The organism is Geomonas agri (assembly GCF_020179605.1).
GTDB lineage: Bacteria > Desulfobacterota > Desulfuromonadia > Geobacterales > Geobacteraceae > Geomonas > Geomonas agri.
In genome coordinates this window covers 1,142,092-1,199,762 of the sequence record NZ_JAINZO010000002.1, presented here as the reverse complement: position 1 = coordinate 1,199,762, position 57,671 = coordinate 1,142,092, and the positions used below count along the sequence as shown (strand labels likewise).

General features: G+C 61.6%; 49 protein-coding genes and 1 pseudogene (2 of these 50 only partly in view). 28 read left to right on the top strand and 22 right to left on the bottom strand.

Annotated features, from left to right (window positions below):
- Positions 1-800, top strand: partial view of a DNA recombination protein RmuC gene (gene rmuC, locus K7R21_RS16590; protein WP_224984387.1) — the 3' portion only. Its footprint begins 523 nt before the window's first position; the window shows 800 of its 1,323 coding nt (coding positions 524-1,323); its start codon lies beyond the left edge, outside the window; it ends in the stop codon at positions 798-800.
- A 93-nt stretch (positions 801-893) separates the two neighbouring features.
- Here the strand turns inward: rmuC and K7R21_RS16585 are convergent, their stop codons facing one another.
- From K7R21_RS16585 to K7R21_RS16560, 6 genes are all read right to left on the bottom strand, one after another.
- Complete coding sequence (locus K7R21_RS16585; RefSeq protein ID WP_224984386.1) at positions 894-1,358, bottom strand: CHRD domain-containing protein; 465 nt, start codon at positions 1,356-1,358, stop codon at positions 894-896.
- A gap of 116 nt (positions 1,359-1,474) precedes the next feature.
- Positions 1,475-1,882: a biotin/lipoyl-containing protein gene (locus tag K7R21_RS16580; RefSeq protein ID WP_224984385.1), complete on the bottom strand. Its 408-nt coding sequence runs from the start codon at positions 1,880-1,882 to the stop codon at positions 1,475-1,477.
- Between the two features lie 196 nt (positions 1,883-2,078).
- Positions 2,079-2,279, bottom strand: a complete 201-nt coding sequence (locus K7R21_RS16575; RefSeq protein WP_224984384.1) for a hypothetical protein — start codon at positions 2,277-2,279, stop codon at positions 2,079-2,081.
- A 10-nt stretch (positions 2,280-2,289) separates the two neighbouring features.
- On the bottom strand, positions 2,290-3,834 hold the full coding sequence (locus K7R21_RS16570; RefSeq protein WP_224984383.1) for an acyl-CoA carboxylase subunit beta: 1,545 nt from the start codon (positions 3,832-3,834) through the stop codon (positions 2,290-2,292).
- Positions 3,835-3,862: 28 nt separating this feature from the next.
- Positions 3,863-5,368 carry a methylmalonyl-CoA carboxytransferase subunit 5S gene (locus K7R21_RS16565; protein WP_224984382.1) on the bottom strand — a complete coding sequence of 502 codons (1,506 nt, stop codon included), beginning with the start codon at positions 5,366-5,368 and terminating at the stop codon, positions 3,863-3,865.
- A 109-nt stretch (positions 5,369-5,477) separates the two neighbouring features.
- Positions 5,478-6,494 carry a GPMC system family 4 glycosyltransferase gene (locus K7R21_RS16560; protein ID WP_224984381.1) on the bottom strand — a complete coding sequence of 339 codons (1,017 nt, stop codon included), beginning with the start codon at positions 6,492-6,494 and terminating at the stop codon, positions 5,478-5,480.
- 157 nt (positions 6,495-6,651) lie between these two features.
- Between K7R21_RS16560 and K7R21_RS16555 the strand changes: the two genes are divergently transcribed.
- The 3 genes from K7R21_RS16555 to K7R21_RS16545 all read left to right on the top strand — a co-directional run bounded on the left by K7R21_RS16555 (position 6,652) and on the right by K7R21_RS16545 (position 12,233).
- Complete coding sequence (locus K7R21_RS16555) at positions 6,652-7,407, top strand: GPMC system MBL fold metallohydrolase (protein WP_224984380.1); 756 nt, start codon at positions 6,652-6,654, stop codon at positions 7,405-7,407.
- A 37-nt stretch (positions 7,408-7,444) separates the two neighbouring features.
- Entirely contained in the window at positions 7,445-9,289 is a 1,845-nt protein-coding gene (locus tag K7R21_RS16550; RefSeq protein ID WP_224984379.1) for a TIGR04442 family protein, read from the top strand.
- Positions 9,290-9,446: 157 nt separating this feature from the next.
- Positions 9,447-12,233 (top strand): GPMC system transcriptional regulator, encoded by a 2,787-nt coding sequence (locus K7R21_RS16545; RefSeq protein ID WP_224984378.1) that lies wholly within the window; start codon positions 9,447-9,449, stop codon positions 12,231-12,233.
- Positions 12,234-12,415: 182 nt separating this feature from the next.
- On the opposite strand, the gene K7R21_RS16540 is transcribed toward K7R21_RS16545, so the two are convergent.
- From K7R21_RS16540 to K7R21_RS16520, 5 genes are all read right to left on the bottom strand, one after another.
- Positions 12,416-13,249 (bottom strand): hypothetical protein, encoded by an 834-nt coding sequence (locus K7R21_RS16540; protein WP_224984377.1) that lies wholly within the window; start codon positions 13,247-13,249, stop codon positions 12,416-12,418.
- A 213-nt stretch (positions 13,250-13,462) separates the two neighbouring features.
- Positions 13,463-13,774 carry an AzlD family protein gene (locus K7R21_RS16535; RefSeq protein ID WP_224984376.1) on the bottom strand — a complete coding sequence of 104 codons (312 nt, stop codon included), beginning with the start codon at positions 13,772-13,774 and terminating at the stop codon, positions 13,463-13,465.
- A complete protein-coding gene (locus K7R21_RS16530) occupies positions 13,758-14,477 on the bottom strand; it encodes an AzlC family ABC transporter permease (RefSeq protein WP_224984375.1) in 720 nt (239 codons plus the stop codon). The genes K7R21_RS16535 and K7R21_RS16530 overlap by 17 nt, the downstream gene beginning before the upstream one ends.
- Before the next feature lie 283 nt (positions 14,478-14,760).
- A complete protein-coding gene (locus K7R21_RS16525; RefSeq protein WP_224984374.1) occupies positions 14,761-15,411 on the bottom strand; it encodes an ATP-binding response regulator in 651 nt (216 codons plus the stop codon).
- Positions 15,412-15,771: 360 nt separating this feature from the next.
- Positions 15,772-16,281, bottom strand: a complete 510-nt coding sequence (locus tag K7R21_RS16520; protein WP_224984373.1) for an OmpA family protein — start codon at positions 16,279-16,281, stop codon at positions 15,772-15,774.
- Positions 16,282-16,563: 282 nt separating this feature from the next.
- Here K7R21_RS16520 and K7R21_RS16515 point away from each other — a divergent pair, with 282 nt between their 5' ends.
- Complete coding sequence (locus K7R21_RS16515; RefSeq protein WP_224984372.1) at positions 16,564-19,164, top strand: MASE3 domain-containing protein; 2,601 nt, start codon at positions 16,564-16,566, stop codon at positions 19,162-19,164.
- A gap of 141 nt (positions 19,165-19,305) precedes the next feature.
- Here the strand turns inward: K7R21_RS16515 and K7R21_RS16510 are convergent, their stop codons facing one another.
- Both K7R21_RS16510 and gabT read right to left on the bottom strand, forming a co-directional pair.
- The gene (locus tag K7R21_RS16510; protein WP_224984371.1) at positions 19,306-19,788 is read right to left on the bottom strand and encodes an NUDIX hydrolase; all 483 of its coding nucleotides are present in this window, start codon (positions 19,786-19,788) and stop codon (positions 19,306-19,308) included.
- Between the two features lie 324 nt (positions 19,789-20,112).
- On the bottom strand, positions 20,113-21,423 hold the full coding sequence (gene gabT, locus K7R21_RS16505; protein WP_224984370.1) for a 4-aminobutyrate--2-oxoglutarate transaminase: 1,311 nt from the start codon (positions 21,421-21,423) through the stop codon (positions 20,113-20,115).
- A 497-nt stretch (positions 21,424-21,920) separates the two neighbouring features.
- Between gabT and K7R21_RS16500 the strand changes: the two genes are divergently transcribed.
- From K7R21_RS16500 to K7R21_RS16450, 11 genes are all read left to right on the top strand, one after another.
- A complete protein-coding gene (locus K7R21_RS16500; RefSeq protein ID WP_224984369.1) occupies positions 21,921-23,699 on the top strand; it encodes a sigma 54-interacting transcriptional regulator in 1,779 nt (592 codons plus the stop codon).
- 366 nt (positions 23,700-24,065) lie between these two features.
- On the top strand, positions 24,066-25,307 hold the full coding sequence (locus tag K7R21_RS16495) for an amino acid ABC transporter substrate-binding protein (protein ID WP_224984368.1): 1,242 nt from the start codon (positions 24,066-24,068) through the stop codon (positions 25,305-25,307).
- A gap of 167 nt (positions 25,308-25,474) precedes the next feature.
- Positions 25,475-26,362 (top strand): branched-chain amino acid ABC transporter permease, encoded by an 888-nt coding sequence (locus K7R21_RS16490; protein WP_224984367.1) that lies wholly within the window; start codon positions 25,475-25,477, stop codon positions 26,360-26,362.
- Position 26,363: 1 nt separating this feature from the next.
- Positions 26,364-27,365, top strand: coding sequence for a branched-chain amino acid ABC transporter permease (locus K7R21_RS16485; RefSeq protein ID WP_224984366.1), 1,002 nt, complete (start codon positions 26,364-26,366; stop codon positions 27,363-27,365).
- A gap of 3 nt (positions 27,366-27,368) precedes the next feature.
- Positions 27,369-28,094, top strand: a complete 726-nt coding sequence (locus K7R21_RS16480; RefSeq protein ID WP_224984365.1) for an ABC transporter ATP-binding protein — start codon at positions 27,369-27,371, stop codon at positions 28,092-28,094.
- Positions 28,091-28,801 (top strand): ABC transporter ATP-binding protein, encoded by a 711-nt coding sequence (locus K7R21_RS16475; RefSeq protein ID WP_183344896.1) that lies wholly within the window; start codon positions 28,091-28,093, stop codon positions 28,799-28,801. Before K7R21_RS16480 ends, K7R21_RS16475 begins: the two co-directional genes overlap by 4 nt.
- Before the next feature lie 135 nt (positions 28,802-28,936).
- Positions 28,937-29,161, top strand: coding sequence for a MoaD/ThiS family protein (locus K7R21_RS16470; RefSeq protein ID WP_224984364.1), 225 nt, complete (start codon positions 28,937-28,939; stop codon positions 29,159-29,161).
- Between the two features lie 227 nt (positions 29,162-29,388).
- The gene (locus K7R21_RS16465) at positions 29,389-31,230 is read left to right on the top strand and encodes an aldehyde ferredoxin oxidoreductase C-terminal domain-containing protein (RefSeq protein WP_224984363.1); all 1,842 of its coding nucleotides are present in this window, start codon (positions 29,389-29,391) and stop codon (positions 31,228-31,230) included.
- Position 31,231: 1 nt separating this feature from the next.
- On the top strand, positions 31,232-34,300 hold the full coding sequence (locus K7R21_RS16460) for an NAD-glutamate dehydrogenase domain-containing protein (protein WP_224984362.1): 3,069 nt from the start codon (positions 31,232-31,234) through the stop codon (positions 34,298-34,300).
- Complete coding sequence (locus K7R21_RS16455; protein ID WP_224984361.1) at positions 34,300-35,097, top strand: universal stress protein; 798 nt, start codon at positions 34,300-34,302, stop codon at positions 35,095-35,097. Before K7R21_RS16460 ends, K7R21_RS16455 begins: the two co-directional genes overlap by 1 nt.
- Positions 35,097-36,044 carry a D-2-hydroxyacid dehydrogenase gene (locus K7R21_RS16450; protein WP_224984360.1) on the top strand — a complete coding sequence of 316 codons (948 nt, stop codon included), beginning with the start codon at positions 35,097-35,099 and terminating at the stop codon, positions 36,042-36,044. The genes K7R21_RS16455 and K7R21_RS16450 overlap by 1 nt, the downstream gene beginning before the upstream one ends.
- A gap of 63 nt (positions 36,045-36,107) precedes the next feature.
- Here K7R21_RS16450 and K7R21_RS16445 read toward each other — a convergent pair whose 3' ends face one another.
- Positions 36,108-36,416 (bottom strand): TRL-like family protein, encoded by a 309-nt coding sequence (locus K7R21_RS16445; RefSeq protein WP_224984359.1) that lies wholly within the window; start codon positions 36,414-36,416, stop codon positions 36,108-36,110.
- Positions 36,417-36,695: 279 nt separating this feature from the next.
- Between K7R21_RS16445 and K7R21_RS16440 the strand changes: the two genes are divergently transcribed.
- A complete protein-coding gene (locus K7R21_RS16440) occupies positions 36,696-37,001 on the top strand; it encodes a type II toxin-antitoxin system MqsR family toxin (RefSeq protein ID WP_224984358.1) in 306 nt (101 codons plus the stop codon).
- Between the two features lie 9 nt (positions 37,002-37,010).
- On the top strand, positions 37,011-37,472 hold the full coding sequence (locus K7R21_RS16435; protein ID WP_224984357.1) for a type II TA system antitoxin MqsA family protein: 462 nt from the start codon (positions 37,011-37,013) through the stop codon (positions 37,470-37,472).
- Positions 37,473-37,511: 39 nt separating this feature from the next.
- Here the strand turns inward: K7R21_RS16435 and K7R21_RS16430 are convergent, their stop codons facing one another.
- Positions 37,512-38,990, bottom strand: a complete 1,479-nt coding sequence (locus K7R21_RS16430) for a sigma 54-interacting transcriptional regulator (protein ID WP_224984356.1) — start codon at positions 38,988-38,990, stop codon at positions 37,512-37,514.
- Between the two features lie 185 nt (positions 38,991-39,175).
- On the opposite strand from K7R21_RS16430, the gene K7R21_RS16425 reads away from it, so the two are divergent.
- The 3 genes from K7R21_RS16425 to K7R21_RS16415 all read left to right on the top strand — a co-directional run bounded on the left by K7R21_RS16425 (position 39,176) and on the right by K7R21_RS16415 (position 45,352).
- On the top strand, positions 39,176-40,168 hold the full coding sequence (locus K7R21_RS16425; RefSeq protein WP_224984355.1) for an amidohydrolase family protein: 993 nt from the start codon (positions 39,176-39,178) through the stop codon (positions 40,166-40,168).
- 18 nt (positions 40,169-40,186) lie between these two features.
- Positions 40,187-43,567 carry an acyl-[ACP]--phospholipid O-acyltransferase gene (locus tag K7R21_RS16420; protein WP_224984354.1) on the top strand — a complete coding sequence of 1,127 codons (3,381 nt, stop codon included), beginning with the start codon at positions 40,187-40,189 and terminating at the stop codon, positions 43,565-43,567.
- A 225-nt stretch (positions 43,568-43,792) separates the two neighbouring features.
- A complete protein-coding gene (locus K7R21_RS16415) occupies positions 43,793-45,352 on the top strand; it encodes a YiiX/YebB-like N1pC/P60 family cysteine hydrolase (protein WP_224984353.1) in 1,560 nt (519 codons plus the stop codon).
- Between the two features lie 153 nt (positions 45,353-45,505).
- On the opposite strand, the gene K7R21_RS16410 is transcribed toward K7R21_RS16415, so the two are convergent.
- On the bottom strand, positions 45,506-46,330 hold the full coding sequence (locus K7R21_RS16410; protein WP_224984352.1) for a nitroreductase family protein: 825 nt from the start codon (positions 46,328-46,330) through the stop codon (positions 45,506-45,508).
- A gap of 14 nt (positions 46,331-46,344) precedes the next feature.
- Positions 46,345-46,980, bottom strand: a complete 636-nt coding sequence (locus K7R21_RS16405) for a flavodoxin family protein (RefSeq protein WP_224984351.1) — start codon at positions 46,978-46,980, stop codon at positions 46,345-46,347.
- 173 nt (positions 46,981-47,153) lie between these two features.
- Between K7R21_RS16405 and K7R21_RS16400 the strand changes: the two genes are divergently transcribed.
- Positions 47,154-47,516: a winged helix-turn-helix transcriptional regulator gene (locus tag K7R21_RS16400; protein WP_224984350.1), complete on the top strand. Its 363-nt coding sequence runs from the start codon at positions 47,154-47,156 to the stop codon at positions 47,514-47,516.
- Between the two features lie 78 nt (positions 47,517-47,594).
- On the opposite strand, the gene K7R21_RS16395 is transcribed toward K7R21_RS16400, so the two are convergent.
- The 3 genes from K7R21_RS16395 to K7R21_RS16385 all read right to left on the bottom strand — a co-directional run bounded on the left by K7R21_RS16395 (position 47,595) and on the right by K7R21_RS16385 (position 50,288).
- Entirely contained in the window at positions 47,595-48,488 is an 894-nt protein-coding gene (locus K7R21_RS16395) for a hypothetical protein (protein ID WP_224984349.1), read from the bottom strand.
- Positions 48,489-48,782: 294 nt separating this feature from the next.
- The gene (locus K7R21_RS16390; protein WP_224984348.1) at positions 48,783-50,024 is read right to left on the bottom strand and encodes a Tll0287-like domain-containing protein; all 1,242 of its coding nucleotides are present in this window, start codon (positions 50,022-50,024) and stop codon (positions 48,783-48,785) included.
- A gap of 117 nt (positions 50,025-50,141) precedes the next feature.
- A complete protein-coding gene (locus K7R21_RS16385) occupies positions 50,142-50,288 on the bottom strand; it encodes a hypothetical protein (protein ID WP_224984347.1) in 147 nt (48 codons plus the stop codon).
- 379 nt (positions 50,289-50,667) lie between these two features.
- Here K7R21_RS16385 and K7R21_RS16380 point away from each other — a divergent pair.
- The 4 genes and pseudogenes from K7R21_RS16380 to K7R21_RS16365 form a co-directional block, all read left to right on the top strand.
- Positions 50,668-50,850 (top strand): annotated as a pseudogene (locus tag K7R21_RS16380) (hypothetical protein); the annotation flags it as partial.
- A gap of 71 nt (positions 50,851-50,921) precedes the next feature.
- Positions 50,922-51,257 carry a hypothetical protein gene (locus K7R21_RS16375; protein ID WP_224984346.1) on the top strand — a complete coding sequence of 112 codons (336 nt, stop codon included), beginning with the start codon at positions 50,922-50,924 and terminating at the stop codon, positions 51,255-51,257.
- Positions 51,258-51,373: 116 nt separating this feature from the next.
- Positions 51,374-51,970 carry a peptidoglycan-associated lipoprotein Pal gene (gene pal / locus K7R21_RS16370; RefSeq protein ID WP_224984345.1) on the top strand — a complete coding sequence of 199 codons (597 nt, stop codon included), beginning with the start codon at positions 51,374-51,376 and terminating at the stop codon, positions 51,968-51,970.
- A 208-nt stretch (positions 51,971-52,178) separates the two neighbouring features.
- Entirely contained in the window at positions 52,179-53,897 is a 1,719-nt protein-coding gene (locus tag K7R21_RS16365) for a tetratricopeptide repeat protein (protein ID WP_224984344.1), read from the top strand.
- Positions 53,898-53,974: 77 nt separating this feature from the next.
- Here K7R21_RS16365 and K7R21_RS16360 read toward each other — a convergent pair whose 3' ends face one another.
- Positions 53,975-54,430 (bottom strand): DNA-binding protein, encoded by a 456-nt coding sequence (locus K7R21_RS16360; protein ID WP_224984343.1) that lies wholly within the window; start codon positions 54,428-54,430, stop codon positions 53,975-53,977.
- A gap of 269 nt (positions 54,431-54,699) precedes the next feature.
- On the opposite strand from K7R21_RS16360, the gene K7R21_RS16355 reads away from it, so the two are divergent.
- Complete coding sequence (locus tag K7R21_RS16355) at positions 54,700-55,704, top strand: SDR family oxidoreductase (protein ID WP_224984342.1); 1,005 nt, start codon at positions 54,700-54,702, stop codon at positions 55,702-55,704.
- 155 nt (positions 55,705-55,859) lie between these two features.
- Here K7R21_RS16355 and K7R21_RS16350 read toward each other — a convergent pair whose 3' ends face one another.
- Positions 55,860-56,597: a response regulator gene (locus K7R21_RS16350; protein ID WP_224984341.1), complete on the bottom strand. Its 738-nt coding sequence runs from the start codon at positions 56,595-56,597 to the stop codon at positions 55,860-55,862.
- A 309-nt stretch (positions 56,598-56,906) separates the two neighbouring features.
- Here K7R21_RS16350 and K7R21_RS16345 point away from each other — a divergent pair, with 309 nt between their 5' ends.
- Positions 56,907-57,671: the 5' portion of a DUF362 domain-containing protein gene (locus tag K7R21_RS16345; RefSeq protein ID WP_224984340.1), read on the top strand. It continues 342 nt past the right edge of the window; the window shows 765 of its 1,107 coding nt (coding positions 1-765); the start codon lies at positions 56,907-56,909; its stop codon lies off the right edge, out of view.

The following is a 57,671-nucleotide window of genomic DNA, read 5'->3' as shown; positions in this document are numbered from 1 at the left end:
GAGTCGGCGACCTGAAGAAGGTCCTCTCCAACATCAAGACCCGCGGCACACTGGGCGAGGTCCAGCTGCACAACCTTCTGGAGCAGATTCTCACCCCGGATCAGTATGGCACCAACGTTGCCACCAAGCCCGGCAGCGATGCCCGGGTCGAGTTCGCAGTCAGGCTCCCGGGACGGGACGAGAAGCCACTCTGGCTTCCCATCGACGCCAAGTTCCCGCAGGAAGACTTCCTGCGCCTGGTGGAAGCCCAGGAGCAGGGGAACCAGGTGGCCGTTCTCGAGGCGACCAAGCAGTTCGACAAGACAGTCCAAGGGATGGCCAAGCTGATTTGCGACAAGTACCTCGCCCCTCCCGAGACCACCGATTTCGCCGTCATGTTCCTCGCCAACGAGGCGAGCTACGCGCAGGTATTGAGCCGGCCCGGTCTTTTCGACGCTATCCTGCGCGAGCACAAAGTCATCGTCGCCGGCCCCACCACCATCGCCGCCCTGCTCTCCTCGCTGAGCCTCGGTTTCAAGACCCTGGCCATCGAGAAACGCAGCAGCGACGTCTGGCGCCTGTTGGGAGCCATCAAGACCGAGTTCATGACCTTCGGGACGCTGCTTGAGAAGACCAGGAAGAAGCTGGATGAGGCCTCCTCCAGCATCGACACCGCCGCGACGAGGACCCGTCGCATCCAGCGCAAGATGCAGGGGATCGAGGAGTTGCCGGAGCACGAGGCCAAGGGGCTGTTGGGAGTGGAGCTGCCCGCCGGTCCCGATATAGAGTCGGGTGAGGTAGTGCTGATCGACGAGGCTTAAAGAGGGTGACGCGGCATAAAAACAGCCCGTCGGCAGGTGGTCCAAAGGGCCGCTACCGGCGGGCGTTATAGTGCAGGCGGGATAACCGCTGCGTTATTTGATCTGACCGCGGATCTCGCCGTCCGGGTACTTGTCGGTGTGAACGTTCACGTAGGTGTCGCCAGACCTGAGCAGTTTGACGAGTTCGTCGAATTTCCCTTTATAGTCGCCCATCAGGTCATTGGCACCGACTTTACCCTCGGAGAGCACGCCCGAGAATTTCCCTTTCTTGCCACCGCTGAAGAGTCCAACAATCGGCGGGCCATTCTCGCCCTTTTTGCCGACATGAATGTGAGCCGCGCTGGCGTCCATGATGTTCTTGACGTAGAGCTTGTAAGTCAGCTCCTTGCCGTCTTTGCTGAGCTTGAATTCAGCCTTGCCTGAAGACTTGGCGTCAGGCTTGCCGACCTCCTCTTTCGGGGTCAATTTTGCTTTGAAGCTGTGCTCAGCGGCATAGCCGGTCGAGACAGCAAAGAACGCGGCTACCAACACTAGCAGTAACAGCCTAATCTTTCTCATCGCCTGCCTCCTTTACAGCCTTGGTACTACCACTACCGCCGATTGTACCGCCTACATTCAAAAAACTCTATACATTTAATTTTCCTCGTTCGACGGTAGAGGAACGTCCCATCACCTCACGCGAACTCCGCGATGGGCTGCCCGGGCTGGACGGCTTCGCCGACGGAGACGAGGATCTTCTCGACCTTGCCGGACATGTGCGCAGTGATGTTGGTCTCCATCTTCATGGCCTCGAGAACCACGAGGAGATCATTCACCTCCAGGTGCTGCCCCACCTGCGCCACCACCTTGAAGACCACGCCCGCTATCGGGCTACGGCAGATCTTGTCCGATCCGGCGGCAGCGCCTCCCGGCGGCGCACCGGTGACCGGTGTCGGGGCGGTCATCGGCATGCGCGTCATCGGCGCCGGTGCCGCCTGCACCGTGGTGGTCGGATACGACTCGGCCAACCGGACCTCTTCGCCCTCCTCGACTTCCACATCCACCCGGTACTTCTTCCCGTCGATGGTCATTGTAAGCTGCACGATGGTCTCCTTGTCGGTGACAATTGATAGCATCCTTTGTTCGTCTACCGGGGGCCAACGCCCCCACTGTGGCAGCGCCCTCACCCGGCCTGCGGCCACCCTCTCCCGGCGGGAGAGGGGATTTATTGTAAGTCCCCCCTCACCCTCAGGGAGAGGGGCGGGGGTGAGGGCTCTTCCCAAGGCACGACTTCCCTTGCTACGAATGCCGTACGTTGAGGTTATGCGACGCCTGCAGCACCACGCGGCTCGACTGCCCCCAGGCGTTTACCTGCATCGGGTCGACGAACCTGGCCCTGCGGATGCGCACCGTCCTGCCCAGGTAGGCCGCAATCGAGGCGGACATAACCATCAGCAATTCAGGTGTTATCTCTTCATCTTTCCCCGCGATCTCTTCCACGGTCCCCTCCTCACAGCGGAATCAGCCCATGCTTCTTCATGGGCCGGAACTCGCGTTTGGTGTGCAGGATGTCGAGCGTCATGGCCAGGTGACGCCTGGTCTCGGCAGGCTCGATGATGTCATCCACGTCCCGCCTCCCGGCCGCGGCATACGGCGTCGCAAAGGTGCTCTGGTAGGACTCGATCAGTTCCTGACGCCTCTTCTGCGGATCCTCGGCCTGGGCGATCTCGTTCCTGAAGATGACGTTGACCGCTCCCTGCGGCCCCATCACGGCGATCTCCGCGGTGGGCCAGGCAAAGACGCGGTCGGTCTCCAGTTCCTTGCCGCACATGGCCAGGAAGGCGCCGCCGTAGGCCTTGCGCATGATGACGGTGATCTTGGGAACCGTTGCTGCGGAGTAGGCGAAGAGCATCTTGGCGCCGTGACGGATGATCCCGCCCTGCTCCTGCTGCACGCCGGGCAGGAATCCCGGGACATCCACCAGCGTGATCAGCGGAATGTTGAACGCGTTGCAGAAACGGACGAAGCGTGCCCCCTTGTCGGAGGCGTTGATGTCGAGGGCGCCGGCTAGGACGCTGGGCTGGTTGGCCACGACACCGACGCTCCGCCCCAGGATGCGGGCGAAACCGACTACGATGTTGGGCGCGAACAGCGGCTGGACCTCCAGGAAGTCACCGCCGTCCACCAGGCGCGTGATGACCTGGCGCACGTCGTACCCCTTCTTCGGATCAGTGGGGACCAGGGTGTTCAGGGTCTTGTCCGGCACCACGATGTCGTGCGCTTCCAGTTGAGGCGGATCTTCGAGGTTGTTGGACGGAAGGAAGGAAAGGAGCCGTTTGCAGATGCGCAGCGCTACCAGGTCGTTCTCCGCGATGAAATGGGCGACGCCGGCGTAGTTCATCTGGGAAAGAGGCCCCCCCAGCGCCTCGGCCGTGATCTCTTCGCCGATCGCCTCTTTGATGACCGAGGGGCCAGTGATGAACATACGCGCACCGGCGGTCTGGATGATGAAGTCGGTGAGGGCCGGGCTGTAAGCTGCGCCGCCGGCGCAGGGACCACAGATGAGCGAGATCTGGGGCACCACGCCGGAGAGCATCACGTTGTGGTAGAAGATTTTGCCATAGCCTGCCAGCGAGTCGATCCCTTCCTGGATGCGCGCGCCGCCGGAATCGTTCATGAACACGAAGGGGGTGCCGGTCTTCAGGGCGGATAGCATGGACTGGACGATCTTGTCGCTGTGCACTTCCCCAGCCGAGCCCCCTGCCACAGTAAAATCCTGGCTGGCCAGGTGCACCAACCGCCCCCCCACCGTGCCCGCGCCGGTCACGACACCTTCGGCCGGAAACTCCTTGCCCGCCATGCCGAAATTGGTGCAGCGATGCCTCGCGAAGAGACCAACTTCCTGGAAACTGTCCTTGTCGACCAGCGTCTCGATACGCTCCCGCGCGGTGAGGCTCTGCTGGGCGTGCTGCTGGTCGATCTTGGCGCGCCCCCCGCCTAGCTTCAGCCTCTCTTTCCTTTCGTTGAGCTCCTTGACCTTTTCCTCTATCGACATGAGCGCGCTCCTTTAGCGGGTGCGGCGTCTATTCCTGGCCGTACGGCGCCACGGTGACCTTGTGCTGCTGACCGCTCAAGGTGACCGTGTAGGTAACGGGGCCGGTGATCTTGCCGGGATGCCCCTCGGGGATGTTGGTTTCGGAAGCGCCGGTGGCCGGGTCCTTGCCCACGTTCCTCGGCCCTTCGCGCCTGCTGGCAAAGAACTTCGGCGCCACTTGCGGGAACAGGGCGTAGGTGAGCACGTCCTCGTCGCTGCCGTCACACCCTTCCAGCGGTAGCGCCGCTGCGCGCAGCTTGTCCCATTCCGGCTCGAGCAGGTCGGCGGGGCGCACCGTGATGGGCTCCTTCTTCGCGTGGCGCCGGGCCATCTCCACCACCTCGGGGTTCAGCTCACCGGGGGCGGCACCGTAGTAGCCAAGCATCAGGTCGGCGAACTCGCCGGTCAGCACCTTGTAGCGCCCCATCAGCGTGTTCAGTACCGCCTGTGTCCCCACGATCTGGCTGGTGGGAGTCACCAGCGGCACGTACCCCGTGTCCTTGCGCACCACAGGAATCTCGTCCAGCACCTCGTGCATGCGGTCCGCCGCCCCCTGCTGCTTCAGCTGGCTTTCCATGTTGGAGAGCATCCCGCCGGGTATCTGGCTCCTGAAGATCTCCGTCTCGACGCCGGTGACTGTGGAGAGGAATTCGCGGTAGCGCGGCAGTATCTTGGAGAAGTGCTCCTTGACGCGCAGCATCCGCCCGAGATCAATCCTGGTGGCGTTGCCGGTATGTTCCAGCATCTCCACGAAGCTCTCCGTAGGGTTGTGCCCTGGCCCCAGCGACATGGAACTGACTGCCGTGTCGACACAATCCACGCCCGCCTCGACCGCCTTCATCAGGCTCACCATGGTCACGCCGGTGGTGGCGTGGACGTGGAGCTGCACGCGGGTCTGCTCGCCGCAATACTCTTTGATACCGCGCACCAGCTCGTAGGCCGCCTGCGGCTTGATGAGGGCCGCCATGTCCTTGATGCATATGGAATCGCACCCCATTTCCACCAGCCGTTTCGCCTGCTCCAGGTAGGCCTGGGTGGTGTGAATCGGGCTCACGGTGTAGGAGATGGCGCCTTGGGCGTGCTTGCCGACCTTCTTGACCGCCTTAACCGAGCGCTCAATGTTGCGCAGGTCGTTGAGCGCATCGAAGATGCGGAAGACGTCGACGCCGTTCTCGGCGCTCTTCTGGACGAAGCGGTCCACCACCTCGTCTTGGTAGTGCCGGTAGCCGAGCAGGTTCTGGCCGCGCAGCAACATCTGCAGTGGTGTCTTGGGCATGAGCGACTTGAAGGTACGCAGCCGCACCCAGGGGTCCTCGTTCAGGAATCTGATGCAGGCGTCGTAAGTGGCGCCACCCCAGCACTCCAGGGACCAGAAGCCGGCGTTGTCGAGGTCCTCGCAGGCGGGGATCATGTCGTCGATGCCTAGGCGGGTGGCTATCAGGCTCTGGTGGGCATCGCGCAGAGCCAGTTCGGTTATGTCGATGATACGGTTCATATCTCCCCCCTTTCCACGAAGGGATAGTGTACGGGAAGGAGACTCATTGGCAATAGCTAATGTCCATTTTAAGGTGGGGGGAGGCGGGGCGCGCAGCGCGCGGAGCGGGCTAGGCGGTGAGGATGTCGCAGTAGAGAGAGAGGTAGGCGCCGGCTTCTTTCTCGGGACAGCAGCTGTCACCCACCAGGCACCTGCCATTCTTCCCTAGCCGGTCACGCAGGTGCGCGTCGGTCACCAGGTGCTCGGCCTTGGCGCAGAAATCGGCTCCACTGTGGTAAACCAGGCCGGTTACGCCGTCCCTGATGATGGAACGGTTTCCCTCAATATCGGAAGCCAGGACCGGCTTGGCATAGGCAAGCGCCTCGAGGACAGTGTTGGCCATGCCCCCTTCGGTGAGGGAGGTGTTCAACACGACATCGACGCGCCGGTACAGTTCGCCCATGGCGTCGTGAGCCACCACGCCGAGATAGCGGGCAAAGGGATACTGCTCCAACGCTTCCATGACCTCGGCGGCATAGGCCGGCTCGAGCACCGGACCGGCCAGTTCCAACCGGACCTGAGGATGGCGGGCCTGTAGCTCGGCCAGGGGGGCCAGGGGAAACATCACGTTCTTCACTGGACGCAGCCCGGCAGGCAGCAGGAACACAAATTCATCCCGCGCCCCCTTCTCTAATGGAGCGTACTCGGGCGGAAGCTCAACCCCCTGGTGGATCAGGACGGTGCGCTCTTCCAGGCTCGGGAGGTGCTCACCCAGGCGCTTCTTAACGCAGGCATGGAAGGCGACTAACCGGGAGGCGCAGCGCAGGGCCCCGTGCATCTCCAGGCCGCGCTGATCGGAGAGCGCTTGGTAGATGTCCGTCCCGGTCAGGGTGATCAGGTAGGGGATGCCAAGCGATTTCGACAGCGCGTGCGCAACCCTCCCGCCGTGATAGGCATGAAAGGCATGCAACAACTGCGGTGCGAATTCCTCGACCTCAGCCTGCAGACGCTCGCCCGACAGCGGCCCCACCGGGAAAACCCGCACCTCGCAACCCAAGAGCCTGAGCTGGCCCTCGATACGTCTTACAGTGACTGCATTGCCGGTTTCCGCGGGATAGTAGTTGGGGGCGATGATGCCGACACGCATTGTGAACCTCTGCTAAAGTTTTTGCGACGATATCATTAGAAACCGCCACTGGCAACAGGCTCAGATAATAGCCGCAAAACCCGCGCTAGGCAAGGGATAAACCCCTTGCCTCACTTAAAGGATCATGGTACTTTACCCGCATTCCGAGGTGCGACACATGAAAATTACCATTCTCGGCTCTGGCACTTCGACCGGGGTCCCCATGGTCGGCTGCCACTGCCAGGTCTGCGGCTCCTCTGACCCGCGCGACAAGAGAACACGTGCCTCCATCCTGGTCGAGTCCCGTGGCCAACGCATCCTCGTCGATACCTCGACCGACTTGAGAATGCAGGCGCTGCGGGAAGGGATTCCGCAGATCGACGCCGTTCTGCTCACCCACACCCACGCCGACCACATCCATGGTATCGATGACTTGCGCGGCTTTCACTTCATCCACCGCAGGGTGATCCCGTGTTATGCCAGCCAGGAATCCATTGACCAGGTTCGCACCAACTTCTCGTACATCTTCGAGGGGCTCCACTCGGAGGGATACTGGCCGCTTTTGGAGGCTTGTCCCGTAGTGGACCCCTTCGACCTGTTCGGCTGCCGCGTCACACCAGTGCCGATCAGGCACGGTTCCTTCCTGGCTACCGGCTACCGGTTCGATAACGCTGCCTACCTCACCGACTGCAGCGAGATCCCGGAACAGTCGCTGCCGCTGTTACAGGGACTCGACCTGATGATCATCGACGGCCTGCGCTTTTCCCCGCACCCCAACCATTTCAACATCGAGGGTGCGCTCAAGATGTCGGAGATCCTGAAACCCAGCCGCACCGTGCTGACACACCTCACCCACGAGGTACATCACCGCGACGGAGAGCGACTCCCCCAGGGCGTTGAGTTCGCCTACGACGGCATGATGATTGAGCTTTGAAGACGAACCAAATGAACCTGAGAAACGGACGGAACTGATGTTCAGAGACATTCGGCTGCACGGCTATGCGAACGACCAGATCGAGTTCTACGCCATCACCGCGGGCAGCGAGGCGTACAACCGTTACTTCTTCAACACCGACCCCTCCGATCCCGACGAAATCCGCTTCTTCTCTCCCGGCAACGAATTCATCATCGGCAAAAACGGCATCAGCCACAGGGGCAACGGCGGCTCCTTCTGCGAGTACATGTTCGGCGTAGACCAGCCCATCGCCGACCTCGCCAAGGAAGAGGTGTCCAACCGGCTCATCATCTACGGCACCCACAACGATCAAAGAAGCGGCACCCTGAGGTTCAGCGACCGCACCGAGGGGTACGTAAGCTACGACAAGATCTTCTTCGACGGCAACGCCATCTTCAACTACTTCTTCGCCCTCACCGGCGCCGACTTCTCCGGCCCCATGCACGACCAGCAGGAGCGCATCCTCAGGGTGCTGGGCAAGGCCCTCAAGCGCTCGGACGCGGTCGGCGAGGAGCAGGACAACCTGATCATCCACGAGATCCTGGAGATCATCGACGACCCCAACGCCCACCTCTTCCTGTTCAAGTTGATCAACATCCGGCACCGCGAGTACAGCGAGGCCTTCAAGTCGCTCTACTTCAACAACAAGAAGATCACCGATGCCAACTTCCAGTCCCTCTCCCAGCTGGCCGAGCGCTACAGCATCGACCGGTACCAGCAGGAGCGCATCCGGATCGACGTGATGTACAAGCATCCGGACAACCGGCGCATAGTCGACGAGTACAAGAACATCCTGATCGCCTGCAACCGCAAGGGCGAGATCAACAAGCTGGAGAACGCGCGCCTGACCCGACTGAAGACGTTGTCGGTGCGCAACAAGATCCCCGGTGCGCTCTTCTATACGCTGGACGAGATGCTCAAGAAGGACAAGAAGCTGGTCGACCTCGAGGAGAGCAACTACATCTCCGAGACCAGGCAGATCCTGGAGGGGATGTTCCTTTCCGAGCGCCACATCGAGAGCACCATCGAGCCGGAAGACATGCTGAAATTGCTCTTCGCCAAGAAGCAGGCCGCCGAGAACCGCGACCACGCCTTCGAGGAGATGCTGCTCGACGCCAGCAAGGCCTGCGACGAGAAAATCCGCGACGGTGCCGACATCTCGATCCTCGAAGGATACTCGTACATCATCACCTACTTCGACCGCTATGACGCTACCTCTTCGGCCATCAATCAGCTGGCGTTCATGGAGAACGTAAGGATTTCTGAGGAGATGATCCGAAGCCTCTTGGGCAACAAGCACGCCTTCGACATGCTGGCGCCCGACCTGTTCACCAAGCTCTTCCTCTCCGGCATCTTCGAGGACAAGTACCTTGGGATCTACGGCCGCAAGAAGGTGAGCCACCTGGCCTCCGGCCTCAAACTCATCGAGGAGAACCGCCTCACCACCACGGCCCTCCTGGAGCAGTTGGTGAAGATCGACAGAGACGAGCGGTTGCACCTCACCCTGCTTGAACACGTCAAGGACCGCATCCGTAATTTCTACTCCAAGTACGCCACGAAAGCAGATCAGGATGCGCTCAAGAAGGAGCTCACCGAGGAGCTCCTCAACAAGAAGCTCATCAGCGAGGAAATTCCGGACCGCCTGTTCCACGAAGTGATCCTCACCATCAAGAAAGAAGCGGTCTACATCCACAACCTGCTGCCGCAGATCATCCTGGAGAAGAACTCCTCGCTGCGTGAGGACTTCCTGGAGAACTCCGGCCTGGACCGTTTCTACGTTGAAGAACTCGAGCGCGAGTTCTTCGAGCTCAACGGCCTGAACCTGGAGGAGCTGTACCAGATCAGGAAAGGGTTCAACTAAAGACCAAGGCCAGGGGCGAATGATTATTTCGCCCCACACGCACCCTCCGCTCAACCTTCGGCCCTCCGGCCACCACTCCCACCAGCTCCGCCCTTGACACCCGCCGCCAATTCCTCTAGTGTGCTCCCGTGTGTAATTTTTATACTCAGAGGCTCGTATGTCCGTAACAGAGCTGCAACTTAAGACGTTAGGCGACCGCATCGCCTCTTTCGGAAAAGAAAACCTCGACGAAATGCTGCACCTGGTCGGCGAGGGGGCCCGGCTGGTCTCGGACCAGGAGCGGGTGCGCATCTACCTCGAAGACCTGACCCGCGGCGCGCTCTCCTGCGCCTTCGCCTGCGGCAGCTTCGCCGCCGAGATCCGCGAGGCAACCTTCCCTATCATCTCCGCCGAAGCAGGCGTTTCCAACACCTTCGTGACCCAGATGCCTTCCCAGTTCCTGCTACCTGCCGAGAGCGGGCTCCCGCTGGACCAGGATTTCTCCCGGCGCTTCAATATCGACGGCACCACGATGCTCCCCATCACTAACGACGGGAAGTCAATCGGCGTCGTCTGCGTCGACGGGGAACTTCTATCCCGGGACCGGATCGAGCTGCTGGTCCCATTCCTCGCCAGGGCGGGTGAGCGGGTGGACCATGCGCGCAAGTATCACCAGCAACTGCTGCTGGCGCGCCGAGTCGAGGTCTACAAGAGAAGGGAGGCGGCGAGCTTCATGGTGCGCTCGGCCGTCAACCTGATCGACGGGCTCACCCTCGCCTCGGTGCTGGTCCCCGCGCGCGGTGGCATGGAAGTGCTGGCGAGCCACGCAGAGGACGCCGACCTCAAAGCCCGCTATGACAACGTCGGCAGCATCGACCTGAAACACGGGACATCGCTGGTGTCGCGCTACGTCAACGAGGCAGGGGTGGTGACCGATGACCAGCTCCTGAAGCCGCTGTTCATCGCCGACCTGCAGGACCAGACCATCCAGCGCCGGGCTCTCACCGAGGAGATGGGACTAAGAACCCTGTACATGGTGCCGCGCATCGAGCCCGGCACGCGGCGGCTTATCTGCCTGATCAACTACTTCACCCGCCAGCTCGCCAGCTTCTCGGAATTCGAGGAGGGGCTGCTGCAAACCCACGCCGAGATGGTGGAGCGAGTCATCAACGAGGTCGGCGGCGAGCACCTGGAGATCAAGGTCCTCTCCGAAATCTCCGACCTGCTGCAGGAACGTAACGAAGGCCTGCACCCCTTCCTGACCAAGGTGCTCTCCAAGGCGACCGAACTGATCGGCGCCGACACCGGCAGCATCGCCATCGTACAGGAGCGAGAGGGAGAGAAGTACCTGGTAGTCGAGAACGAGGAAGGAACCATCGTCGGCGCCAAGAACAAGGAATGGTTAAAGAAGAAGATCCCCCCCTTCAAGATCGGCGGGAGCGACCTTCCCGCGCAAGAGCGCAGCCTCACCGGCTACGTCGCTTGGACCAAGGAACCGAAGATCATCGGGCAGGTAACCGACACCACGCAGCACGAGGGGTTCCACCGCCCCATGAACGAGCTGATCAAGAGCGAGATGGCCGTTCCGGTGATCAGCGACGACGAGGTGATCGCCGTCATCTGCCTCAACTCGTTACAGGAAGGGTACTTCACCGAAGAGCACAAGCGCATCCTGCAGATTATCGACCGCCTCACCTCGCGACACATCTCCGATATCCAGCGCATCGAGCGGCTGCAGTCCGAGGTGAACAAGCTGCAAAGCGACATCGCCTACAAGGACCCCAAGGTTTCTTCCTATCGCCTGGGTAACATCATTGGCAACAGCCGCAAGGCCCAGGAGATCGTCGCTTTCATCAACACCGTCTCGCAGCCCCTCTCCAACCGGATCGCCCTCTGGAGCCGGCACGTCCTGCAAGAAGCCACCATCGGCCTCCCCTCGATCCTGGTGCTCGGCCCCACCGGCGCGGGCAAGGAGTTCTTCTTCAACAACCTGTACAACAAGCTCAACGAACTGTACCGGCAGCAGATCAACCCCGACGGCGAGCTTCCCGTCAAGAAGACCAACATCGCCGCCTACAGCGGGGACCTGACCTATTCCGAACTGTTCGGGCACATCAAGGGAGCCTTCACCGGCGCCTACAGCGACCGGAAGGGCATCCTGGAGGAGGCTTCCGGCGGCATCGTCTTCCTGGACGAGATCGGCGATGCCGACCCTAAGACCCAGGTGCAGTTGCTGCGGTTTCTCGACAACGGCGGCTTCGTCCGCCTCGGCGAGAACCGGGAGAGGATCAGCCGCGTCTTGCTGGTGGCCGCCACCAACAAGGACCTGAGGAAGGAGATCGCCCTCGGCAACTTCCGCGAGGACCTGTACCACCGTCTCACCGAACTCTCGGTAGTGGTGCCCTCATTGAACGAGCGGCGCGAGGACATCCCCGACCTCTCCACCCACTTCCTGGGCAAGCTCTACCGGACCTACAGAAGCACCGAAGAGGCGGTCCGCAATGACGAGCCCAGCCTTTCCAAGGACGCCAAGGAAGCGTTGGTCGGCCACAACTACAAGGGGAATATCCGCGAATTGCGAAGCATATTGCTGCGCGCCCTGTTCTTCAGGACCGGCAAGATGGTGACCGGCGAGGACATCAGGAAGGCCATCAGGGACGGTTCCCGCGAGCAGGTGGTCCCGGCGTTCGAGTTGCTGGCCGAGGAAGTAGCCAGCGACATCCTCAGCGACATCGAGGCGGGGAAGGACTTCTGGGAATGTGTCTATGAGCCGTACTCACAGAGCAGGATCTCGAAGGACGTGGTGCGGTTGGTAGTGGAGAGGAGCCGGAGTGTAGCCGGCAAGAGCATGCCCGAAGTTGCCCGACACCTAAAAGCCGTCACCGGCTCTCCCCAGGAGGACGAAGAAGAAAGGAAGCGCTTCTTCCGGTTTAAGAACTTCCTTTACAAGACGGTGAAGATTTAAACTGGCGGGGGAACGTTTGCTAACATCACAGAGAGTGCTGTCGACGGCACCGGAGGTGGTTCATGAAAAATGGGGCCCCAACTACCGCACATGCTATCCTACCAGAAAACCGTAGTCATCTATGAAATCACCTACCGCTTCTGCCACCGCTTCCGGTAGTCCGTTTTTACCTGCCACATCTACTAGGGATCCGTCACGGCTATGAGTTTCTGGTAGCTCTCTGGCAGTAGCGCTTTCGCTACACGAAGAGCGAACGGATTGATCTTCGTGAAAGCAGCCGTTTTACGGATACTACACCCCCGGGTTATCTTGGAGTTGTCCAAACTCTGCTTGCCCGTCGGAAAGCCTCTAAACAAGATGCTGGCATCGGCACTTCTTGCTGATTCTCTGAGTGTGTGCACCATGAAGTCGGTCACTTTAAGAATCTGACTTTCGGTATCTGAGAAGAAGACATCATCGATGATGACGTTCTCCACCTGGTAAGAAATGTCTATAGCACAAAGCTTTTGTTGCCGGTAGGCACCGGTTACGACGACTTTAGCATTGTTGAAGATCGGCCTGGCCCAGGCTGTGAATTTCTCTCTTTGCAGCCGCTCCTTTTGGTAGGAGTATTTGGTTCTGCTGTAAAAAGAAATATACAAGGGGCTGGCGCCATCTACGAATTCTTCCAGATCGGTGATCCTCTTGGCGGTGAAGTTGGAGAGTGCCTTCTTCACGATGCACCTTTGTTTTGCACCCACGCTGTCCAGGCTGTAGTCCTTAAGCTGGTCATACACGAACATGTTCATGAAGCTGTTGCTTGGCGCCCCAGTCGGTACCAAGTGAATGACTCCGCCGATGCGCGCCGGCAAAGGGTATCGGCTCGGTTCAGGGGCTACTTCGGCGAAGGGGAAAAGCGGCCTGAAGAAAAAGTGATGGACCTGTCTCCACCAGACATCTCCTACTTTTATGATCTTTACGCCAGTTGATTTCTGGAATTCCGCATATTCATCAAGCGTCATAGGTTCCCAAGCCATGGCATGCGCCTCCGGTTACCGTCTTTGATGCACGCGGGAAACATCGGGTTTAACGGCACAGCGGCCCATTGTATCATCGCCATGCGAAGGAGCAATGTTGCGACGGCAACGGCGGGGGACCGGGCATTCGAGCAGATATATGTCATGGCCCGCAACAGAAAAAGGGGAGCCGGTTACGGCTCCCCTTTTCACATCAGCGGTCTAGCTCAGGGCCTACTGGCCGATCTTGCGCACTGCGAAAATGACGAGCATACCGCAGAGCATGGCGGCGAGGGTGTTGCGGGTGCGGAGCACGACAATGGCGGTGAGGGCGGCGGCCATGAGGCCCCACACGCCTTCGGCGACGATGGACGGCAAAACGAGCGAGAACAAGAGGGCGCCGGGCAGGGCGTCCATGCCGCGGCGGAAACGACCCGAGCGCGGGAAACGGGACGCCAACAGCAACCCGCCCAGCCGCAAGGAATAGGTCACACAGGCGGCCAGCCCTACGGCGATCAACACCTGCGGATTAATAGCTGGGAACATCTTCCGCCTCCTCCACCTCTTCGATCTCGCACGGCCCCAACATGGCGCTGATTGCGCCGGCCAGCCCTCCCGCCACGATATACCACTTACCCGGCAGGAATTTGTGGGCCAACAAGGCGGCGACCCCGGCGACAATCCAGGGGAGCACGTCGCTCTTGCCACGCCACAATCCGACAGCCAACGCGGTGAACACGGCAGTGAACGCGAAATCGAGGGCATAGTCTTCGGGCCTCGTTATGAAGCCGCCGCCCAAGAGACCAATGAGGGTGCCGCTGCTCCAGGCGAGGTACAGGAAAATACCGCCGCCGAAGAGGAACCAGGTAGTGGCAGTGCCGTTTCTCTGCTCGGACATGGTGACGGCCCAGTTCTCGTCGGCTACCAGGTGCATCATCCCTATCTTGTGCAGCAGCCCGCGTCCGGAGAAGAGCGGGCCCAGGGAGGCGCCGATCAGCAGGTAGCGCAGGTTGATCACCAGAACGGCAAGCGTCATCTCGAATATGGGCATATGGTTCGACCACATGTCGACCATGACGAACTGGGCAGCACCGGCGAAAACTGCGGTGTTCATGTACATCATGTCGAGCCAGCTCAGCCCCTTTTGCGCGGCGAGCACGCCGAGCACGCTGCCATAGGCCATGGCGCTGGCGGCCACGGGAACGTTAGCCCTGGCTCCTCTGATCATTTCCGGCTTTCTGTGTTTCATACTTCCACCTTGGTGCTTGGTGCTACGGGCAACTTTGCGTCAGATCTACAGCCTACTACTATGGAGTGATGGGTAACAGGCACAGATGGCGCTTAAAAAGAAGGGGTATTGTGTGGGGGGGCGGCAACTAAAGGCAAATCCCCCCCTGCCCCCCCTTTCGCAAAGAGGGGAACGCTTGTTCACGGGCAGTGCTTCGGTGGCGCGGGCCTCGACGCTTCCCGCAACGCCCCGATGGGCGTTAGTAAACAGGGGAGGCTTCTTGACGCGCTCTTCGGAAGGCAGCTCAGATGCTGTTGACGTCAATCATGGCTTCGCCCATGACGTATTCGGTCTTGGCGTCGCGGGAGGCTTCGGCGAGGCGGGCTACGATGCGGCAGACCCTGTCCAGTTCACCTTTGAGATCGGAGAGATGGGTGCGAACTTTCTCATTCCCCTCGCCTAGTTCCTTGTTTGCCAGGTGCAGATGCCAGAGTATGGCGGTCAGGGGGTTGTTGAACTCGTGGCTGATGGCGACGGCCATTTCCCGCAACAGGTTCAAGCGTTCGAACTCGACCGCCATCTGCTTTTCTCTGCGCGACGCCAGATGGAGCGAGACGCGGGCTACCAACTCCTCCGGGTAAAAGGGCTTCACGATGTAGTCGTCCGCTCCCGCCTCGAACCCCTTCACTTTTTCACCGCTGGTATCGCAACTGGTCAGGAAGATTACAGGGATCTCGCGTGTTGCAGCGTCCGCTTTCAGCTGGCGGCAGATGTCATAACCATTCATCCCGGGGAGGTTGATGTCGAGCAGGATCAGATCCGGGCCGATCTCCAGTGCGACGGACTTGGCCGAGGCCCCGTCTTCATGCAGCGTGACCTCATACTCATCGCTGAGGATGTCCAGCAATTGGGCCTGCGCGACCTTGCTGTCTTCTACGGCGAGGATCTTTTCCATGGCTCTCTCCAAAAAGGGGACGGGCAACGAAGCTGTGGCGGCGTTAGGTGCTGCAGCTTAACATTCCGGTTAGCATCAATCAACTTATGTGTGAGAGAGGGGCGAAAAGAAAGGCAAATCCACCCTGTCCCCCCTTTTGCAAAGGGGGGAACCCTTGTTCACGTGCAGTGCTTCGAGGCAACATATCGCTGGCCCCACCAGATTCTTCGATGACGTTCGCAGACGGGGAGCACTTTTCAGCCGGTAGAAGATTCCTGGGGTGGTCTGCGCTGGGGCGGCGAAGTTTGAGGGGACTGGAGACGGCGGACGGGGGGGGATGCGAGGAATGGGGGAGCGCTAAGGGCTCCCCCATTTTGTCGGCTACATCTTGGTGACGGTGAAATCGACACGGCGGTTCTTGGCTTGGCCGGCCTTAGTCTTGTTGTCGGCGATGGGTTGGGTGTCGCCGAAGCCTTTGGCGGAGAGACGGTTTGCCGCTACGCCTTTCTTGTCGACCAGGTACTTCACCACGGCATCGGCGCGGTCCTGGGAGAGTTTCATGTTGGCGTCGGGCTTGCCGACGTTGTCGGTGTGGCCGTCAACTTGGACATGGAAGCCGGGGTAATCGGCCATGATCGCTGCGATGGCAGTCATGGTCTTGTCGCAAGCAGGATCAACCTCAGCCTTGCCGGTCTTAAACTTGATCGGCCCTTTCTCGTTCTGGACCTTCTTCAGCTTCTTGGTCACAGCGCTGAGAGCGCCCTGCTTGGCGGTGGACGCAGCTTCCTTGCCCAAGTCTTTACCCAGCCCTTTGACAGCATCGAGCCCGGCATAGGAAACACCTGAAACCGACAGAGTCAGTACAACAGCAACAGCAATTTTTCGCAACATTGTTCCCTCCTCTCATTTTTTAGCCTGTCCCGGGACAGGATACTATCTTCCTCCTCGGATGGCAGACACAAAATATAATACTTATTAACCTATGAGTCAATCGACGTTCCCCCTGTGTGCAGGTGCGAGGACGCGGTGTGGCCGCCCGACTAACTAGGGAAAACCTACCATGGCAATACGATAACTCCCAAAAACCCTTTGACTGCAGGCCTGACAAGATGATAAATTCCCAACGCAAATTATTGAGCTTCCGTTTATAAAAGCAGTGTGAAGGAGGGATCCGTGAGCGAGGCGACCGCCCACAACGAAGCACAACGAACGGAAACAAGGATCCTCTCCCTCGTCCTGTTCTTGCTCGCCATACTGATCCTCTACGTCTGCAGCAGCTACTCGTACTTGTTGTTCCACACCATGGTTGAGGTCTTCTGCGTACTGGTTACGCTGGGCGTCTTCCTGTTGGCCTGGAACTCCCGTAAATTCCTGGACAACCACTATTTTCTTTTCCTGGCCATGTCTTTCGCAGTCTCAGGCGTCCTGGAACTGCTGCACACCTTCTCCTACAAGGGGATCGGCATCTTCGTCGGATACGACGCCAACCTCCCCACCCAACTCTGGATCTCATCCCGCTACGTGGTCAGCCTCTCCTTCCTGACGGCACCATTTTTCATCAAACGAAAGCTCAATCTCGCCACAGCCCTGGCCTTTTTCGGCGGCACAGCTGTGCTGCTCATCCTGGCCATCTTCTCGGGACAATTTCCTCAATGCTATGTGGAAGGAAAGGGACTGACGCCGTTCAAGATCTACAGCGAGTACATCATCATAGCCATCCTGCTTGCCTCGGCGATGTTGCTGTGGGCCAACAGGGAACGTTTCGACCGTCGCGTACTTGATATTCTCCTCGCCTCCACGTTCAGCGCAGCTGGCGCCGATGTCGCGTTCACGCAATACATGAGCGTCTACGGCCAAGCCAACAAGATCGGGCACTTCTTTCTCTTCCTCTCCTCCTTCCTGATCTACCGGGCCATCGTTTCGATGGGACTGAAAGAGCCCGCCGCGGTTCTCTTCCGCAGCCTGGAACAGAGCGAACAGGCACTCAAGCGGAGCGAGGCGCAGTTGCAGCGCACCCTGGAGCAGCGTACCAGCGAACTGCACGAGAAGGTGGAACGCGAAGCCGCGTTAAAGCGCAGCAACGAGCGGCTCGACCTGCTGGCCGATACGGCGAGCCGACTGCTGCAGAGCAAGTCCCCAAGGCAACTTGCCAACGCCCTGTGCCGACAGGTGATGGACTTTCTCGACTGCGACGTTTTCTTCAATTACCTCGTCGATGAAGTTGAGGGAGGTCTGAAACTGAACGCCTGCGCCGGCATCGCCGAGGAACAGGCTGCCTCCATCGAGCGGCTGAACCTGGGGGTGGCGATCTGCGGCTGCGCGGCCCGCGACGCCTGCAGGATCGTCGCCGAGAACATCCCCATGTCGCAGGACGTACGCGCCGACCTGGTGCGATCAATGGGGATACAGGCCTACGCCTGCCACCCGCTGCTGGCCCAGGGGCGGGTGCTCGGTACCCTCTCATTCGGCACCCGCAGCAGAACCAGCTTCAGCGATGACGACCTCTCCCTCATGAAGGCGGTAGCCGACCAGGTTGCCATCGCCATGGAGCGCAACCGGATGGAGGAGTCGCTGCGCCAGGCCAAGCATGACGCCGAGGCGGCGAGCAGCACCAAGAGCAGGTTCGTGGCCAACATGAGCCACGAGCTGCGTACCCCGATGACCGGAGTGTTGGGCATGCTCGACCTCGCCCTGCTTACACCGGACGCCATCGAAAGAGCCGATTACATCCAGACCGCCCAGCGGTCGGCGCGGTCGCTGCTGCGCATCCTGAACGACATCTTGGATCTGGCCAAGGTAGAAGTCGGGAAGTTCTCCCTCGACATCCGGCCGTTCTCCCTTCGTGCCTGCCTGGGCCAGGCGATCGACATCGTAATGCCCGAGGTGAAGCGTAAGGGGTTGGAGCTTGATCTACAGGTGGAAGACGGTCTCCCCGACCACGTGCAGGGGGATCAGATCAGACTGCGCCAAGTGCTCACCAACCTGCTGGGAAACGCGGTGAAATTCACTGAACACGGCGGAGTCGCCATAGCCGTGCGTGCTGGAGAAGGGCGCCACGGCGGGGAGATGGTGTTCCACTTCGCTGTGCGCGACACCGGCATCGGCATTCCACTAGACAAGAGGCACCTGCTCTTCAATTCCTTCAGCCAAGTTGACGACTCAAACACCCGTAGCCACGGGGGCACTGGGCTTGGGCTGGCGATCAGCAAGGAGATCGTCGAGCGGATGGGGGGAAGCATCGTCGTGGAAGACGAAGCTGGTGCGGGAAGTTGCTTCTCCTTCTCGGTTCGGCTGGACGTCATCGAAGGTGAAGCCGAGATGGACCCTCCCTCGCCGCGCCCCCCCTCTCAACCGGCAGAGGCTGCGACTACGGCAACGGGAGTCAGCAGGCGCCTGCTGGTCGCCGAGGACGATCCCACTATCCGCCAGGTCCTGGGGACCATGCTGGGGAGGCTGGGCTACCTCATAGATTTCGCGGAAGACGGCGAGCAGGCGGTGGAGAAGTGTCAGCGGTCAAGTTTCGACATGGTCATCATGGACGTCCAGATGCCGCGACTCGATGGCTTCGAGGCGACGCGGGCCATAAGGGAACAGGAACTGCGGCGCGGGGGACGGCTACCTATTCTCGCCATGACCGCGCACGCCATGAAACAGGATGAGGACCGCTGCATCGCCGCCGGGATGGACGACTACATTTCCAAGCCTATCGATTTCAGGGAATGTATCGAGAAAATAGGTAACCTGCTTGGGTCATCCGGTGCAGTTTGTCCATAAAGAAAGGCATCTTGGCTACCAAGGCAAATCCCCCTGCCGGCAGGCAAAGGCAAATCCACCCCGGTCCCCCCTTCGCAAAAGGGGGGGACGCTTCTTCACGTGTTACGCTTCGTTGTTACCGGCTCTCGGGGTGGCGCATTGTTATCCGCGAGGGGCGGGCCAGGCGAGGAGATCGCGTTCGAGGTGCTGTTGGTAGGGCTTGATGGAATACGAGCGGTAGCTGACGCTGCCGTCGTGGTTCAGTAGTACGGCGAGACGCTCTCGCATCACGGAGCTGGTTACCATCTCCAGAGCCTCCGGCTCCGGAACCCAGAGGGCGGCCTCGCTGTCGTCGGTGGGGTTCAACTCGCCGCCAAGGTAGCGGCCCAGGAAGGCGAAGATGAGGGCGGAAGTGGGGGCGACCATGGACCAGACGGCGGCTAGGGGACCGATCTCCACCTCGACACCGGCCTCTTCGGCTACTTCCCTGCGCGCCGCGTCGACCAGATTCTCACCCTCCTCGACCCGCCCCTGTGGAATCTCCCACCCCCGCTGCCGGTGACGGATCAGCAGCACCTCGTTGTCTGCGTTGCGCACCAGGCACCCCACCACCACGGTATGGCGTGGATCGGTCTTTTCTGTCATCTGTGCTCTCCTCCCAAAATCTGCCGACTGCGCACTCTACTATGCCATCGGCTGCGGGTCAGTGGCAAGGTGGCCGTGGTCAATGACGAGAGACGCCCTCACCCCGCCCCTCTCCCGGAGGGCGAGGGAGGAATTCTTGAATCTGTCCGCCTTTCTCTGACCTCCGCAACAGCTAAATCCCCCGGTGCCTTGGCGAAGGGGGATGGCCAACTGTTTTCGGTTAAAAAAACGACAACGGCAGTGCTGTGCATCTCTTCCTCCCCAACCCCGAAAGATGCCAGACACTGCCGTTGCCGTATCTTTCTTACTGCTTTGCCTTGAGCCTTAGATCTCGGCGTTCACCTCGGCGAGGGACTCCTCAAGGATGGCCATGCCGCGATCGAGCTGGTCGTCGGTGATGACCAGCGGCATCAGCAGGCGGACGACGTTGCCGAGAGCGCCGCAGGACAGGATGATAAGCCCCTTGTCGTAGCAGAGCTTGACCAGCTTCTTGGCGAGGTCGCCGGCGGGCGCCTTGGTGTTGCGGTCGCGCACGAGTTCGAGAGCAAGCATGGGGCCCTTGCCGCGAACTTCGCCGATGATCTCGTACTTCTTCTGCATATCGTCGAAGCGCTGCTGCAGCTTCTCGCCGAGTTTCACGGACTGGTCCAGCAGGCCGTCGTTGAGGAAGATATCCAGAACCGCGAGTGCCGCGGCGCAGGAAAGCGGGTTGCCGCCGTAGGTGCCGCCCAGGCCGCCCGGGTGCGGCTGGCTCATGATCTCGGCGCGGCCGGTAATCGCGGAGAGCGGCATGCCGCCGGCAAGGCTCTTGGCGGTGGTGATCAGGTCCGGCTCGATGCCCCAGTGGTCAATGGCGAACAGCTTGCCGGTACGCCCCATACCGCTCTGGATCTCGTCGATGATCAGCAGGATGCCGTGCTTCTTGCAGATGTTCTGCACGATCTCGAAGTATTCCTTCGGTGGGGTAACGAAGCCGCCCTCGCCCTGGATCGGCTCGATGATGATAGCCGCGGTCTGCTCGGCAGCAACGTAGCCGGTGAAGAACTCGTCAAGCTTGTGGGCGCAGGCGCAACCACAGCTCGGGTAGCTCCCGCCGTAGGGGCAGCGGTAGCAGTAGGCGGACGGTATGCGGTAGCTCTCCGGGGCGAAGGGACCGAAGCCGTACTTGTAGGGCTTCACCTTGGAGGTCAGGGTCATGGTCATCAGGGTGCGGCCGTGGAAGCCGTTCTCAAGGGAGATGACGCCCGGACGCTTGGTGACGTAGCGTGCGATCTTGATGGCGTTCTCGACCGCCTCGGCACCGGAGTTGGCCAGCATGGTCTGCTTCGGGGAGTTGCCCGGAGCCAACTCGTTCAGGCGCTGCGCCAGTTCGATGTACCCCTGGTAGGGAGCGACGTGGAAGCAGGTGTGGATGAACTTCTCGGCCTGCTCCTGGATGGCCTTGACGACCTTCGGGTGGCTGTGGCCGACGTTGTTGACGCCGATACCGCCGGCGAAATCGATCAGGTCACGTCCATCGACGTCGGTCATGATGGCCCCCTGGGCCTTGGCGATGAAGGCGGGGCTCAAAAGTGCGACCCCTCCGGGGACATGCTTGTTGCGTAACTCCATCAGTTGCTCGTTACCAGCGGTCATGGGTGAAGCTCCTTTGCCTAGTAGTTGGTGACTACCGGGTCCATGTGAGGATCCCGGTAAAGGTGTCGGATCACGAGAACGGACTGCGTTCAGTCCGTACGGTCATCCCCTACTACAAAGACCGTACCAAGGTGCCCGCAAGAAGGCTGAAGGCGCTGTCATGACGATTGACGTAAGGGTAAATTCATCGGGAGCGGAACCTGGAGAGAGAGACCAAACGTGCCTCACAGTAACGGCTTATATGTATACTGGCAGGGAAGCATGTGCCGCACTCTAAGTAAGCGCAAAAATGCCATACGAGAAAAGAAAGGACTTCCACTACTGAGGGTGATAAGAACAGCTATGACTGTTTCAGGGTTGTTCTATTATTTACACTTGAATATTTGATTCATTTCTGCATAATGCGCCTCGACGGGGTATGGTATACGCCACAACTACCCGTCCTTCAAGCCCCTCCAGCCGGGTGACCGAGAGTACGCAGAAGGAGAAGCACCGCCGTGAACAACTCCCTCAACCCAGTGGAATTGATCGGTTTTTCAAGCGGAGGCGAACTTCGTTCGGACGCCTTCTACCAGGCCATGGTCAACGCCGTGGACGTCGGCATCCTCGCCGTCAACACCTCGGGCATGGTGATCCTTGCCAACCGCGCGGTCCGCGAGTGCTTCGGCGCCTTCCAGGGGGTGCACCTGAACGACGTGCTCCCCGACCTGTGGCCCAAGGTGGCGCAGAGGCTTTTGGGGCACGCGCGCAACACCGAAATCTCGGTGCGCGGCATCGAGTCCAACTTCCTGGTGCGGGTGAGCCCCATGCTGTTGGACCAGGAGCAGGTGGGTGCCGTCTGCGTCTTCGTCGAGAGCACCGAGCTCGAGGAAATGGCGAAGCAAATGGAGTTCTTCCAGGGACTTACCCGCGAACTAGACACCATCATCGACTCCTCTTCCGACGGCCTCTGGATCTGCGACGCCGACGCCAACGTCGTGCGCATCAACCCCGCTTCCGAGCGCATCAACAACGTCCAGGCCAAAGATGTGGTCGGGCGCAACATGCGCGACCTGATCAACGCCCGCGTTTTCGACCGGTCCGCCACCCTCGAGGTACTCAGGACCGGGACGCGGGTGAACCTCCTGCAGCAGCGCGAAGGGCGCAAGCTGATCACGACGGCGGCCCCGGTTTTCGACTCTGCCGGCCGCATCACCCGGGTCGTCGTCAGCGAGCGCGACATCACGGAAATCGACAACCTGCAGCGCGAACTAGAGGACCAGGAGGCGATCCGGGACCAGTACCGCAACCAGATGCTGGAAATGCAGCAGGAACAGCAACTTGAGAACCAGCAGATTATCGCCCGCAGCCCCGCCATGCTGAAGGCGCTGCGCCAGGCGCTCAAGGTCGCCAAGGTGGAGTCCACCGTGCTGATCCTCGGCCCCTCCGGCGTGGGCAAGGGCCTCTTCGCCGATCTGATCCACAAGAACTCGGAACGCGCCAACAAGCCGCTTATCAAGATCAACTGCGGCGCCATTCCGGAATCCCTCATAGAATCCGAGCTTTTCGGCTACGACAAGGGTGCTTTCACCGGCGCCCAGTCCGGCGGCAAGCCGGGCTATTTCGAGCTCGCCGACGGCGGCATCCTGTTCCTGGACGAGATCGCCGAACTGCCGCTCCCCTCCCAGGTTAAGCTGTTGCGCTTCATGGAGGACGGCACCATCATGCGCCTGGGGAGCACCCGCCCCCGGGAGGTGAAGGTGCGTATCCTCGCTGCAACCCACCGAAACCTCGAACAAATGGTGGAGGAAGGCAAGTTCCGCCTCGACCTCTACTATCGCCTCAAGGTAATCCCGATCCACGTCCCTTCCCTCAAAGAGCGCAAGGAGTGCCTGCTCCCCCTCATCTTGCACTACATCGAGTGGTACGCCCAAAAGCACAAGACCAGCAAACGCCTCTCCCGCGCGGCCTGCGACACCCTTTTGGGCTACCCGTTCCCCGGCAACGTGCGCGAACTGATGAACCTGTGCGAGCGCCTGGTGGTCATGACCGAGTCCGAGGTGATCAGTCTGCAGGACCTTCCCGCCGATGTCGCCAAGGGCGACACCAGCGAGGCAACCGCCCCGGCGCAGTGGCCGGAAAGCATGACCCTGCCGCAAGTCATTGAAAGTACTGAGCGTGCACTCCTTGCCCACGCCATCAAATCCCACGGTTGCCAGGCCGACTTGGCCGAGGCGCTCGGCGTGAGCCAGCCGACCATTGCGCGAAAATTAAAACGCTACGGTCTCGCCTGCTGATGGCGCGACCCTGTATACAGCCATTATTCACATCTGAATAATTTTACCTCCGACCGAGGGCGTCTCTGCGGGGCTCCAGCCCCCTGCTCCTCCCCCTGCGTCGGTCCGTTCACCGTTCATTGTCAGTAAGCATGCGGAGTTTCGCCAAACCCCGTTTTGCAAAATCCTCCTTTGCCGCACGGAAGGGGCATTTGGCATGCTTTCTGCTGTATACGGGCTGCCAGCGCCGGGAGGTGCGGGCGAAGGGTTCCCTCGGCCGACGGTAGCCGACGTCGTCCACCGCACCGGCCGCGACCCCTGAATGGAATGCGATGCAGGTTGTTTCAAAAACTTTTTTTGGCACATCAAACAACAGGAGGTAGCACAATGAAGTTTGGATTCGTCAGGGTACTGCTGCTCATCGCAGCCCTCTTCGTGGCCATCCCGGTTCACGCGGAGCAGAGGAACTTCTTCAAGATCGGTGTCATCACCGAACTCTCCGGGGACCTCGTCACCGGCGGCAACATCACCAAGCGTGGCTACGACCTCTGGGCGCAGGAAGTGAACGCCAAGGGTGGCATCGTGATCCAGGGCAAGAAGTACCCGGTCAAGCTGGTGTACGCCGATGCCCAGTCCAACCCGGCTGCCGGCGCGGCAGCGGCCGAGAGGCTGATCACCCAGGAGAAGGTCGACTTCATCCTCGGACCCTACTCCTCCGGCGTTACCCTCGCCGTGGCCCCGGTCGTCGACAAGTACAAGATCCCGATGATCACCGGTTCCGCCGAAAGCCCGCTGATCTGGAAGAACAAGTTCAAGTACACTTTCGGCACCATCCCGCCGATCAACTTCACCGGCGCTACCTCCATCAAAACCCTGACCGAGATGAAGCCGGCTCCGAAGACCATCGCCATCATCGGCTCCAACGACGCATTTTCCAAGGCAACCGCCGAGGCCTACAAGACCGCCGCTGAGAAGGCCAAACTGAAGATCGTCAAGTTCAGCATCGTCCCCTCCGGCCAGGACATGACCCCGCTCCTTTCCGCCGTGCGTAGCATGAAGCCGGACGTCATCGCCTTCGGCGGCCACGACGAAGAGCACGTGAAGTTCGTGAAAGCCCTCAAGCAGATCGGCTACACCCCGAAAGCCCTCCTCATGCACTGTGGCATCACCGACAAAGCGTTCATCGACGCGGTCGGCAAAGACGGCGAGCAGATCTTCGGCACCACCTGCTGGACCGGCACCGCCAAGACCAAGAGCAACGTGCTCTGGCCGAACGCTGCCGCTTACGCCGCCGCTTCCCAGAAAGCCTTCAACAACCCGGGCGACTACACCCAGGGCGGCTGCTCCGCCGCCGGCATCGCCTTCCAGACCGCTCTGCAGAAGATCGGCGCCAAGCCGGGCATGGACGAGGCAATGCGCACCAAGCTGATCGCCGCTCTCGAGCAGATCGACGTGCAGACCTTCTACGGTCGCGTGAAGTTCGCCACCTCCGGTGAGTTCTACCACGCCAACGTCGGCCTCGACCCGCTCACCGTCCAGATCCAGGGCGGCCACGTCAAAACCGTCGGTCCGAAGGCTTCCGTCGAAGCCCCGGCCATCTACCCGATGAAAGACTGGAAGTCCCGCTAGTACCTGAAGTTCCCCTGCCGGACGTTAGCGCCGGCAGGGGAACATCTCCCGCAAGAGCAACACATCGGCCAGAGCGGCCCGGGCGGGCGACCGCCGCCGGTCCAGACGGACCACAGACAACGTAGCTGCCATATTCGCTGGAAACGCAACGCTGGAGGACTTGCTTTATGATGGAACTGCTGCCACAAGCCTTGACCGACGGGATACTGCTGGGGGGGATCTACATCACCATCGCCATCGCATTCTCGCTCACCTACGGGGTCATGCACGTCATCGACTTCGCCGTCGGGGAATGGATCATGTTCGGAGCCTTCACCGGCTACTACCTGAACAAATGGACCGGCCTCGATCCCTTCCTTTTTCTGCCGGTCATTTTCGTCCTCTACTTCGGGGTCGGCTACGTGATCCAGCCGGTGATCCACCGGGTGCTTTCCGGGACCAAGGGTAACCCCTTCCTGATGGGCCTCGTCTTCACCTTCGGCCTGGCCATCATGTTCCGCGGGCTCGCTCTCACCGCCTTCGGCTTCTACTCGAACTCGATCCCGTCCGCCTTCTCGGAAGGATCGTTCGACCTGGAGCCGCTGGGGCTGACCGTGACCATCCCGACCGTGCGTCTGGTAGGCCTCTGCTACGCGCTGGCGATCACCCTGATCCTGCACTACCTTCTGAAAAAGACCAATTTCGGCCTCGGCGTCCGTGCGCTGGCACAGCACAAGGATGCCGCGGGTCTCATGGGAGTGAACAGCAAGCGCACCGGCTCCTACGTGTACGGCATCTATGTCGGCATCTCGGCCATGACCGGCGTGCTCCTGGGCTGTATCCTCTCCATCGGCGCCCAGATGGGCAACGAGTACACCATCTTCGCCTTCTTCGTGGTGGTGCTCGCTGGCATGGGCTACCTGGCCGGCGTACCCTGGGCGGCGCTCCTTCTGGGTCTGGTGCAGTCGATCTTCATGATCTACTTCAACCCGAGCCACACCCTGCTCGCCGTCTTCGCCATCCTCTACATCATCCTGCTGATTTCCCCGCGCGGGCTGTTCGGCAAGGGGGTCTGACATGAAAAATCGCGGCGCAACCATACTGGCCATCATCGGTGCCGCCCTTTTGATCCTGCCTCTCGTGGTGCACGACACCTTCGTACTGCGTGTCCTCACCGAGGGAGTGATGTGGATCGGGCTCGCCATCGCCTTCGACGTCATCGCCGGCTACACCGGCTACCTGAACTTCGGCCACGGTGCCTTCTTCGGCATCGGCGCCTACACCATCGGCATCCTGATGATGCAGGCGAACCTCCCCTTCTGGGCGGCCCTGCCGCTGGGCGGCGTCGCTGCCGCCATCGTGGCCCTCATCGCCGGCATCCCGACTCTCCGGCTCAAGGGCGCGTACTTCGCCATCGCCACCTGGGCGCTCTCCCGCGCCATCCAGCAGCTCGCCCTGAACGTTGAGTTCACCGGCGGCCCGGACGGCATGAGGCTCGAGGCGTTCCTGAACCCGCAGTTCTTCTACTACCTGATGCTGATCACCGTGGGCGCCACCTTCGCCATCCTCTGGTACCTGCTGGAGCGCGCTCCCTTCGGCCTGAAGCTCAAGGCGATCCGCGAGGACGAGGAAGGGGCCAAGGCGCTCGGCCTCAACCCGACCAAGCTGAAGATGCAATCCTTCATCCTCTCGGCGCTCCCGACCGGCATCCTGGGCGGCATCTATGCCTACTGGATCACCTTCATCGACCCCTCCTCGACCCTCGGGGACCTGGTCAGCGACCAGGCGGTGGTCATGGTGGTATTCGGCGGCATGGGGACCCTGTTCGGACCGGCACTGGGCGCCATCCTGATCTTCGCCTTCAAGACGATCTTCTGGGCCTACCTGTCCGACTTCCAGCTCCTCTATCTCATCATCCTGGGCGCGCTGATCGCCATCAGCGTCATCTTCATACCCAACGGTCTCTGGGGCACCATGGTCAAGCGCAAGGCGGGTGCCACCAGGCCCGAGCAGAAAGCGGAACCGGCATCGGAACCCGCGGCTCTTTCCGCCGTGGCAGCACCGGAAGAGGGGAACTAACTCATGGCTGAACCTATCCTCAAGGTAAATTCGGTAACCAAATGTTTCGGCGGTCTCACCGCCGTTGACGACGTCAGCTTCAGCGTGGAAAAAGGCGAGATCGTAGGCCTGATCGGCCCCAACGGCGCCGGCAAGACCACCCTTTTCAATGTCATTTCCGGCTACTACGCCCCCACCAAAGGGAGCGTTATCTTCCAGGGGAACGACATCTCCGGCAAGCCCCCCTACAACCTGGCGGGAGTCGGCATCGGCCGCACCTTCCAAGTGGTGAAGCCCTTCGCGGGCCTCACCGTGCTGGAGAACGTGACTATCGCCTCGTTCCTGAAGCACCCGAAAAAGGCCGACGCCGAGCGTCACGCCTGGCAGGTGCTGGAGACCACCGGTCTCGCCGACCGCGCCAACGTCTCCGCCGCCGGGCTCACCCTAGCAGGGCGCAAGCGCCTGGAGATCAGCAAGGCGCTGGCCCTCGATCCGTCGTTCCTGCTCCTGGACGAGGTCGTCGCCGGCCTCAACCCGACCGAGGCGGACCGCACCGTCGAGCTGATCATGAAGCTCAAGGCGCAGGGTCTCACCATCCTCATCGTCGAGCACATCATGCGCGTCATCATGAACATCTCGGACCGCCTGGTGGTGCTCAATTTCGGCAAGAAGATCGCCGAAGGGACTCCCGCCGAGGTGTCCAGCGATCCGCACGTCGTGCAAGCGTACTTTGGAGAGGAAGCGGCATGAATCTACTCGACGTCAACGGCATCTCAGTCAACTACGGGGACATCCAGGCCCTGTGGAACATCTCTTTCTCGGTCGCCAAGGGGCAGCTGGTGGCGCTCATCGGCGCCAACGGCGCCGGCAAGACCACGACCCTCAAATCGCTGTGCGGCCTGATCCCGACCGCGAGCGGCACCATCCACTACGATGGCAAGCTGGTCACCGGCATGCCGGTGCACAAGGTGGTCGACCTCGGCATCACCCTGGTCCCGGAAGGGCGCCAGCTCTTCCCGAAGATGACCGTGGAGGAAAACCTCCTGGTCGGCGCTTACCTGAAGAGGGCACACGGCAAAAGGGCCCAGACCCTGAAGCGGATCTACGAGATCTTCCCGAGGCTGGAGGAGCGGCGCACCCAGACCGCCGAGACCCTCTCCGGCGGCGAGCAGCAGATGGTGGCCATCGGCCGCGCCCTGATGCAGGATCCCCAGGTGATCATGTTCGACGAGCCGAGCCTCGGCCTCGCCCCGATCATGGTGCAGGAGGTCTTCAAGGTGATCCAGGAGCTGCACAAGCAGGGACTGACCATCTTCCTCGTCGAGCAGAACGTGCACCAGACCTTGAAGGTCGCCGACTACTGTTACGTCATGGAAAACGGGCGCATCGTGGGCCAGGGGACCGGCAAGGACCTCGAGGCAGACGAGTCCATCCGCGAAGCCTACCTCGGCTTCTAAGTAACCACTTGTAATACGGCTCCTTTCATACTACCCTCCCTCCGTCCTCACCGGGGAGCCAGGTCCTCCTGGCCACCCCGGCGGGAGTGCGGGCGGAGGGCCCCCTTTTTCCGTTGTCATGACGGGAGGTTTCACATGCAGATCAAGGTAAAACTCTACGCGTCCCTGCGCAGGCAGAAGTTCGACGAAGCGGACTGGGAGATTACCCCGGACCAGAAGATCGCGTCGATCGTGGAGCAGCTTGGACTTGCCCGGCAGGACGTGGGCACGGTCCTGGTCAACGGTCTGCACGTAGGATGGGACGAGACGGTAGCGGAAGGGGACATCGTTTCCCTGCTGCCGCGCATGGGCGGAGGGTAACTCGCCATGGGGACTGGCTCCGCATGTGCCTGTCCCCTTGCCTTACAGGCTCCCCCCTTGTGAAAGGGGGGCCGGGGGGGATTTGCTTCTCCCCAAGCAAAAAGCAAATCCCCCTAAATCCCCCTTTGACAAGGGGGACTTTTTACAATCGCCACCTAACGACCAGGGAGACCGGCACCTGGCGGAGCCAGTCCCCGCGATTCCATAACTTTTTGCGGAGCTACGATATGAGCGAAAAAACCATCAGCAACAACCCGGCCAGCGTCGCCTACCAGCGCTGCACCGTCGACCTTGCCACCGGCACAACCACCTTCGCCCAAGTCCCCTGCAAAAACCTCGAGGACGTGCTGGGCGGCTTCGGCAGGAGCTTCCAGATCCTCGCCGAGCGCGACATCGCCGAGGCCTACTGCCCGGAAAACCCCGTCATCCTCAACACCGGCCTCCTGACCGGCACCAGCATCATGACCGGCATGCGCAGCTACTTCTCCGGCTACAGTCCCCTCAAGAAATCCGGCACCGGGCGCCCCGGCGCCATGTGGTCCACCGGCAGCGGCAACTTCGGCAACAAGTTCAAGTGGACCGGCCTGGACGAGGTCATCTTCGAGAACCGCTCCGACAAGCCGGTGTACGCCCTATTGAAGGAAAGCGCCAACGGTCCCGAGGTCGAACTGAAGCCCGCCGACCACTTGATCGGCCTCACCGGCCACGCCAAGATCATGGCCCTGTACCAGGAGTACCCGGAGGCCCATTTCGCCGCCATCGGCCCCGCTGGTGAGAACTGGGAAAACAACTACATGGGCGCCGTGGTGATGAGCACCGACAACGAGCTGAAGTCGGGCGAGCCCAAGAGCCGCTTCGCCGGCCGCGGCGGCATGGGTAGCCTGATGGGGTACAAGAACCTGTTGGCCGTCGTGGCGCTGAGCAGTGACAAGCTGCAGAAGATCACCCCCGAGATCCGCGACGTGAACCGCGACATCCTGAAAAGCGGCGGCAGCGCCCGCTTCCAGCCGGCCAGCCAGGGTGGCGGCGGCGGCACCTGGGCTAACATCGAGGTGCTCCAGGTCTTCCACGCGGTCCCGCTTAACAACTTCCGTCCCAAGGGGAACACCGACGTGGAGCGGCTGTTCCGCGACGAGGTGGAGAAGGAATTCGACATCGCCACCGAGGCATGCCACCGCTGCGGCATCCGCTGCCACAACAACCTCTTCTACAAGAACGAAGACGGCAGCCGCGGTAAGCTGGCGGCCAAGTTCGACTTCGAGCCGCTCATCCTGTTCGGGTCCAACCTGGGCGTGCACGAACCGGCCAAGGTCTGCGACCTGATCCACCGCTGCGACCTGCTGGGCATGGACGCAATTTCCCTGGGGACCACCATCTCCTACGTGCTCGACTACAACGAGCGCCACCCGGACAAGCCGCTCTTCAACGGCGCCACCTTTGGCGACTACGACAAGATCGCCGAGCTGATCGAAGACGCCGGCCGCGGCAAGCTCCCCGGCATCGCCCGCGGCGTGAAGCGCCTCTCCGAGGAGACCGGCGAGACCGCCTACGCCATGCATGTGAAGGGACTTGAGCTCCCCGCCTACCTCCCGGACACCAACCCCGGCTACATGTTCGCCATCGCCGGCGGACACATGTCCATGGGCACCCACATGATGCTCGCCAAGGAAGGAAAGCACTCCCTCGACGAGTGGACCCAGGCCATTACCACCGGCGGCCTCTTGCAGGTGGGCTACGACATGATCGGCCTGTGCAAGTTCGTCGGCGTCGGCATCGGGCACGACATCATCGTGCGCGCCCTGAAGGAAGCCGCGGGCCTTGAGATCGCCTCCGAGGACATCGTCGCCGCCGTGCGCCGGGCCTACCTGCGCGGCCTGGCCCTGGAGCTGCGCCAAGGGTTCCACGAGGAAAAGGAGTACACCCTCCCCTCGCAGGTCATGAACGATCCGAACCCGAAGGTGACCCTGCCCAAGTTCATCACCAACGAATTCCTGGGTGAGCTGCGCCAGCGCGTCTGGAGCGTTTTCAAACCGGAAATGGAAGGACTGCTGCCGGTCCAGGGGGAGTGACATGTGCGCCGCCGAGACGAATGTGCTTGCCGCCGTTGACCGCCTGATCGGGGCCAACGAGGGGTGCACCAGGGACAACCTCGCCTGGCTCCAGGCGCAGATGGACTCCTACTTCTTCATCACCATGCAGGAGGAGGCCGAGGCGGTGCACGCCCTGGCGGTGGGCTTGCGGACTCTCGCCCACAACCAGAAGCTCACCGTGGCGGACCGGGCCAAGACGCTGATCCTCGCCCGCCTGAACCAGCCCGGCTCCCTGTACGACACCCTGCGTACCCTGCAGGAGCGCGACATCTCCTACGCCGAGTTCACCCACTCCAGCGGCCTGGTTCCGGGGCTGGAGCAGGGGCTCGAGGTACAGCGTTTCGACTTCGACCGCAAAGAGCACGGCGAGATCGCCAATGCCCCGGCGGTGGTCATCCCCCCCGCCATCAGGGAGGGGATCGCCCAGGCGCTGCAAAGCCGCTACCCGCTGTTCGATATGAACCAGCTCGATCCGCTGCTGCGGCTACTCTGGCTCAACAACGAACAGTACGTGCGCATCTCCCCCCCGAACCGGGTGGCCCAGATCCTCTGGGTCTTCCAGGAAGGGAACCGCCAGGGGGGGATCTTCCTCGACGTCGAGCAGACCGAGGACTTGGGCCCCGACGCGGAAACCCGGGTTCTCTTCGCGGTCGGCAACCCGCCCCAGAACGACTTCCTGCTGCAGACCATGGAGGTCTTCAACCGGCTTGACTTCGGGGTCAAGCGCGCCTACTGCCTCACCATCTCCAACGGCGTGCACCCCTACTTCCTCGGGACCTTCTACGTCCGGAAACGCGGCGAGCAGACGCAGCTCTCCAAGGGGAGCGAGCTCTTCGACCGGCTGCAGATGGAGCTCTACAACACCCAGATCCTCTCCACCGCCTCCATGACCTACCGCAGGTTCGTCACCACCCAGGTGATGACCGGCGAGGAGGCGAGCCTCGTCAACGCCTTCATCGCCTTCTGCCACACCAACCTGGCCCATCACCACCCCGACCCCTTCAGCCACGAAGAGGTGCGGCTCGCGTTCCACTCCCACCCGGACATCGCCCTGCAGCTCGCCAAGCTGTTCCGGACCCGGTTCCAGCCGGGGCTCTCCCTGCGCGAGGAGTTCTACAAGAAGACCCTGGAGGAGACGGTTCGTTTCATCGAGTCGTACAACACGGGCCACCGCTACATCGACGACCTGCGCCGCTCCATCTTCCGCTGCGCCATCGCCTTCATCCGCAACACGCTGAAGACCAACTTCTACGTACGTGAGAAGCACGCGCTCGCCTTCCGGCTCGACCCGGCCTATCTCGCCGAGCTGGCGCCTGAGTTCACCGCCGACCTGCCGCCGGAACTCCCGTTCCGGATCACCTTCTTTTTCGGGCGCTACGGCTGCGGCTACCACATCGGCTTCTCGGACATCGCCCGGGGCGGCTGGCGCACCATCATCACCAAGAACCGCGACGATTACGTCACCTCGGCGAGCACGCTGTTCCGCGAGGTTTACGTGCTGGCCCACACCCAGCACCTGAAGAACAAGGACATCTACGAGGGCGGCTCCAAGATGGTGGTGGTGCTGGACGCCGCGCGCCTGGAGGCCCACGACCTCTCCACGCAGCGCCTGTACAAGCTGCAGTTCGGCTTCATCAACGCCTTCCTGGACATCTTCGTCACCGACGGCGGCCGGGCCCGCGACCCGCGCGTGGTCGACTACTACGGCGAGGACGAGCCGATCGAGATCGGTCCCGACGAGAACATGCACGACGTGATGATCGAGATGATCGCGCGCCAGTCGCTGAAACGGGGCTACCTGCTCGGCATCGGTCTCATCTCCAGTAAAAGGGTGGGGATCAACCACAAGGAGTACGGCGTCACCTCCACCGGCGTGATGCAGTTCGCCGAGACCACCATGCGCGAGCTGGGCGTCGACATCCGGCGCGACCGCTTCAGCGTGAAACTGACCGGCGGCCCCTCCGGCGACGTGGCGGGCAACGCGCTGCGCATCATGCTGGAGCGCTCCCCGCAGGCCTGCATCAAGCTGATCCTCGACGGCAGCGGCGCCATCTTCGACCCGGAGGGGATGGACCACGAGGAGCTGTCCCGCATCGTCCTCAAGGAGGACCTGGATGCCTTCAACCCCGCGCGCCTGCACCCGGGCGGGTTCATCCTGTACCGCAACCAGCGCCGCACCGACGGCCTGCGCGAGCTCTTCAAGCGCGCCGTGAGCACCGGCCTCGGCGTCGAGGAGCAGTGGGTCACCACGGACCAGTTCCACCGCGAGTTCGGCAACCTCCTCTTCTCGGTCCCCACCGACCTCTTCATCCCGGCCGGCGGCCGCCCGGAAACCATCGACGCCGAGAACTGGGCCCGCTTCTTCCGCGAGGACGGCACTCCCACCACCCGCGCCATCGTGGAAGGGGCCAACTCCTTCATCACGCCGGAGGCGCGAACCCAGATGCAGCGCCGCGGCATCGTCATCATGCGCGACGCCTCCGCCAACAAGTGCGGCGTCATCTCCTCGTCCTACGAGATCATCGCCAACCTGATGCTCTCCGAAGAGGAGTTCCTGCAGCACAAGGAACGCTACGTGGGCGACGTGCTGAGGATCCTGGAGCAGCGCGCCCGTGACGAAGCGCAGCTCATCTTCCGGCGCCACCGCGAGGCGGGGAGCAGCTTCACCTACACCGAGATCTCGGAGGCGATCAGCCACGAAATCAACGGGCACTACGCGCGGCTCTTCTCCTTCTTCCAGAGAAACCCGGAGCTGTGCGACGAGCCGGTGTTCCAGCAGGCCATCCTGGCACACCTCCCCGCCATGCTACGCGAGCCCGAGTACCGGACCCGGCTGGACCGCCTGCCCGCCAAGTGCCGCTACGCCATCCTGGCCGCCGAGATCGCCTCGTCGCTGGTCTACCGCGGCGACCAGGAGGCCGACTTCAAGGAGATGATCAAGGGGCACCTCTTGCGCAATTTCGCCGCCTTGGACAAGGCTTTACCGACGGCATCCCAACTGCCAGCAACCGAGCAAGTCACCCGCGTTTATCAAGGAGGCGCAACCTGATGGAGTTGAAACAGATTCTTGTCTTCATGGATGATCCGAACCATTCCGCCGACCGGCTCGACCTCGCCCTCAACCTCGCCAAGCGGCACCGCGCCGGGGTGATCGGGCTCAAGGTGCAGCCGCACCACCTGCTCCCGCTGCGCCGGGGTCTCGACCAGGACACCACCGAGGAGCTCGCGAGGCTTTTCAATGAGAAGATCGCTGCCGCTGACGTCAAAGGCGAATGGATCAGCGCCGATGCCAGGGTGCTGGGTGGCGTGGTAGAGGCGATCAACCACTACGCCACCTTCGCCGACCTGGTGGTCGTGGGGCAGAGCGAGCACGGGTCCTCCGAGCGCCGCACCACCGACTTCCTCCCCGAAAAGGTGGTCTTCGGCTCCGGTAAGCCGGTGCTGATCGTCCCCTACACCGGCAAGTACAGCAGCGCCGGCGACAAGGTCCTAGTGGCCTGGAAGACCGGGCGGGAATCCTCCCGCGCACTCACCGACGCGGTTCCCTTCCTGAAGGCCGCCTCGTCTACCCACATCTTCGAGGTGAACCCGAGCCAGGGCGAGGAAGCGGACCTGGAGAGCCTGCGCCGGTACCTCGCCGCGCACGGCGTCAAGGCCGAGGTCGAGACCAGCCTGATCACCGAGCTGCACGTGGGCGACGTGCTGTTGAACCGCATTTCGGACGAGGGGAGCGATCTCCTGGTGATGGGCGCTTATGCCGAACTGCACTTCGGCAACTACGTGCTCGGCGACGTGGCCAAACACGTGCTGAACCACATGACCATCCCGGTCCTCATGTCGCACTGATGGAGAGGATCGTCTTTCTGGATCGCGGCGGCATCTCGGTGCCGCTGCGTGCCCCATCCTTTGCCCACGAATGGCAGGAGTACCCGGACACGCGCCCCGACGAGGTGGTAGCGCGTCTGGCTGGTGCCACCATCGCCATCACGGACCAAGTCGCCATCACGGCCGAACACCTGGCCCAACTCCCCAAGCTCCGATTTATCGCTGTCGCCGCTACCGGCGTGAACCACATCGACCTGGACGCCTGCCGTTACCAGGGTGTTGCTGTGGCCAACGCGCGCAACTGGTCGGTGAGCGTCCCGGAGCACGTCTTCTCGCTAATCCTTGCCCTGCGCCGCAACCTGATCGCCTACCACGAGGTGATCCAGGGCGGTGCCTGGCAGCGCTCCGAAGGGTATTTGGTTCAGGTGGAACCGATGCCGCGCTCCCTTGCCGGCGCGACCCTCGGCATCATCGGCGCCGGCGCGCTCGGGAGTGCCGTGGCAGCTTTGGGCAAGGCCTTCGGTATGGACGTGCTGCTCGCTGAGAGAAAGGGGGCGTTGGAGTTGCGCCCAGACCGGACCGCGTTTGAGGAGGTCCTGGCGCAAAGCGACGTGCTGGTGCTCTTGTGTCCGCTCACGGAGGAAAGCCAAGGCATGATCGGGGCGGCGGAACTGAAGCTGATGCCGCGCCACGCCATCCTAGTGAACTGCGGCCGCGGCGGATTGCTGGACGAGGCGGCATTGGCACAGGCCCTCAAGGAAGGGGTCATCGCGGGGGCGGGGCTCGACGTCCTGACCCAGGAGCCGCCAAGGGATGGATCGCCCCTGCTGGATCTGAAGCAGCCCAACCTGATCGTCACACCGCACGTAGCCTGGATCAGTGACCGGTCGCTAGCCACCTTGGCCGAGCAGGTGATCGGGAACGTTGAAGGATTCGTCCTCGGACACCCGCGCAACCTGGTGGTATGAAACAAAAAAAAGCCGGGCATCCCCTTGAGGCGCCCGGCTTCGTTGTTCCGATGTTGTTCCTGTTTATTCGCCGTAGACGTGCAGCTTGTACTCGCCGAAAATACCCAGGACGTTCTTGCCTTCCCAGTCGGCTGCGGAAACCTTGCTGATCCCGCCGTTTTTCTTGGCGGTCTCGATGCTGCAGTCGCCGGTGGCGACCAGCCCGAGCACGCTCTTGCACTCGGCCACGCCGTGCTTTCTCTCACCGCCGTTCGCGGTGGCCGCGACCGGAAGCTTCAAATCGGTGTAGAGGGCGCCCATCGGGAATGGCGAGGCACAACCGGACATGATCCCGAAACCAGCCAACAGACCCGCATAAAGAATCTTCTTCACTGCTTCCTCCTGATAACAAAATTTTCCATCTCACGTTCTCGAAGCCACCGCGCTGCCCGCTCGCGCAGACATGCAGCAATGATCTCAAGAACTTAACGGCAGCGACCATAGCACGCGGAGTTAACATATTCAAGTTTTCGAACGTGATTTTTCGATTTGCCTGAGGGAGGGAGTAAGGCACGGTCCTTCGCGGCGCATCGGGGGCACTCAGGCGAAAGAGGTTTTAAGATCCACTTTTTATCAATTTGACTAATACATAGAACCTGTATAACATCTGGCATGGAGAAGCGCACACCACATTACCCACTGTCGCTCATTCAGACCTTGGTTGCCGATCCGCAGAGCCACCCGTTCACAATAACGGCCTTGCGTGGAGGCTTGGCTCTCGGGCTGACAGAAAATGAGATGCGGCACGTCGTGTGCGCTTTGCAAAGACGCGATTTCTACAAGTCCATGACAACACTTGCTGATCCGAGGCAATGGCAGGATGTTTACCATGGTGTAATCGCTTCAGGTGTTGTCGTATATATCAAGGTAACCTGGCATCCGGGACACCCGCCCGTGATCCAGTTTAAGAAGAAATGAGGGGTTGATATGAAGTGCCCAGCGTGTGGCAACCAGATGGTTACGGAAGTCCGTGAGGAAACCCTCTGTTACGGAGGAGAATCAATGACCTTGACAGGAATGCAGGGGCAGTTCTGCACCGCCTGCGACGAGGGGATCTGGGATGACCACAGCTACCGGCGCTATACAGAAGCACAGGACACGTTGCTGCGCACGGTCAAAGAGGACGTCAGCGCCGACATCAGGCGCATCAGGAAGGAGTTGAAGCTAACCCAATCCGAGTTGGCGGAAGCCTTTGGCGTTGGTAAAGTCGCCTTTTCCCGATACGAAAGAGGGGAAACCCGTCCCCCCGCTCCAGTAGTGAAACTGCTGAAGCTGATCGAAAGGCATCCCGAGCTGCTCAAGGAAATGCAGGAGTTGCCGTTGCAGGGCCGCTTTTCCCGGGATATCCCCCCTCGCTCACAACGCAGGAAAGCTGTCCCCGCCCCCTAAGGCGGAACAGCCCATGCATCCCGTCCCGGCCCCTTTCCTTTACAATCCACGGTTCCCCATCTGCACATACTTCTTCACCGTGCGACGGTCAAGCTGGATGCGGCGAGCGACTTCTTCGTAGGTACCATGGGTGTCGTAGAGCAGGCCGCAGTAGGCGGCTAGCACTTCTTCGGCGTTGAGCGCTCCTTCCCTGATGCCGGAGGCCAGCCGCTCGACCGCATCCGCATCCCCCTTCCCCTTTTCCCGCTGCACGCCCTGATAGCGACCAGTGAGGATGATCCTCTTCACGGCCTGCTCCAACTCCCTCACGTTGCCCGGCCAGTCGTAGTCCCGCCCCACGTCACGCTTCAACACCTTTTGCACCAGTTGCCGCTCGCGGGCGGAAACCGGCTGCCCGGCGATGCGGCGCAGGATGGCGTCCAACAGGTGCTCCAGCTCTTCAGGTTCTTCCTTCAGACGCTCGCGCAGCGGTGGGATGGTGACCACGTCGGAGCAGAGACGGTAATAGAGGTCGTCACGGAATTTCCCGTTAATGAGCATCTCGTCCAGAGGCCGATTGGTGGCGGCGACGATGCGTCCGCTGAAGCGCTTGGGCTCATGGCTCCCGACCGGGAAGAAAACCCGCTCCTGCAGCACCTGCAAGAGCTTGATCTGCACCGGGATGCTGACATCGCCGATCTCGTCCAGGAAGATGACGCCGTGCGGCGCGCAGCGGCTGAAAAGTCCCTCGTGGTTCTCCACGGCGCCAGTGAAGGAGCCTTTCTTGTGCCCGAAGAGTTCTGATTCGAGCACACCCTCGGAATACTGGGACAGGTTGATGGCGACGAAGTTGCGAGTGAAGCTCTCGCTGAAACCGTTTCGGACGGGATCGTAAGGGATGAAGCCGGAACGCCCGATGGCGGCCGCTGCGGCCCCCTTGCCGGTCCCGGTCTCGCCGAGAAGCAGGATGGAAAACTCCTCCATGCGGTTCCACAACCCCGCCTCGAACCAGCGCACGTCGTGGGTGAAGACGCAGTCCCAGAGGTGGCGGCGTAGCGCCTTCATGGAAGGGGAACTCCCCACCAGCCCGTTCCTGATGAAGTAGAAAGCGCGGCGCAACTGGTAGAAGACGGCGAAGGTCCGCTCCGCCTCCTCAGCGGTGAGGCCGAAGCTCGCGAGCTCCTCTAGCGCCTCTCGGGCGAAGCTGACACGGCAGGGTTTGTCACCCTGTTGCAACTGCTCCTGGATGAGCCGATCAAAGTGGTCGACGTAGCGATGGAAGACGTGGAACAGGCAGAACCTGCGCAGCACCTCACGCCGATTGCCCCCCTCCCCCCGCAGGTCCGCCAGCCCCCGTCGGCGCAGGCTCTCGACCTGCGTCGTAACCCGGCTCAATACTGAGTCGAGGATTTCTTCCGATGACGCCCCCCGCGGTGCACCTCCGATGAGGAGATCAAGATCATCCCTTGTCTCGCCAAAGGGATTGGCAAAAGCGGCGCGCGCGACTGTCTCCAGGAAAGCCCATTCTTGATCTGTCATTTTTATGGAAGTCATACATTATATGTATTATGTATGTACATAAAATGTCAATATACGTTTTTACTCAACACTATCTTCCAGGCATCATTGGCACAGAATCAAGGTGTTACGTCTGTACTCTCCGCTGCTTCAGCATTGGCATAGTATCTGTAGAAGCAAAGTTATCCGACTCAGAGGAGACCGACATGAGCACGACCACAGCAAAAGGCATCATTGACATCCACTGTCACACCGCCGGCATCGGCGCGGGGAACAGCGGCTGCTTCATTTCCCCGGCCATGCGCAGGAGCTGGAGATACAGGGTGTTCCTGAAAGCCTTCGGCGTGACAGAACAGGAACTGCTCAGTGAAGGGGATGGACTGGTGATGCGTCGCACCGCCGAGAGCCTGGCCCTTTCCCAGCGCGTGACGGCGGCAGTCATCCTGGCCATGGACGGCGCGGTGGACGACAAGGGTGAACTGGACCGCTCGCAGACCGAGATGTTCATCCCCAACGAATTTGTGGCGGCGGAAACGGCCAAGTACCCGAACCTCCTCTTCGGCGCCAGCATCAATCCCCTGCGCCGCGACGCGCTGGAGCGCCTGGAGTGGGCAGCGGCGCACGGCGCGGTCCTGGTCAAGTGGCTCCCCTCCATCCAGCACTTCGACCCCGCCGACCGGCGCCTGGTGCCGTTCTACGAAAAACTGCGTGAGCTTGGGTTGCCGCTGCTCACCCACACTGGCTCGGAAAAATCCTTCACCGCCACCCGCAACGAACTGGCCGACCCGGAGCGCCTGCGGCTGCCGCTCAGCCTCGGCGTGACCGTGATCGCGGCACACGCGGCGAGTAACGGCCGCAACCAGGGGGAGAGCAACCACCGCCGCTTTTTAAGACTTTGCGGCGAGCACCAAAACCTGTACGCGGACATCTCCGCGCTGACCCAGTTGAACCGTCTGACGCACCTTCAGCGTCTGCTAAAACACCCGGAACTCTTCGGCCGGCTCCTCTACGGCACCGACATGCCGATCCCCAACACGGCGGCGGTGACGCCCCTCGGCTTCCCGAACCGGCTCACGCCGCGGCGCATGCTGCAGATTGCCGGCATCGCCAACCCGTGGGACCAGGACGTCGCCCTCAAGGAAGCACTCGGGGTCCCGGAGCAGATCTTCTTCGACGCCAATTCAATCATCAGGCTTTAGGCCGTCAGGAGCACCGCAATGAGCACCGACACCACTTCATCAAAATCATTCGCCTGGCTGAACACCACCCAGTTTCTCGGCGCGCTGAACGACAACATCCTGAAGCTCTTGATCATCTTCTTCCTGATCGGCAGCCGCGGGCATGCCCATGCCGGCGCAGTCACCGCCGCAGTAGGCGCAGCCTTCGTGCTCCCTTTCCTGCTCTTCTCCGCCCCGGCGGGTTGCCTGGCCGACCGTCTCCCCAAAGCCAAGCTGATCGTGAACGTGAAGCTGGTCGAAGTCATGGTGACGCTCCTGGCGGTCGTAGCCTTCGCCCTGCGCCTGGAGCAGGCCCTCTTCCTGGTCATCTTCCTGATGGCCGCCCACAGCACCTTCTTCGCCCCAGCCAAGTACAGCATCCTGCCGGAACTGGTGGCCAAGGAAGAACTGTCACGGGTCAATGGGGCGATGGAATCCTGCACCTTCATGGCCATCATCGTCGGCACCGGCCTCGCCTCCGGGCTGGCCCAACTCGCCGACGGGCGTTTCTGGCTGGCCGCCCTGTTCTGCCTCGCCATCGCCGTGGCCGGCCTCTTTTCCGCGCGCCTGATCGGCACAAGCGAGCGCTGCGACGCCAATCACACGGTGGCGCTGCTCCCCACCGAGATCCTGCGCACCATCAGGGGCGTGAGCCGCGACCGCCACCTCATGCTGGCCATCATCGGGCTTGCCTGGTTCATGTTCATCGGCGCCTTCGCGCAGCTCAACCTGATCGGTTACGGCATGGAGCGGCTCGGGCTCTCCGAGGCCCACAGCGGCTACCTGTTCCTGGCAGCGGCGCTGGGCATCGGCATGGGTTCGCTCCTTGCCGCCAAGCTCTCCGGCCGCGACGTCGAGTTCGGCATCGTGCCGCTGGGCGCCGCCGGCCTCACCGTGGCGCCGTGGCTGCTGCACGTACTGCCGGCGAGCCTCCCGGTGAGCCTCGCCGTCATCGTCTGCTTCGGCATCTCCGCCGGTGTCTTCAGCCTGCCGCTGCAGACCTTCATCCAGCTGCGCGCCGATGCCTCCATGCGCGGCGAGGTGCTGGCCGCCTCCACCTTCATCAACTGGATCGGCATCCTGTTCGCCTCGGGCCTCACCTGGCTCTTCAGCGGCCCGATGGGACTCACCGCCGCCCAAGGGTTCAGCATTATCGGCGCACTCACCCTGGTACTCACCATCCTTTCCTTCCGGATCCTGCCGGACTTCCTGCTCCGCTTCATCGCCCTGGTGACGATGCGTATCTTCTACCGCCTGCGCATCATCGGCCGCGACAACCTCCCGGTCGAGGGGCCGGCGCTGTTGATCCCGAACCACGTCACCTGGGCCGACGCACTGCTCCTCACCGCCACCTGCCAACGCCGCATCCGCTTCGTCATGGAGCGCAGCATCTACAACACACCGATCCTGCGCAGCCTGTTCCGACTCATGGGGGTGATCCCGGTTTCCTCGGCCGACGGCAAGCGCGAGATGCTCGAATTCATCAAAAGCGCCCGCGCCGCTCTCGACGAGGGGTACATGGTCTGCATCTTCGCCGAAGGCGCGCTGACCCGCAACGGCATGCTGGGCGAGTTCCGCGGCGGCTTCGAACGGATCGTGAAGGGGACCGATTACCCTATCATCCCGGTCTACATCGGCGGTGCCTGGGGGAGCATCCTCTCCTACGCCCACGGTAAGCTCCTGTCACGGTTGCCGGCCTTTTCCCCGTACCCGGTGACCATCCTGTTCGGGACTCCGATGCCCGCCGCGAGCCTCGCCGCCGAGGTGCGCCAGAAGGTGGCCGAACTCTCCTGCGACTACTTCGCCTCGCGGAAAGAACAGCGTAGGGCGCTGCCGGAGTACTTCATCCGCACCGCACGCCAGCACTGGAAGCGTTGCGCCGTGGCCGACACCTCCGGCAAGAACCTGAACTACGGCCGCACTCTGGTTGGCGCTGTGGCACTTGCGGATAAACTTGAGGGGCTGATCGGCACGGAGGAGCACGTGGGGCTCCTGCTGCCGGCTTCCACCGGCGGGGCACTGGCCAACCTGGCGCTCTCCATGCTGGGGCGGGTCACCGTCAACCTCAACTTCACCGCATCGGAGGCGTCGCTCCGTTCGGCGATCGACCAATGCGGCATCCGCACCGTTATCACCTCGCGCGCCTTCCTGGAAAAGGTCCCCACTCTGCCGCGCCTGGAGGGAATGATCTGCCTCGAGGACGTCGCCCCGACCATCACCGGGTTGGACAAGCTCACCGCCCTGGTCAAGGCGCGTCTCTACCCGGCGTCTCTCTTGTGCCGCGGCAACGGCTTCCACGCCGACAAGAGCGCCACGGTGATTTTCTCTTCCGGGAGCACCGGCGAGCCGAAGGGGGTGATGCTGAGCCACCACAACATCATGTCCAACATCGAGGCGCTGCGCATGGTGTTCCGGGTCGACTTGAACGACAACATCTGCTCCGCCCTCCCCTTCTTCCACTCGCTCGGTTTCACCGCCACGCTCTGGTTCCCGCTCACCAGCGGTTTCTCGAGCGCGTACCATCCGAACCCGCTCGACGGCGAGAAGATCGCCCAGGTGGTGCGGGAGCACAAGTCTACCCTGCTCCTGGCGACGCCGACCTTCCTCCTCTCCTACCTGCGCCGCGCCAAGAGTGAGGACTTCTCCTCGCTGCGCCTGGTGATCACCGGAGCGGAGAAGCTGAAGAGCAAGCTGGCGGACTCCTTCGAGGAGAAGTTCGGGGTGCGCCCCATGGAAGGCTACGGTGCCACTGAACTTTCGCCGGTTATCTCGCTGAACCTCCCCGATGTCGAGATCGACGGGGTCAGGCAGCAGGGCGCCAAGGAAGGGAGCGTGGGGCATCCCATCCCCGGAGTCGCCATCCGCGTAGTCGATACCGAGAGCGGCGCCGTCCTGAAACCGGGGCAGACGGGGATGATCGAGGTGAAGGGGCCCAACGTGATGGTGGGGTACCTGGGGAAAGAGGAGCAGACGGCAGCGGTGGTGCGGGACGGGTGGTACGCGACCGGCGACCTCGGCGTCATGGACGACGACGGCTTCATCAGGATTACTGACCGCATCTCGCGCTTCAGCAAGATCGGCGGCGAGATGGTGCCGCACGGCGCGGTAGAGGACGAACTGCATAACCGGCTCGGGCAGACCGGGATCCTCGCGGTGACCGCGGTGCCCGACGAGAAGAAGGGCGAGCGGCTGGTGGTGATCTACACCCGCGGCACCACCGACGCAGCCACCCTGGCGCAGCTGATCTCGGAGAGTGAACTCCCCAACCTTTGGAAGCCGGGGCGGGACGGATTTGTCGAGGTGGAGAGCCTCCCCATTCTCGGCACCGGAAAGCTGGACCTGAAGGGGCTCAAGGAACTGGCGCTCGCGGCGACAAATTAGTTGTCACGGTAGCGAAGTGCCGCTATCTTTTGGCCCGTTGTTGTCACAAACAAATGCCCCCCTCTTACTGCGACCTCAGCTTGCCATTCCCCTCGCCCTTCGGGAGAGGGTGGCCGAAGGGCGGGTGAGGGCGAGGGCCCAGGCTACAGGTTCAATTATCGCAACGCCCTCACCCCAGCCCTCTCCCGGAGGGAGAGGGAGTGGGAGTGCCCTGGGAGGATTTACATGAGATTTCAACACATCCTGATCCCGCTCCTTTTCACCCTTTCCTGTGCGATCCCCGCCCAGGCCGCTGACACGCTCAAGGACCTGGCCCAAAAGGGTCTTTGCAGCGAAGGCGAGTCCACTAAAACCTGTACCGGCCACTTCCTGGCGGTGCACGGCTGCGGCAAGTCCTCGGTCGAACAGGGACTGACCAAGGAGCTGACCGAGTTCCGTACCTTGGCGGAAGAGGCGCTTTCGCTGCGCGCGGAAACCATCAAGACCGGCGTGCGCATAAAGCAGGAGATGGACCAGGGCAAGCCGCTCACCGGCGACGACCTTGCGCTGATCAACCAGGGAATCATCCAGCACATGGCCTTGCGCGAGAAACTGCTGGCCCTGGCCCAGGCGCACGAGTGCTGGCTGGACGCCGACGACAAGGAACTGGCGGCGCTCGGTGTCACCCCCGAAAGTCGGCTGAAGGGCGTGATGCTCTCGCTCTCCTCGGCGCTGGTACTCTACGACAACTACCTGCTCGCGGTCTCCCTGTTCGAGGGGGACAGCAAGCTGCGCCGCATACTCAACGAACGCGACCCCGGCTACGCGGTGAGAAGCGCGGAGCTTGCCAAGGTCACCATGAGTTACGACTCCATCTCCAACCGCCAGAGGGTGCGCCGGGCCATCAAGTTCTACGAGAAGCAGATGCGCAAGTCCCCCTTCACGTCGGACACACTCGCCATGGACTACGTCTCCACGCTGATCAAGCAGAGCCCCTCCTACGACATGGTGAAGAAGTGGTCGCCATTTTACGTGGTGGGGCGCAAGCTCGGATTCTTCGGCGCGGTCACCACGGACACCGTGCTCGGGCTTGAGCGGGAAGGGACCAGCCTGTTCAGCATGATCTTCGGCAACGCGGTGGGACTGGTCGAGACCCGCAAGGGAAGGCTCTACGGGCGCGAGGACGTGCGGGCAGAGATGCAGAAGACACTGCAGGCGGGAGACATCCTGCTGGAGAAGACGCCGTTCCGACTGACCGACAAGCTGATCCCGGGGTATTGGGGGCATGCCGCGGTCTGGACCGGAAGCGAGGCAGAACTGAAGGAACTGGGCATCTGGGACCACCCGGTGGTGCGCCCCTACCAGGAGCAGATCAGGAGCGGCCACGAAGTGGTCGAGGCGCTGCGCTCGGGCGTGGAGATGAACACCATGCAGCACTTCCTCAACATCGACAGCATCGGCATTTTGCGCAAGACCGCCGCCACCCGCTCCGAGCGCGCCAACACGGTGATCCAGGCGTTGCGCCAGGTCGGCAAGCCCTACGACTTCAACTTCGACGTGGAATCCAAGGGGCGGGTCTACTGCTCCAAGCTGGTTTACCTCAGCTACAGCGGCATCGACTGGCCCACCAAGAAGTCCCTCGGCCGCACCACCTTCACACCTGACGACGTGGCCATAAAGGCCGTCAAAGGTGGATCGCTGCAGCTGGTGACCTTCTATCACGAGGGGAGCCGGGTTAGCGGGAACCAGTTGGATACCATGGCAAAGCTGATGGGAGTGACTAACGGGAGTCAGGCAGCGCGGTAGTTTCGGATAAAAAAAGAAAAGGGGACTGGCACCTACGGAGCCAGTCCCCTTTTTGTATTTGTTCCTTATATTCCTAGGACGATGTTTGCCACCACCCGCGGCACGCGCCCTAGCGTCCCCTTTGCGAAGGGGGGACAGGGGAAATTTGCCTTACTAAACCCGGTGGATCAGCGCGCCGCGGTGCTGAACGGTGCGGGCATACTGGACCGCCGGCTTGCCGAAGGCCATGCAGTAACCGAGGGTATGATCCTCCGGGATACCCAACGTTGCTTGCGCTTCCGGCACCAGGTCGGCAAGGGCGATCTTCGCCAATCCATCCCACACGGTCCCAACGCCGTTAGCCTGCGCGAAGAGCTCGAAGTAGCTGAGCGCGATGACGCAGTCCTGCATCGGACAGACGGACTTGTCGGAGACCGACGCCACCAACAGGTGCGGCGCGCCACGGAACAGCACGTCCACTCCCTGCTCCTCCCACAGCTTCACGAAATCGGCAAAGAAAGCAAGCTGTTCGGGGAGCGCGTTGTCCCGCACCAGGCGCTTTATGCCGGCCAGGAGTTCGTCGCGGAAGGCAGCCAGCTTGTCGCGGTCGTCGATGACGGTGAAACGCACCTGCCGAGTGTTCACGCCGGTCGGCGCGTGCCAGGCCACCTCGAGGAGCCGCTGCATCAGCTCCGGCTCCAGGTTCTCCGGCTTGTAGCGCCGTACCGAACGCCGCCCCTTCATCAGCGTTTCGAGCTTAGCCGCATCTGGGCGCCAATCGCCGGCCAGCGGCGTGCTCTCGGCCGGGTCGAGCCCCAGGATGGAGACCGCGCCGGTCGGGCAGACCGTGAAACAGTGCTGGCAGCGATAGCAGCCACCTTCCTTCTCCGGCGTGATCAGCGGAAACCCTTCTGCCGTGTCGATGACGTGGGCCGGACAGTCGGCAACGCACAGCCCACACCGGGTACATTTATCTTTGGCAATCTTGAAATCCAGCATCGCTTCTCTCCCGATTACCTGATGAAGTTGGTCATGACCTTGGCTTCACGCTCCGGCTCGGGCACCACGCCCTTGCCGTTTTCCAGAAGCCTCATGAGCCAGACGATCTTCCTGCCCAGAACGCGCATGATCTGCACCCCTTCCGCATCCTGCAGCGCCTCGCCCGGCACGCGGCCGTGGATCACGTTCCAGTAGTTGGAGGTAGCCAGTAGCATCTCGGAGTAGTTCAGGAAGTGGTTCAGCTCGTCGAAGGTGGTGACCCCACCCGAGCGGCGCACCGCCACGACCGCGGCTCCCACCTTGTGGCGCAACAACCCACCGTTCACCCCGGCAACGAAGAAAGCGCGATCCAGGAACGACTTCATGGTGCCGCCCACGCCAGAATAGTGCACCGGGGAACCGATGATGATGCCGTCAGCCCCTTTCATCTTCTGGACCCACTCGTTAACCTCGTCGTCCTTGATGGCGCACTGTTCGTTCTGGTTCTTCACACACTGATAACAGGCGACGCAGCCACGGATGGCCTTGTTACCCACGTGGACGATCTCGACCTCTACGCCCTCTTTCTCAAGCTCGGCGGCCGCGATCTTGATGGCATGGTACGTGTTCCCTTCCTTGTTGGGGCTGCCGTTGAATGCGACGACTTTCATATCTGCTCCTCCCGTTTGGCCGGTATAGGTGAACCGGGTACTTTTCTTTTTTTGACGGATGCGCTATATAGGACCATTAGTTCCCAAGCGTCAATAACGAACTTTTTCGAAACGTAGTATCTCTAACGAAACACAGTACCTTTTTAGTAACCATGGCAAAGGCGGGGAAGAGTATGCAGCAGGATCAAGCGGCAACGGAACTTATGACACTAAGGGACAGGGAGTACAAGTGCGGCATCGACGTGACGCTGGCGCTGGTCGGCGGCAAGTGGAAGGCGTCCATCCTCTGGCACCTGGCGCAGGAGACCATGCGCTTCTCCGACCTGCAGCGGCAGTTCTCAGATACTACGAGAAAGATGCTGACCCAACAGCTACGCGAGCTGGAGATGGACGGGCTGGTACACAGAAAGGTCTACCCGCAGGTCCCGCCTAAGGTCGAGTACTCCTTGACCGAGCAGGGACGGACCATCTTCCCCATCCTGGAATTGATGTGCGACTGGGGGCGCAACTACGCTCAAGCCGGCAGCCAGCCCTAGTCCTTGCGCAGCCGATGGAAAAGAAGAGCCCCTCCCGATACAGGGAGGGGCTCTTCTTTTCGCTAGCAATCTGCACTATCAGCGGCCGCGGCCTTCGTCTCTATCCGGCCCGCGTCCCGGGCCGCCTCCCCGCTCACCACCGCCGCCTCTTTCCATCCGATCCATTCTTTCCGGCATCCGTTCAGGCATTCGCTGCTCCTGGCGCTCCATGCGCTGCTCGTGCCTTTGCTCCATGCGCTGCTCATGCCTTGGTTCCACGCCCTGCGGCGGCCGCTGCTCCATTCTCATCGGCGCCTGTGCAGGAGGCGCAGCTGCCGGCCCTCTCATCACAGGGCGTTCCTGGCGGGGTGCCGGTGCCGCCGGGCGTTGTTCAACAGCCCTCATGTGTTGACGCACCGCGGGGTTGCGCGGTTCGTAGCGATAGCTTTCCCTGTTCAGGCGGCGCTGTTGATCTACGCCCGGGTAGCGGTCACCTGAGTAGCTACGCTGATAGGTCGGCAGCGGTGCCCGTCGCGGAGCCCTGCTGCGGTCCCAGCGGTCCCAGCCGTGACGACGATCTTCCCAACCGCGTCCCCAATGCTGGCCCCAGCGCGGCGGACGGTCCGGCCCCCAGCCCCGGAAATAGGGGGGCGGTTCGCGGTAATAACGTACCGGGACGCGCAGGATGTAGACCGGCACCACGTACGGGTCAACCAGCGCCCACGGGCCGTTGTACCAGGAGCTCGCATACCAGGCATCGTTCCAGAAGACCCAGTACATGCCGTCGTAGAAGAAGTAGTTGCCGTAGACGTTGGGTGCGTAATAGACAGGATAGCCCGGGATGGGTCTCAGATCAGGATACCCTCCCAGATTGATACCGATGCTTACGTTGGGAAGACCGATGCCTATGCCAACGCTGACCGAGGCTGTCGCAGATGTCGCCAGACAGAACACCAACCCCAGCACAATGAAGCCGTAACGCAATCTTCGCATGTCGTCCTCCATCTCTCAGTAGGTGTTGTAGGTAGCTCAAACGGCGCTTGCTTTGCTGTATGCGCCGCCTAACAGCATACCACAAACTGTCAGATGCACCCAAACCAGCGATGCCCCCCGTCCACTTCCTCGACGTGGTTAAAGGAAAGGAGACAGCCCTCACCGGCTGCAGCCAGGACCGGTACACCCCACCATTTACGGCAACCACGTGTTTTTCAGCGACCTGAACGATATCTACCTGGATGACATCGGCCAGCCCCGTCAAAGGAAAAGTCGGCCCTTGGGCCGGCGTTGTTAAAACTCCTCATCATCCTCACCCTCCAGCTCCCCCTGTTTTCCCGCCTTGCAGTGCTCCTCGAAACAGGAGGGGCAGATGCCATGACTGAACATGGCATCGGTATGCTCGGAGATATAGAGTTCCATCTGTTGCCAGATTTCCTCGTCCTTACGGATCTTCTTGCAGTAGGAACAAATCGGTATCACGCCCTCCAGGATACGCACCTTCGCCAGCGCAGCCTCCAACTGTTCCACCTTGGCCGCCAATTCCGCCTGGATCGCCTTACGATCAGCCACGTCCTGCTCCAGGGTCTGGTTCAGGTCCTGCAATTCCGCGGTCCTCTGCCGAACCTGCCCCACCAGCCCTTCCCTTTCCGCACGCAGGTGCCGGGAGAGATCGTTGAACGTGCCGGTCAGTTCCACCAACTCCCTGGCCCGCGACAGTTGGGGTATATCCTGCCCCAACCGGCTTTCATCCCGCAGGATCGCATCGGTGCGGTCACGCAACAAGCCTAGCGGGCGCAGCAGCATATCATCCATCAACAGGAACTGCAGCAAGGATGCCCCCCCCAGGATGGCGAGCAGCAGAACGGACAAGTGGAACGAGAGCCGATTTGCGCTGGCATAGGCCTGCTCCAGGGGAATCCGGATGGACACCGCCGAAACCAGCTCCCCTTCATGGCGGTTGAAGCTGCGCATGGGGCCATACTCCCGCACCAGGTCGGCAGGAGCCTTATCCGGGTTACTGTGACAGCGCAGGCAGTCTTTCTCCATGCTCTCGCCACGACGCATCACCACAAAGAAGGGCCTGCCGCCGATCCCCCTGATCCCGGACCGCGAATCCATCGCGGGATCCTTCTTCAGTTCCTCCAGAAAAGCGCGCTCGACCTCATCCGCCTCGTTAAGTGGGCTTCTGGCGTTGATCGCGCACTCCTTGTAGTAGTAATCCTTCTTGGAGAAAGCTTTGTTGTAGCCGTCGATCTCGCGCACCGCGTAGGTTGACGACATCCAGACCGGGTCGAAGTACTGCTCGGAACGATACCGGTCCGTAAGCTCGAAAAGTTTCGGCTTGAGCTGCTTCGAGAAGTAGCTGTGGATGGCGAGCTTGCTGTCGAGGATCAGCCGCGCCTTCTCCTGCGCCTCGACGAGAGCGGCATCGCGCTGCTGGTGGTTGACCGTCAGCACGATTGCGACCCCGACAACCAGGTAGGAAACCATGTAAACCGAAGCAAAAGCCTTTTTCGCGGAAAAGCTGCGCATTCCCACCTTCCTTTGGCTACCTCGCCATGCCCGCTGCCGTCCCCGTGAAGGTGCCGGCACCGTTGGCGTTGATCTTGCCGCCTGCCACCCCGTTGAACTGAACGTTAGCCATTCCGTTCACCACACCACTGTTGCCAAAGAAGTCGAGGCAGACCACTTGTTGCTGGTGGTGTCCCACTGCTTGATGCTGAAGGTGAGCGCGATGCCGGAAACGCCGTACCCGGTACCGGAGGTGGTCTGGTTCAGGGTGACGCTGCCGAGCACGGTTGTCCCTAAATAGGTGCCGCTGATGTTGTCCGTGGCGAAGAGTCGCGGCCGGCTGGTGGTGTCCCGCGCGAAGGACTATCGCGATGGGTAGAGTCAGCACAGCCACACTTTACGTCAGCGTGAATGATCTCCGTTTCCCTTCAGTGACCAGATAACCTGCCGAATAGCAGTACTTAGAACATTTCGGGACTAGCTTTGGAAACTTTAAAGGAAGCTGTCCCTTTAGGATTATCCGTAGCCGACACAGTCCACTCTCCCCTGATACAGGGTGAGACGTCATCGAGGATGGCCCCTACTGGACGAGATCCTGAAGCGGATCCGCCCGGACCGCCTCAAAAATGAGCGCAGGGCCCCGGTCAAGGTGAACAACCCCGTGCTGCACGAACTGCTTGACTGCACTGACGAAATGAAGGCTTTGATCAAGGGGAAGGCTGAGGTTGCACGGCTGAGAGAGCAGGCCATAGCCGATGGCATGACTACGCTGAAACAGGACGGGATACTGAAGTGTCTGCAGGGGCTGACTTACATCCACGAGGTGCGGCGAGTCTGCATCAAGTAGGTAGTTGTCTTTCCGATAGGGATAGGATATATATTGTTGTCTGGTACAACCTTTTCGGCACACAGTCATCCATGATCAAAAAGACTCTCAGCCATAAAAGCCTGTCGTTACTGGTCACCCTGGTAGGCTCGATCTGCGTCCTCGCGTTCGGGATGCGGGGACCGGACCTGTCGAGTCCGAACCAGCCCAAGCCGAAACCCCGCGCTTACATCGAGGAGCAGTTCAAGAAGTCGCACCAGGCCGTGGCCAAGAAGGCCCTGGATCACTTCCCGGCCGAACTGGCTCGGGTGTGCGAGCCGGTTGTCCACACCATCTTCCATACCACATATCCGCCCGTCTTCCGCGGCGTGGCGGCCTCCCCGCTTTTCTCCAACCGTTCCCGGGCGCCCCCTGCCCCCGCTGTCTGACACCCGCTACTTCGAAGCAACGTTTTCCGGTCACACAGTGAATGAACAGCGGGCCATTGCGTCCCGCACGCGCTCCGTCGCGTCAACAATCGATAAAAGCATAAAGGGAGGAATTCATGAAAAATACTCTGAAGCGGCTCGTGCCGGTTCTTTGCACAGGCGTACTCATCGCTAGCGGCTGCGCCAAGCAGCAGACCGTCAAGGCTGACCAAGCGGTCGCACCGTCCGCAACCACCCAGGCAGCCCCCGCCCCGACCCAGGCTCCTACCCCCGCCCAGCAGGCCGCGCCGGCAACCACCGCTCTGCCGTCCTCGACCATCAAGGCTGATTCGATCCAGTCGCAGCCCGCGCCGCTCACCAAGAATGAAGCCGCACTGGCCGGCGCTCTCGAAAAGATCTACTTCGACTTCGACTCCGACGTGCTGAGCGATGCCGCCAGGAAGACGCTGACCGAGAATTACGCGAAACTCAAGGCTATGCCTAACGTGAAGATCCGCATCGAGGGTAACTGCGACGAGCGCGGCTCCGACGAGTACAACCTCGCCCTGAGCGAGCGCCGTGCCCAGTCGGCGATGAAGTACCTGGTGTCCCTGGGAATTCCCGCCAGCCGCCTTTCCACCATCGGCTACGGTGAGGAGAAGCCCGCCGTTGCCGGCCACGACGAGGCCGCCTGGGCCAAGAACAGGCGCGACGAGTTCAGCATCAACAAGTAACCGAGAGGGGCCGCATGTCGGCCCCTCAACGTTTTAAGGTCATGACATGCACCACACGCCGCTACGCCGGCCCCTGCGGTCCGGCCTGGTCCTGCTCGCCTTTCTTTCAATGGGTTTTACCTGGGGGAGCAAGGACAAATGCACCGAAGCACTAGAAAACACCCAAAAAATCACCCCTGAAAGCCGTGTGTCCGACCGGGACCAGGCTGTGAAAAAAGTGCAGGCGCTATGCCCCGACGGCGGTGCCGCGCTTTATCTCAAAGGGGTTTCTCTCGAGGCGCAAGGGAAAAACGAGGACGCCGTTGCCGCATACCGCAACGCGGTTGCCAAAACCCCGAACTTCCTGCAGGCGAAGGGGCGCCTCGGGCTATTGCTGCTCACCAAGGGTAACCGCGAGGAGGCGTCCGTCCTCCTCTTCGATGCCGCCCGGCAGCAAGATGACCCGCGCTACGCCCGCGCCCTCGCCGACATTTTCCTGGAAGGGAAACTGTACGCGCTGGCGCTGGCCCAGTACCGGCAGGCGCAATCCGCCTTCGCAGGCGACGTCGCACTCCACCTCGGCATCGCCCGCAGCTACACCGGCCTTGGCGACCAGCAGCACGCCCTGGAGTCACTGCGGGAAGCGCTGCGCCTGGAACCGGACAACGTCACCGTTCACCTGGAACTGGCCGCCCTGTACCAGGATGGCAAGCTGTTCGATCAGGCTGCCGCTCACCTGCGCCAGGCGATCAGGGTGGCTCCCGCCAACGCCAATGCCCATTTCCGGCTGGCGCAGTTGCTCGAGGTGATGGGCAAGCGGGATGAGGCGGAACAGGAGTACGTGCTGGCAGGAGTGCAGCGCGCCGTCACCGTAGCTGACCACCTCAAGCGGGCGGCCAAGTACGAGGATGCCGGTGATTTCGCTCTGGCCGCCGCAGAGTACGGCTCGTTGCTGGTGAAGAACCCGGACACCGCGGGGGTGCGCGAGAAACTGGGGGACGCCCAACTGGCGGCCGGGCGGGATGCCGAAGCGCTCTCGGCCTACGAGGACGCCCTGCGCCGGAAGGAGGATTCCTCCCGGCTGCGCTACCACCTGGGCACCCTTTACGAGCGCAAAGGAGATCTCGACGAGGCAGTGGCCAACTTCGCGGCAGCGCTGCGGCTCGACCCTGGCAACAGCGACGCCCACAGGCGGCTGGCCGACATCCACGCCCTGCGCGGTGAGTTGGATGAGGCCATCGCTTCCTACCGGGAACTCGTGTCCCGGCAGACCGACAATCCCATCAACTACCTGAAACTCGCCCGACTGCTGGAGAAGCGACACGCGTACAAGGACGCCGCTGCCGCCTACGACAAGGCGCTCGCCCTCGACTCATCCAACAGCGAGGCCCATCGCAGCGTCGCGTTCTTGCTCCTGCGTATGAAACAGCCCGAACAGGCCGAACGGCACCTGCGCGACGCCCTGCAGATCGACCCGAGGAACTCGCAGGCGCGGGATGCTCTCATCTCGCTTCTTGTGAAGCAAAAGCGTTACGATGACACGGTCCTCGTCCTGGAAGAGGATGCTCGGCTCAATCCGCAAAGCGCCGACAGCCAGTACCGCCTCGGCGTCATCTACGCCTTCAAGCGGGAGGACGATAAAGCGTTCCGGCAGTTCGACGCTGCGCTCAAGCTCAAACCAGACCACGCCCGCGCCCTGAACGCAATGGGAAAGCTCTACCTCAAGGAGGGAGACCGCGACAAGGCGCGGGAGGCGTTCGCCGCAGCTAGAAAAGCCGATCCCGACATGCTGGAGCCCGTCGAACTGTGGAGCAAGCTAAGCGCGGATAGCAAGCACCATGTGAAAGCGCAGAAGTCCCGGTCGAGCAAGCCGGCTAAGAAGAAAAAATCGACCGTTAAAGAAAGAGACCGCAAGAAGAAGGGTGGGAAGCGGAGTTCGAAGCGGTAGCATCGCCCCAAGTCTCCAGACATGAAAAAGGAGGCGCGAACGCCTCGCGCCTCCTCCCGTTACCCTTGATGCGTGGATTACCTGCGCCACCCGGCCCACACCGGGGCACCCGACTGGTCGCGCAGTTGCAGCACAGCATCTCCCTTCTTGACTTCCGCGGCGATGATGGCCGGCTTTCCGTCGAAGGTCACCCTGGCCCCCTTCACCTCGACCGTATCTCCCTTCTCGATCTTGGTGTCGAGGCGCTCCAGGAACCAGGCCGGACCGAGGTGGACGGGAATGGCCTCCTGGCCGGTGCGCAGCAGCAGGTGTACGCCGTTTCCCGGCGCCTTCCTGCCCGACATCAGCTCCACCTTGACCACCTCGCCGCTCACCGTCTCGACCTTAGCCGGGTCGTAGAGCCGCTGGTAGGCCCCTTTCATGCCCCAGCCGCCGCTACCGCGCCACCCCTGCCAGGGCGCGGCCCAGGCCGATGCAGCGAGTGAGACGGCAAGCAGGGATGCCGCAACCATGGAGAGAATTCTTCTTTTCATAAGAAACCTCCTCGTGTGAGATTTATGAAGGATACCATGAAGTGCGGGACACCGTCTGCAGCTGCATGCGTAGCGGAAGCAAAGGCCCTACAGGTGGTTTCCTCCATTTCTCCCTGGTTCGCCCCCCTTCACATTTTTTCCTTCATCCCCTTCCTGACCCGTTTTTAGACCGCCCATGAAGTTAAAATTTTCATATCTGGTACTCTAATGGGCGCCGCATTCAACCAACGCAGAGTCACACCAGTCGTGGTGAGACGAAGGGGGCTACAGTGACGTCATCGGGAAAAAGGGTGGTTGTGATAACCGGCGCATCCGCGGGGGTTGGGCGCGCCACGGCGCACTCCTTCGCACGAGAGGGGGCGCGGATAGGGCTCTTCGCCAGGAACCAGGAACGCTTGGAGGCGGCCCGCGAGGAGGTGGAGCGGCTGGGGGGACAGGCGCTGGTGCTGGTCGGTGACGTGGCCAACCCGCAGCGTGTCGAGGAGGCCGCGGCGGAGGTGGAAAGAGAATTCGGCCCCATCGACGTCTGGGTCAATAACGCCATGACCTCGGTCTTCTCCTCATTTAAGGACATGACGCCCGAGGAGTTCAGGCGGGTAACCGAGGTGACGTATCTCGGGGCGGTGCACGGCACCATGGCGGCACTGAAGCGGATGCTGCCGCGCAACCGGGGCATGGTGATCCAGGTCGGCTCGGCGCTCTCGGACCGCAGCATTCCGCTGCAGTCTGCCTACTGCGGCGCCAAGCACGGCATGAGGGGCTTTACCGACTCGATCCGCTGCGAACTGATCCACGAGAAGAGCCGGGTGCACATCACCATGGTTCAGCTTCCCGCCATGAACACGCCACAGTTTGATTGGGTCGAGTCGCGGCTTCCCAACCGGCCGCAGCCGGTCCCCCCCATCTACCAGCCGGACGTCGCCGCGGACACCATCGTCTGGGCCTCGCACCACCGACGCCGTGAAATATACGTTGGGCTGCCTACGGTTAAGGCGATGTGGGGCAACAAGGTTTCGCGCGGCCTGCTCGACCTCTACCTCGGGCTCACCGGGTACAAGTCACAGCAGACCGACGAACCCGAGCGGCCCGATCGCTCTGGCAACCTCTGGCAAACGGTACCCGGCCCCTACACAGCGCACGGCCGCTTCGACGCCCGTTCCAAGGGGTTCAGCACACAGGTGTGGCTCTCGGAAAACAAGTGGGGACTGGGGGCGCTTTTGGCTGGTGGCCTCGCGGCCGGCGCGGTTCTCGCCAGGGTTAGGCGGAGAGGCTAACCGGGTTAAGAGAAGCCCTCACTCCTGCCCCTCTCCCGGAGGGCGAGGGGAAAAGGCCGGGGGTGCACACGGAGGGCTACGGAGATCCTGGGAAGGTAAGTGAAAGGGGGGACGGCTTTTTGCCGTCCCCCCTTATTTAGTCAACTCCTGCCTTGTTACTCTTTGCCCTTCTTGAAGTAGGCCAAGAACTCCTGGCGGGTGAGCCACTTCTTGCGCACCAAGTGCTCGATACTACGGCTCATGGCCTGGCGCTCGCCGTCCTTCATCTCTCCCTTGAGTAGCACGAAGAACGGGATGTTCCTCGTCTGCGGGTAGAGCCGGAAACGCTCCAGGAGCTCGAAAGCGGCCTGGTCAGGGAGCATCAGCGCGCAGAACATCATGTAGGGGTGGATGATGGTGCCCAGGGCCACCGCCTCCTTGCCGGTATAGGCGTTAACGACTTCAAAGCCGAGCTTGGTGATGGCGTGCTGTACCTGCTCCTCACCTTTGCGAGTTACCAGCATCACCTGCAGGTCGTAGTCGTCCGACTCGTCCGTAAGCCCCAGTTGATTCAGTTTCCTGGTCATGTAGGCGGTGTCGATGGGGAGGGTGAAAAAGCCCGCTACCGGGAAGACAGCGCCGACCTGGCCGATTTCGCTCAGGTACATGGGAAGGATCGGGATCTCGCGCGTCGCCGGGTTCTCCTTCAGGGCAAGCAGCACGCCCCAGCCGTCGTCGGACCAAGGGGAGAGATCCAGCAGGATCGCCCGCGGTGTGCACCCCGAGAGTTCGCCCACCTTGGCCGTCCTGGCGCGATGCCCCCCTTCCGCAAGGTAGCTGCAGACGATGGCGCCGCGCTCCACTCGCTCGCCCAGTCCCATGATCCAAAGTTCTCGCTCGTCACATTCGATCATCGGTGCTCCTTTATCGTTCCCGGAGTCCCTCTCCGGCTGGTTGACATGGCAGGAGAGACGGCTTCGGGGGCCGAATTTTTAATGGTTTGCGGGCCGTCGCCGCGCCGGGAAGTGCTAGTCGCCGGTGGCCGTGATCCCGCTCCTGCAGCGTCGTTTCCGCTCATCCCCAATGCAGTACGCTGAGAATTTTTAATAAATAACATATTTTATCGACAGAGCAAGAAAAAGTTACGTGCTGTTGATCTGGCCGACGATATGTGATACCAATCGCAGGTGTTTTATTGGCATTGCCGAAAGGAGGGGAAGTTTATGAAGAGCAAGGTGTTTTTTGCGGACATGAGGGCGGGGGCGAAGGAGAACCTGTTCGGTAAGATAGGGCGCCTGATGCAGCAGGCCGGCCTGGCGCAGAGTGTCGCCGCGGGGGACCTGGTTGCCGTGAAGGTCCACTTCGGCGAGCGGGGCAACCATACCTTCATCCGCCCCATCTTCCTGCGCCGCGTGGTCGACGAGGTCAAGGCGTTGGACGGGAAGCCGTTTTTGACCGACTCATCCACCCTCTATCCGGGCGAGCGCAAGGAGGCGGTCTCCGCCCTGGCCTGCGCCGTCGAAAACGGCTTCGCCTACGCCGTGGTCAACGCGCCCCTCATCATGTGCGACGGGCTGAAGGGACACAACGCCCGGGACGTGCAAGTTGACGGCGAGATACTGAAGACGGTGAACATCGGCGCGGAGATCCTGGAAGCGGATGCCCTCATCGCCGTCTCTCATTTCAAGTGCCACGAACTGACCGGCTTCGGCGGCACCCTGAAAAACCTTGGCATGGGATGCTCCAGCCGCACCGGGAAGATGCAGCAGCACTCGACCGTGGCGCCCAAGGTAGCGGAGCGTTTCTGCAACGGCTGCAGCGTTTGCCTGAAGTCCTGCGCTCATGCCGCCATCACCATCATCGAGGGAAAGGCCCAAATCGATCCTGCCGCCTGCGTCGGTTGCAGCCGTTGCATCACCGCGTGCCAGCGTAAGGCGATCAACATCCAGTGGAACGAAAGCGCGTCGCTGGTTATGCGCAAGATGGCT

What these genes read in the sequence shown, in the direction of transcription:
- K7R21_RS16440 (WP_224984358.1), top strand. Translation starts at nt 36,696, where the DNA reads ATGGAGAAGCGCACACCACATTACCCACTGTCGCTCATTCAGACCTTG.
- K7R21_RS16565 (WP_224984382.1), bottom strand. Translation starts at nt 5,368, where the DNA reads ATGAACCGTATCATCGACATAACCGAACTGGCTCTGCGCGATGCCCAC.
- K7R21_RS16495 (WP_224984368.1), top strand. Translation starts at nt 24,066, where the DNA reads ATGAAGTTTGGATTCGTCAGGGTACTGCTGCTCATCGCAGCCCTCTTC.
- K7R21_RS16530 (WP_224984375.1), bottom strand. Translation starts at nt 14,477, where the DNA reads ATGAAACACAGAAAGCCGGAAATGATCAGAGGAGCCAGGGCTAACGTT.
- K7R21_RS16390 (WP_224984348.1), bottom strand. Translation starts at nt 50,024, where the DNA reads ATGCGCAGCTTTTCCGCGAAAAAGGCTTTTGCTTCGGTTTACATGGTT.
- K7R21_RS16420 (WP_224984354.1), top strand. Translation starts at nt 40,187, where the DNA reads ATGAGCACCGACACCACTTCATCAAAATCATTCGCCTGGCTGAACACC.
- K7R21_RS16535 (WP_224984376.1), bottom strand. Translation starts at nt 13,774, where the DNA reads ATGTTCCCAGCTATTAATCCGCAGGTGTTGATCGCCGTAGGGCTGGCC.
- K7R21_RS16475 (WP_183344896.1), top strand. Translation starts at nt 28,091, where the DNA reads ATGAATCTACTCGACGTCAACGGCATCTCAGTCAACTACGGGGACATC.
- K7R21_RS16405 (WP_224984351.1), bottom strand. Translation starts at nt 46,980, where the DNA reads ATGAAAGTCGTCGCATTCAACGGCAGCCCCAACAAGGAAGGGAACACG.
- K7R21_RS16490 (WP_224984367.1), top strand. Translation starts at nt 25,475, where the DNA reads ATGATGGAACTGCTGCCACAAGCCTTGACCGACGGGATACTGCTGGGG.
- K7R21_RS16415 (WP_224984353.1), top strand. Translation starts at nt 43,793, where the DNA reads ATGAGATTTCAACACATCCTGATCCCGCTCCTTTTCACCCTTTCCTGT.
- K7R21_RS16525 (WP_224984374.1), bottom strand. Translation starts at nt 15,411, where the DNA reads ATGGAAAAGATCCTCGCCGTAGAAGACAGCAAGGTCGCGCAGGCCCAA.
- K7R21_RS16410 (WP_224984352.1), bottom strand. Translation starts at nt 46,330, where the DNA reads ATGCTGGATTTCAAGATTGCCAAAGATAAATGTACCCGGTGTGGGCTG.
- K7R21_RS16570 (WP_224984383.1), bottom strand. Translation starts at nt 3,834, where the DNA reads ATGTCGATAGAGGAAAAGGTCAAGGAGCTCAACGAAAGGAAAGAGAGG.
- gabT (WP_224984370.1), bottom strand. Translation starts at nt 21,423, where the DNA reads ATGACCGCTGGTAACGAGCAACTGATGGAGTTACGCAACAAGCATGTC.
- K7R21_RS16585 (WP_224984386.1), bottom strand. Translation starts at nt 1,358, where the DNA reads ATGAGAAAGATTAGGCTGTTACTGCTAGTGTTGGTAGCCGCGTTCTTT.
- K7R21_RS16560 (WP_224984381.1), bottom strand. Translation starts at nt 6,494, where the DNA reads ATGCGTGTCGGCATCATCGCCCCCAACTACTATCCCGCGGAAACCGGC.
- K7R21_RS16350 (WP_224984341.1), bottom strand. Translation starts at nt 56,597, where the DNA reads ATGATCGAATGTGACGAGCGAGAACTTTGGATCATGGGACTGGGCGAG.
- K7R21_RS16455 (WP_224984361.1), top strand. Translation starts at nt 34,300, where the DNA reads ATGGAGTTGAAACAGATTCTTGTCTTCATGGATGATCCGAACCATTCC.
- K7R21_RS16540 (WP_224984377.1), bottom strand. Translation starts at nt 13,249, where the DNA reads ATGGCTTGGGAACCTATGACGCTTGATGAATATGCGGAATTCCAGAAA.
- K7R21_RS16435 (WP_224984357.1), top strand. Translation starts at nt 37,011, where the DNA reads ATGAAGTGCCCAGCGTGTGGCAACCAGATGGTTACGGAAGTCCGTGAG.
- K7R21_RS16395 (WP_224984349.1), bottom strand. Translation starts at nt 48,488, where the DNA reads ATGCGAAGATTGCGTTACGGCTTCATTGTGCTGGGGTTGGTGTTCTGT.
- K7R21_RS16485 (WP_224984366.1), top strand. Translation starts at nt 26,364, where the DNA reads ATGAAAAATCGCGGCGCAACCATACTGGCCATCATCGGTGCCGCCCTT.
- K7R21_RS16375 (WP_224984346.1), top strand. Translation starts at nt 50,922, where the DNA reads ATGATCAAAAAGACTCTCAGCCATAAAAGCCTGTCGTTACTGGTCACC.
- K7R21_RS16510 (WP_224984371.1), bottom strand. Translation starts at nt 19,788, where the DNA reads ATGACAGAAAAGACCGATCCACGCCATACCGTGGTGGTGGGGTGCCTG.
- K7R21_RS16430 (WP_224984356.1), bottom strand. Translation starts at nt 38,990, where the DNA reads ATGACAGATCAAGAATGGGCTTTCCTGGAGACAGTCGCGCGCGCCGCT.
- K7R21_RS16465 (WP_224984363.1), top strand. Translation starts at nt 29,389, where the DNA reads ATGAGCGAAAAAACCATCAGCAACAACCCGGCCAGCGTCGCCTACCAG.
- K7R21_RS16425 (WP_224984355.1), top strand. Translation starts at nt 39,176, where the DNA reads ATGAGCACGACCACAGCAAAAGGCATCATTGACATCCACTGTCACACC.
- pal (WP_224984345.1), top strand. Translation starts at nt 51,374, where the DNA reads ATGAAAAATACTCTGAAGCGGCTCGTGCCGGTTCTTTGCACAGGCGTA.
- K7R21_RS16460 (WP_224984362.1), top strand. Translation starts at nt 31,232, where the DNA reads ATGTGCGCCGCCGAGACGAATGTGCTTGCCGCCGTTGACCGCCTGATC.
- K7R21_RS16555 (WP_224984380.1), top strand. Translation starts at nt 6,652, where the DNA reads ATGAAAATTACCATTCTCGGCTCTGGCACTTCGACCGGGGTCCCCATG.
- K7R21_RS16450 (WP_224984360.1), top strand. Translation starts at nt 35,097, where the DNA reads ATGGAGAGGATCGTCTTTCTGGATCGCGGCGGCATCTCGGTGCCGCTG.
- K7R21_RS16550 (WP_224984379.1), top strand. Translation starts at nt 7,445, where the DNA reads ATGTTCAGAGACATTCGGCTGCACGGCTATGCGAACGACCAGATCGAG.
- K7R21_RS16400 (WP_224984350.1), top strand. Translation starts at nt 47,154, where the DNA reads ATGCAGCAGGATCAAGCGGCAACGGAACTTATGACACTAAGGGACAGG.
- K7R21_RS16545 (WP_224984378.1), top strand. Translation starts at nt 9,447, where the DNA reads ATGTCCGTAACAGAGCTGCAACTTAAGACGTTAGGCGACCGCATCGCC.
- K7R21_RS16360 (WP_224984343.1), bottom strand. Translation starts at nt 54,430, where the DNA reads ATGAAAAGAAGAATTCTCTCCATGGTTGCGGCATCCCTGCTTGCCGTC.
- K7R21_RS16480 (WP_224984365.1), top strand. Translation starts at nt 27,369, where the DNA reads ATGGCTGAACCTATCCTCAAGGTAAATTCGGTAACCAAATGTTTCGGC.
- K7R21_RS16520 (WP_224984373.1), bottom strand. Translation starts at nt 16,281, where the DNA reads ATGTTGCGAAAAATTGCTGTTGCTGTTGTACTGACTCTGTCGGTTTCA.
- K7R21_RS16470 (WP_224984364.1), top strand. Translation starts at nt 28,937, where the DNA reads ATGCAGATCAAGGTAAAACTCTACGCGTCCCTGCGCAGGCAGAAGTTC.